The sequence below is a fragment of the Methylobacterium sp. Leaf94 genome (genome assembly GCF_001426045.1).
GTDB lineage: Bacteria > Pseudomonadota > Alphaproteobacteria > Rhizobiales > Beijerinckiaceae > Methylobacterium.
The window spans coordinates 1-52821 of sequence record NZ_LMRM01000003.1 but is presented as its reverse complement, the minus strand read 5'-3'; the positions used below and the strand labels follow the sequence as shown (position 1 = coordinate 52821).

Below are 52821 nucleotides of genomic sequence, written 5' to 3'. Positions count from 1 at the left end.
GACCGAGACAAGCACGTCGTTGGCGGGGTCCGCGATCATGTCCCGGGCGGCCTGGCCGAGTCTCGGGTCCGCGAGCAGCCACCAGAGCAGGGCGTGCGTATCGAGAAGAAGCCTCATTCCCCCCCGCTCTCCGAATTCGCGCCCTCCAAATCTTCGCCCTCCATGGCGGCCAGCAGCTCAGGAGGCAGGACATCGAAATCCGGTGCCATCTCGATCTGCCCGCGCAGGGTGCCGGGCCGGCGCAGACGGGACGGTGGGGGCGGCTGCACGATCGCGATCACCTCGTTGTGGGCGGTCACCGCGAAGGATGCGCCGTGGCGCACCTGCCGCATGAAGCCGGCGAAGTTGCCGCGAAACTCGCGCACGCCGACCTTTCGCGGCGGCTCTGGTGAAGCCTCGTCGTCCTGGGCCATGACCCGCCTCCATTGTGCACACACCATGTGTACACAGCGGAACGAGGCGGTCAACGCGAACCACCCCGGTCCGTCGCACCGGTACTCACCACCGCCCCCCGTCCCCTCGCAGGGTCCTGCTCGCGGCGGCTCGAAGGATAGGCCGGAGCCGGCCGTCTCCCGTTCAAACCACGCGGCGGAGTTTCCCATGGACGGCCATTTCACCGGCTATGCCAGCCTGTTCGGCGTGCCCGATCTCGGGCGCGACGTGGTGGCGCCGGGCGCCTTCGGGCAGAGCCTCGCGGCGCGGGGCGTCGCGGGGGTGCGGATGCTCTGGCAGCACGATCCGGCCGAGCCGGTGGGGCGCTGGCTCGCCCTGCGCGAGGATGCCCGCGGTCTGCGGGTGGCGGGCCAGCTCAACCTCGCGGTTCAGCGCGCCCGCGAGCTCGACGCGCTGCTCGGCGCGGGCGGCCTCGACGGGCTCTCCATCGGGTTCCGCACGGTGCGGGCGCAGCCCCAGCGCGGCGGCCTGCGCCGGCTCGAGGCGATCGACCTCTGGGAGATCTCCCTGGTCACCTTTCCGCTCCAGGCGGGCGCGCGGATCGCCGCCCCGGCCCAGGCGGGCCTCGCCCCGGCTCGGGCCGCCGCCCTGGCGCAGGACATCCGGGCTCTCGCCCACCGCATGGCGCCGCCCCGGCGCGCGGCTTCCCCCTCCACCCGGCCCGGGCCCCGGCCCGCCGCCATCCTGCCCGCCCGCTCCGCGAGGTTCGCATGACCGTCCCCGTCCCGTCCGAGACCCACGCCGCCGCCCCGCGCGCCCCCGAGATGAAGGGCGCCTGGCCGCCCCTGGAGGACAAGGCCGCGGGCCATGTCCTGAACACTTCGGTCTCAAACGATCCGGCCCCGTCCGACCCGGCGGTGGGCACCGCCATGGCCGAGCTCGCCCGCGCCTTCGAGGCGTTCAAGGAGACCAACGACGCGCGCCTGGCCGCCATCGAGGGCCGCGCTCCGGGCGACGTGCTCACCGAGGAGAAGCTCGCCCGCATCGACGCCGCCCTCGATACGGCGCGCACCCGCCTCGACCGCCTCACCCTCGACGGCCGCCGCCCGCCCTTGGGAAGTGGCGCACCCCTGGGCCAGGGCGGGCCGGCGCCGCGCGACGGGGCCAGCCTCGAGCACAAGGCGGCCTTCGACCTCTACGTCCGGTCCGGCGAGAGCGGCGGCCTCAAGCGGCTCGAGGCGAAGGCCCTCTCGGCGGGGTCCGGCCCGGATGGCGGCTACCTCGTGCCGGCCGAGGTCGAGCGCATGGTGCTGACGCGCCTCGCCGCCCTGTCGCCGATCCGGTCGCTGGCCACGGTCCGGGTCATCTCCGGCGGGCAGTACAAGCGCGCGGTCTCGGTGCGCGACGCGGTCTCGGGCTGGGTCGCCGAGACGGCGCCGCGACCGCAGACCGACTCGCCGGTCCTGTCCGAGCTGACCTTCCCGGCCATGGAGCTCTACGCCATGCCGGCGGCGACGCAGACGCTCCTCGACGACGCCGTCGTGGACATCGATGCCTGGCTCGCCGACGAGGTCGAATCGGCCTTCGCCGAGCAGGAGGGCACCGCCTTCGTCACCGGCAACGGGGTCAGCCGCCCGCGCGGCTTCCTGACCTACGAGCTCGTGGCGAACACCGCCTGGGTACCGGGCAAGATCGGAACCGTCGCGACGGGCGTGTCGGGCGGCTTCGCGGCCGCGAACCCGTCCGACGTGCTGTTCGATCTCGTCTACGCCCTGCGGGCGGGCTACCGGCAGAACGCCACCTTCGTGATGAACCGGCGCCTGCAGAGCACGATCCGCAAGTTCAAGGACGCCGACGGCAACTACCTGTGGCAGCCCCCCCTGGCCGCCGACCGCGCGGCCACCCTCCTGGGCTTCCCCGTAGCCGAGGCGGAGGCGATGCCCAACGCGGGCGCCAACAGCCTCTCCCTCGCCTTCGGCGATTTCCGCCGCGGCTACCTCGTGGTGGATCGCGCCGGCCTGCGGGTGCTGCGCGACCCCTACTCGGCCAAGCCCTACGTGCTGTTCTACACCACCAAGCGCGTCGGCGGCGGCGTCCAGGACTTCGACGCCATCAAGCTCCTGTCCTTCGGGGCGTGAGCCCGACACCCCCGGGCCCCCGGGCCCGGGGGTGTCCGCTCCGAAGAGCGGGATCAATCTCTGGCTCGGGCCCGAGACCCAGCGTGACGGCGGGACCGGCAGGCTTCAGGAACCCCATCCGTGCGGCTCTCCCGCGAATGGCAGTGATCCGATGGCAGACCGTCCCGATGGCGCGGACGCCCTGACCGTCATGATCTCGGGCGGCTTCGCCCTGGCCTACCAGGCGGCGCTGCCGGCCTTCGAGGCGATGACGGGCTGCGCGTGCGGACCCTGTCGGGCGCCTCCCAGGGTCAGGGTCCGAAGACGATGCGCCATCAGCGAGAGCACGGCGCGGCGGTCGACGTGGTGCCCCTCTCAAACGAGGGCCTGCACAACCCGGTGGAGGCGGGGTGGATCGCCGCAGGTTCGACTGTCGCTCCGGCGAGCCCCCCTCACCTCGGATCGGACCGCGGACGCGATCCGCAGCACGGGCATGCCCCCCGCCAAGCCCGGCCCGGCCCCGTAGGTCGGCAGCCGTTGTCGCCCAGCGCCTCGGCCTACCGCCGGCCCGGCTTGGCCATCCAGTCCGACCGGGTCGCGCCGATGGCGGCGCCGGAGGGCATGCGGGCGAAGTCGGCCGCGCGGGCGTTGATCCAGCCGGCATGCTCGCCGGTGGGCGTCACGGCGGTGAAGCCGCCGCAGGCGGTGCGGGCCTTCCGGTCCTGGCGCATGGCGCCGCTGGACCAGCTCACCACGCCGACGATCTGGTAGCCGCCGGGGCCGCCGCGCAGGATCGGGCCGCCGGAATCGCCCAGGCAGGCACCGGCCCCCGCCGTCTCGGCCATGCGGCGGCGGTCGGTGACCACCGTGACCCGGTTGGCGACCTGCAGCGAGCCGATGGAGACGAGGTGGGCCTGGCGCAGGGTCCGGGCGGTGTTGCGCCGGTTCTCCGCGACCACGCCGAAGCCCGCGATGTCGACGGCGTCGCCGGTGTTGATGGCGCCGCCGCGGGGATCGAGGGGCTGGAAATCGCCGCTCAGGGGCTCGGCGAGCTTGATGACCGCGAGGTCGATGCCCGGCTGGTCCTCCGGCGTGGTGCCGGGCACGAAGTCGGGATGCATGGCGAAGGCGATGGCGTTGATGCGGCGCGAGCGGAACGCCCGGTCGACCGCCACCACGCTGTAGCCGGCCTGATGCATGACGCAGTGGGCGGCGGTGAGCACGAGGTCGCGGGCGATGAGCGTGCCCGAGCAGATCTCGCCCTGGGTGCTCTCGATCCGCACCACCGAGGCGCGCAGGCCGTTGGGATCGCGCGAGACCTCGCCGTTGATCACCGCGGAGGCCGGCAGGGGCGCCAGCGCGCCGAGGGCCGCCGCCAGCACCGTCGCTCCGATCCGGAGGCGGGTGGGACGGGTCGTGTGGCGCACAGCCTTGCTGGGGGCAGCCTTGCGCAGCGCGGTCGGCAACATCGTGTCTCTCCCGCGTCCGGCGATGTTCTGGACGAGAACGGCGTGGAGCCTATCGGAAGGCAATGGCTCGGCCAAGCTCTGGTTCCGCGGACCTTTCGTCATCCGCAGACCCGTTCAGACGCCGGACCAGCGCGCGGCGCTGCCCCAGCCCGACAGGGTCCGGTCGATCCAGTCGCGCTGCGGCCCGAGGAGGACGCCCTGGGAGACGCCGCCGCAGGCCTTGCCGGCGGCCCAGGCGGAGACCGCGAGGACGGCGGGTCCCGCGCCGATCGGCCCGCCGGAATCGCCCTGGCAGGCGCTGGCGCCGCCGGGACCGGCCCCGAGCCAGACCAGGAGGCGGCTCGGTCCGTGGGGCTCGATCACGCCGAGCTCGACGCTGCGGTAGGTCCCGGTGCTGCGGGCATCCCCGGCGGCGGCGACGCCGTAGCCGGACAGGGTCAGGCGCTCGCCCGCCCGCGGCAGCGCGGCGCTGAGGGCGGCCGGCACGAAGCGGCCCGGCAAGGGGGCGGCCAGGCGCACCAGGGCGAGGTCGACCGAGCGGCGGCGCCCCGCCACCGCACCCGCATCGTAGCCCGGATGGAGCGCGCGGGCCGTGATCTCGGCCAGCACCGGCGCGCCGGCCGCGTCCTTGTAATGCACCCGGTGCTCGGCCCGGGCCGCCACGCAGTGGCCGGCGGTGAGCACCGCGTCCGCCGCCACGACGATGCCGGTGCAGACGCCGCCGTTCGAGGACAGCACCATCACGGCCGAGCCCGCCGCCTCGGGGGCGGGGCGGCCGCCCACCACGGCGCCGGCCGGCCCGGAGGCCGGCAGTCCCAGCACGGCCAGCAGCACCGGAAGCCCCAGCAGGGCCGGGGCCCCGCGCCGCGCCGCGCGGCGGGTCCGGCCAGCGTTGCGCGCCATCGCGATCCCTTTCCTGGACGGCCCCCACACGGAGACGACGATGACCCCGATACGCGTCGACGATGCCCGCGTCGAGCCGGTGACGCTGGCGGAGATGCGCGGCGTCCTGCGCCTGGACCCGGACGATGGCGGGGCCGAGGATCCCCTGGTGGAGCGCCTGATCGCGGCGGCCCGGGCGCAGGTGGAGGTGGCCACCCGGCGCATCCTGGCGCCGGGGCGCTACCGCGTGATGCTCACGGCCTGGCCCGGCGACGGCTGGCTGCCCCTGCCGCTCAGCCCCCTCGTGGCCGTGGCGCGGACGGGCCTCGTCGATCCCGGCGGCACCGTCACCGACCTCGCCGCCGGGCTCGTCCGGCCCGGCGCGGACGGGATCGAGGCGCCCGGCCTCGTCATCGACCCGGCGGTGCCGGCCCTCGACCGGCGCGCCGCCCTGATCGAGGTCGACGCGGGCTACGGCGGCGCCGGGCCGCCGCTGCCGCCGGCCCTGGCCCAGGCGATCCGGCTCCTCGTGGCCCACGCCTTCGAGCATCGCGGCGACGGGGCCGGCGACGACGTCCCGCCGCCCGCCCCTGCCGCCCTGGTCGCGCCGCTGCGGCGGCTGCGCCTGTAGCGCGCCCCGTCCCGGAGATCGCCGCCATGCCCCACCCCTTCCCCCCCGTGCCCATCGGCGCGCGCCGCCGCCGCTTCGTGCTCGAACGTCCCGTGGAGACGCCGGACGGCTTCGGCGGCGTGGTGCGCCGGTTCGAGGCCGGCCCGCTGCTCTGGGGGGCGATCGAGCCCCTGCGCCCGGTCGAGCGGCTCCGCTTCGGCCGCGCCGAGGCGGTCGCCACCCACCGGGTCCGGTTCCGCTTCGGCCCCACGATCACGCCGGCGATGCGCCTCGCCAGCGGCCCGCGCCGCTTCGCCGTGCGCAGCGCGGGCGATCCGGACGGGCGCCGGCGCGACCTCGTCTGCCAGGTCGAGGAACTCAACGTCGAGGAACTCGGTGCCGGGGCCGCCGCATGAGCCTCGCCCCCGCTCCCACCGGCTCGCCCACCAGCCCGCTCCTGGCGCTGCGCGCCGCCATCCTCGCCTGGCTCGCCACCGACGCGCCCCTGGCGCGGCTGATGGGCGGGTCCCTGCGCCTGGCCGACGAGCCGCCCGGGGGCGTCGCGCCGGTCTACGCCCTGTTCGGGGACGCCGAGATCCGCGACGATTCCGTCGACGGCGCCCGGCGCCACCGGCACGCCCTCGGCCTGACGGTCTTCGCCCGGCCGGGCTCGCTCCGCAGCGCGGTGGATGCCGCCGAGCGCATCGCCGACCTCCTGCACGACGCGCCCCTCGCCCTCGCGGGCCACGCCCTCGTGCGCCTCGACCTGGAGGCCATCGCCGTGCGGCGCGACCCCGCCAGCGGCGAGGCCCGCGCCACCCTGACCCTGCGGGCGATCACCGAGCGCCTCTCCGCCTGACCCCTCGATCCACGGAGCCCCCCATGGCAGCCCAACGCGGCAAGGACCTGCTCATCCGCATCGCCTCCGGCAGCGGCTTTCTCGCGGTGGCGGGCCTGCGGGCCCGCCAGATCGCCTTCAACGCCGAGACGGTGGACGTGACGAACGCCGATTCCGCCGGGCGCTGGCGCGAACTCCTGGCCGGGGCCGGGGTGCGCCGGGCCGCCCTGTCGGGCTCCGGGGTGTTCCGCGACGAGGCCTCCGATGGCCGCCTGCGGCAGGTGTTCTTCGACGGCAGCCTGGAGACCTACCAGATCGTGGTGCCGGCCTTCGGCACCCTGGAGGGCGTCTTCCAGATCACCAGCCTGGAATACCGCGGGGATCACGCCGGGGAGGTGACCTTCGACCTGGCCCTCGACTCGGCCGGCCCCCTCGCTTTCACGGCCGCCTGATGGCCAACCGCCGGCGCGGCGAGGTGACCCTGGCCCTGGGCCCCGAGCGCTATACCCTCTGCCTCACCCTCGGGGCCCTGGCCGAACTCGAGGATGCCCTCGGGGCCGCCGACCTCACCGACCTCGCCGCCCGCTTCGGCGAGGGGCGGCTCAGGAGCCGGGACCTCATCGCGCTCCTCGGCGCGGCGCTGCGCGGCGGCGGCCACGACCTCGACGCGGCCGCCGTCGCGGCCCTGCCGCTGGCGGGCGACCTGGAGGCGATTGGAACGGCGATCGGCGCCGTGCTCGCCGCGGCCTTCGGCGAGGCCCCCGAAACCCCTTGAGCCCCACGGGCGGGACCGCGCCGGAGCCGCCCTCCGCCTTCCCGTGGGACGAGGCGCTGGCGCTGGGCCTCTCCCGCCTGCGCTGGCGCCCGCGCGACTTCTGGCGCGCCACGCCGCGCGAACTGATGGCCGCCGCCGGCCTGACCGGGGCCCGCACCGCCCTCGACGGGGCGGCCCTGCGGGACCTGATCGCCCGCTTCCCCGACCCGACCTGATGCGAGGAACCCCGCCATGGCCGAGACCGACCCCGACCGCAGCACCGCGGCCCGCGCCCGGCAGCTGGAGACCCTCGACCGGCTCGCCCAGCGCTTCGGCCGGAGCCTGTCCCAGGCGCTGAGCCTCAATGTCGGGGCCGGGCGCCAGCTCGACAGCGTCCTCGGCACGCTGGCGACGAAGCTCTCCAGCGTGACGGTCAAGGCGGCCCTGAGCCCGGTCAAGGCCGGGATCACCCGGCTGGTGAACGGGCTGATCGGGTCGGGCGCGGGCAGTGCCGAAGCGGCCTTCGCCGACGGCGGGGTTCTGCAGCGGGGCCGCGTCCGCCCCTTCGCGGCCGGCGGCGTCGTGGCCGCCCCGACCTACTTCCCCATGCGCGACGGCCTCGGCCTGATGGGCGAGGCCGGGCCGGAGGCGATCCTGCCCCTGAAGCGCGGCAGCGACGGGCGGCTCGGCGTCGCGACGGGCGGCCAGGCCTCCGCCCCCGTGACCATCCACATCGCCACCCCGGACCTCGAGAGCTTCCGCCGCTCGGTGGCGCAGGTGGCCGCCGGCCTCGCCCGGGCGGTGGCCCGGGGCCGGCGCGGCTTGTGAGGCGAAAGGAGGAATCCAGATGGCCGAGGACCCGCCGAGCGACTTCCACGAGGTCCGCTTTCCCCTCGACGTGGCCCTGCGCGGCAGCGGCGGCCCGAGCCGGCTGACCGAGATCGTCACCCTGGCCTCGGGCCGCGAGCACCGCAACAGCCGCTGGGCCGATTCCCGCCGGCGCTACGATGCCGGCTTCGGCATCCGCACCCTCGACGCCCTGCACGCGGTGCTGAGCTTCTTCGAGGAGCGGCGGGGCCGGCTCTACGGCTTCCGCTACCGCGACCGGGTCGATGCGACGTCCGGCCCGCCCTCGCGCCCGATCGCGGCCACCGACCAGCTCCTCGGCCTCGGGGACGGGGCCACCCGGGTGTTCCAGCTCGCCAAGACCTACGGCACCGGGCCCGCGCCCTATCGGCGGACCATTGCCAAGCCGGTGGCCGAGAGCGTGCGGGTGGCGGTGGACGGCGTCGCGGTGCCGACGGCCAAGGTCGCCTGCGAGGCCGCCACCGGCCGCCTCACCTTCGCGGCCGACGCCGTGCCGGCGGCGGGCGCGCGGGTGACGGCGGGCTTCGCCTTCGACGTCCCGGTCCGCTTCGACACCGACGACCTCACCATCGACCTCTCGGCCTTCGCCGCGGGGGAGATCCCGCGGGTGCCGCTCATCGAGATCGTGCCGTAGGGGGCGCGAACCGCAGCGGCCAAGCGCCCGGGCGGCGGATCACGGTGCGGGGTGTGACGCGCCAGAGCCGTTCGGCGCCGGGGTGGTCCGCGAGGTCGGGAGCGTCGAGGACGACCTCGGAATGCCCGGTCATCTGCACGAGGTCGCCGGTCGCGAAGTCGATGAACAGAAGCCCGGCGCGCGGGTTGGCGAGCAGGTTGCCCAGGGTGTTGAAGAACCGGTTGCCGGCATAATCCGGCACCGTCAGGACCCCGTCCGCGCCGATTCGGACGAAGCCGGCGGGACCGCCCCGATGCGAGACGTCGACCTGCCGGCGGCCATCGGCGCCGACGGCGTAGCTCGCCACGAACATCGTCTCCGCGCTCCCGATGAGGGCGCGGGCCTGCCCGTCGAGGTGGTGCGACACCCGGGGCGCGGCCAGCGAGGCCGGGACCGGCGCCGGATCGGTCCGGACGCGGATGTATTGCGGGCAGTTGCCGAAGCTCTGCGCCACGCGGACCGCGAAGCCGTCCGGGCGGTCGCGCACCACCGTGCCGTTCAGGCGGTTGCGCCGCCGCGTGCCGAGGTCGATCCCGAGGAGGCCGAGGGCGGCGCCGTCCGAGAGCCCCGCCTCGGCGGGATCGTCGGGCTCGGGGGCCGCCCGGACCCGCAGGTGCCCGGGATCGGGCGCGTCGAGGAAGCCCGGCGCCCCGGTCCGCACCGTCGCCCAGGCCTCGCCGTCCGGATCGACCGTCCCGAGCACCACGAAGGGGAGTTGGCGGTAGAAGGCGCGGTGCTGCGCGATCAGGTGGTCGCGGATTACCCGGGGACCCAGTTCGGCCATCCGCTCGGCGACGCCGACCCGGGCCTGGAGGGCGGTCTCGCCCGCGTGCCAGGGCGGGGTGGGCCGGGTTTCCGGGAGGGAGCGGGAGGGGCAGTCGGTGGGAGACATGGGCGTTCTCCTGACGGGAGGGATGGGACTCAGGCGGCGCGCAGGCCTGCCGGCGTCTGCGGGAAGGGCACGAAGCCCGGCAGCGCCTCGATGCGGGCGAGCCAGGCGCGGACGGCGCCGTAGGGGGCGAGGTCGACGTTCCCCTCCGGCGCGGCGGCGACGTAGCTGTAGAGCGCCACGTCCGCGAGGGTCGGGTGGTCGGCGGCGAGCCAGGGCCGCTCGGCGAGTTCGGCCTCGATGCGGCCGAGGATGGCGTGGGCCCGGGCGATGACCTCGGCCGCGTCGAAGGCGGCGCCGAAGACCGTGATCAGGCGGGCAGCCGCCGGCCCGAAGGCGATGGGCCCGGCCGCCACCGAGAGCCAGCGCTGGACCCGCGCCGCGCCGGCCGCGTCCTCCGGCAGCCAGTCGGTGCGGCCGAGGCGCTTGGCCAGGTAGACCAGGATGGCGTTGGAATCGGGGACGACCGTCTCGCCGTCCACGAGCACCGGCACCTGGCCGAAGGGATTTAGCCTCAGGAAGTCCGGCGTCCGGTGCTCGCCCTTCGCGAGATCGACCGCGACGATCTCGCAGGGCTGGCCGACCAGGGACAGGAACAGGCGGGCCCGGTGGGCGTGGCCGGACAGCGCGACGTGGAACAGCTTCATGGGAGGCCTCCTCGGGGACGGGGACAGAACCAGGGCCGGGGCACCGGCGACATCCGCATTCAAGACCAGGGGCCGGACGGGGAGAATGCGCTTTCCGCGCAAGCCACTGTTCCGCAAAATGGAACAATCGCGAGTCGGCGGAGGACGGCATGGATCGGTGGCAGGCGATGCGGGTCTTCGTCCGGGTGGCGGAGGGCGGGGGCTTCGCCGAAGCGGCGCGCCAGCTCCACCTCAGCCCGCCGGCCGTGACCCGGGCGGTGGCGGCCCTCGAGGCGCGGATCGGGGCGCGGCTCCTGACCCGGACCACCCGCTCGGTGAAGCTCACCGAGGCGGGCGGGCGCTACCTGGAGGATTGCCGGCGCATCCTGGCGGAGATCGCGGAGGCGGAGGCCGCCACGGCGGGCTCCTACGCCACGCCCTCCGGCACCCTGACGGTGACGGCGCCGGTGCAGTTCGGCCGCCTCTACGTGCTGCCGGTGATCACCGAATACCTGGCCCATCACGCCGCCGTCTCGGCGCAGGCCCTGTTCCTCGACCGGATCGTCAACATGGTCGAGGAGGGCGCCGACGTGGGCGTCCGGATCGGCGCGCTTGCCGATTCCGGCCTCGCGGCGATCCGGGTCGGCACCGTCCGCCGGGTGCTCTGCGCCGCACCGGCCTACCTCGACCGGCACGGGACGCCCGGGACGGTGCGGGACCTGCGCGACCACGCCGTGATCGGCTCGGCCAGCACCGGCCCCGGGACCGTCGCCCTGCGGCCCCGGCTGACCTGCAACACCATCGACGCCGTCCTGGCGGCGGCCCTGGCCGGCCAGGGCCTCGCGCAGCTCCTGTCCTACCAGGTCGCCCCGGCCGTGGCGGAGGGGCGCCTGCGCCTCGTCCTCGACGATCCGGAGGCGGCGGCGATGCCGGTCCACGTCGTGAGCCCCGAGGGGCGGCGCGCACCCGCCAAGGTGCGGGCCTTCATCGATCTCGCGGTGGCGCGGCTCCGGGCCGACCCGCGGGTCAACCCGACCCGTTCCTGACATTCTTCGGGGCTTCCAGACCATGCGCGACCTGCCCCCCGACCTCGCCGCGCATCTCGCCGGCGGGGCGACCACGCTGTGCCATTGCTGGGCCCTGACCCGGCGCGACGGCGTCCGCCTCGGCTTCACCGACCACGACCGCGACCTCAGCTTCGGCGGCCTGACCTACGCCGCCCGCTCCGGGCTGGAGGCGGCCGAAGCCAGCGCCGAGCTCGGCTTCGCCATCGGCGGCGGCGAGGTCGCCGGGGCGCTCTCGGCGGTCGGGCTCACCGACGCCGACATCGCCGGCGGCCTCTACGACGCCGCCTCGGTGGAAACCTGGCTGGTGGATTGGCGCCGCCCCGAGACGCGCCTTCTCCTCGAAATCGGCACGGTCGGCGAGGTGCGCCGGGCCGGCACCGCCTTCGTGGCCGAGTTGCGCGGGCTGATGGACCAGCTCGACGCCGAGCGCGGCCGGACCTACCGCGCCACCTGCGGGGCCGATCTCGGCGATGCCCGCTGCCGCGTGGACCTGACCGAGGCCCGCTTCGCCACCACCGGCACGGTGCTGGCGGCGCCGGAACCCGGCCGCCTCGCCGTCGCACTGGCGGGAGATTTCGCGCCAGGGTGGTTCGCCGGGGGACGCCTCGCCTGGATCGGCGACGGCCAGGCCGGACAGGAGGCCGAGATCCGCGACCAGGCCGGCGCGACGGGGACGATCCGCCTCGACCTCTGGCAGGCCCCGCCCCGCCCGGTGGCGCCGGGCGACCGCTTCCGCCTGACGGCGGGCTGCGACAAGCGCCTCGCCACCTGCCGCGACAAGTTCGCCAACGTGCCGAACTTCCAGGGCTTCCCGCACCTGCCGGGCAACGATTTCGTGCTGCGCCCCGCCCCCGGCGCCGGCCCGGGCCTCGACGGCGGCAGCCTGTTCCGGTGAGGCCGCCATGACATCCGAGACGATGACATCCGAGAGGATCGTCACCCTGGCGCGGGCCTGGATCGGCACGCCCTATCGCCACCAGGCCTCCCTGAAGGGCGTCGGGTGCGACTGCCTCGGGCTGCTGCGCGGGGTCTGGCGCGAGGCCCTCGGCCCGGAGCCCGAGGCGGCCCCGCCCTACGCCGCGTCCTGGGCCGAATCCGCGCCGCCCGGCTGCGATCCCCTGGCGGACGCGGCCGCGCGCCACCTCCTGCCCGTCGACGGTCCGCCATCGGCCGGCGACGTCCTGCTGTTCCGCTTCCGCGCCCACCTGCCGGCCCGGCACTGCGCCCTCGCCACCGGCGCCGGCACGATGATCCACGCCCATGACGGCGCCGCCGTCACGGAGGTCGCCCTGACGGCCTGGTGGCGCCGCCACCTCGCCCAGGTCTTCCGCTTCCCGGGCGTGGAGGGCGGCTAACCGACGAGGTCGTCGATCGTGACGGACAGGACCTCGGCGATCCGGCGCAGGGTGTCCACGGTGCCCTCGCGCTTGCCGGTCTCGATCTGCGACAGGAACGGCTGGGCGATCCCGGCGGCCTCCGCCAGGGCGCGGGCGGTGAGGCCGCGGTGCTCGCGCCAGACGCGGATGCGGTTCTCCCCGCCAAGGATGCGGTCCACCATCCCGGAGGGCAGCAACTCCTCCTCGCCGGCGGCGAGCCGACGGCGGAATTCCTGGATCGCGAGGCGGTCGGCATTGTCCTCGGCCGCCTCGCTCAGGGCGCGAAAATCGGCTTCCGACAGGACGACGAGGCGCTCGCCGGCCGGGGTGACGATGGTCTGGGCGTTCATGGGCGAAGGTCCGTTCCGGCAGGGTCCGATGCGACGGGTTCGTCGGGGTCAGTCATAGGCGCTGCCCCGGGGGGCGACCCGGATCACGGCGAGGATCTCGCCCTGGTCCGTATAGAGGACCCGCCAGTCGCCGACCCGCAGGCGGAAGACCCCGGGTTCGCCCTTGAGGGCCTTCACGTTGTTGGCCTGGGCGGCCGGATCGGCCGCCAGCAGGGCGATCTTCGAGCGGATCATCGCCGAGACGTTGGCCGGCATCCGGCTCAGCGTCTTCAGGGCAGCCTTGCTGTAAGCGATCCGTTTCACCAACGAAAAATAGCACATCGCTATAATACCGCAAGGGCGAGTTGCCCCGAGATCTCAGACCTCGCCCCCGCTATCGGAGTCCGCCATGGCCACGCTGATCCTGCAAACCGCCGGGGCGGCGGCCGGTACGGCGCTGGGCGGGCCGATCGGCGGGATCATCGGCAGTGCCCTCGGGGCGGCGGCGGGGTCGGGCCTCGACGCCGCCCTGCTCGGGGGGCTCGCCGGCGGGCGCACGGTCGAGGGGCCACGCCTCTCCGACGTGGCGGGCCTCAGCTCCGGCGAGGGCGATCCCATTCCGCGGGTCTATGGCCGGGCCCGCATCGGCGGCACCCTGATCTGGGCGACCCGGCCCCTGGAGGTGGCGAGCCCCGCCGCCGCCGGCCCGGCCGGCGGCAAGGGCCTCGGCGGCGGCAAGGTCAAGCGGACGGCCTATGCCTACTTTGTCGACCTCGCCATCGGGCTCTGCGAGGGCCCGGTGGCGGGCCTCCGGCGGGTCTGGGCGGACGGGCGCGAGATCGACCTGACCACGGTCGCCCTCCGCCTGCACGTCGGCGACGGGGACCAGGCACCGGACCCGCTCATCGTCGCCAAGGAGGGGGCGGCGAACGCGCCCGCCTATCGCGGCCTCGCCTACGTGGTGTTCGAGCGCCTGGCCCTGGCCGAGTTCGGCAACCGGATCCCGCAATTCGCCTTCGAGGTGCTGCGCCCCGTGGCAGGCCTCGCCGGGATGATCCGGGCGGTCTGCCTCATCCCCGGCTCTACCGAGTTCGGCCTCGATCCGCTGCGCGTCACCGAGGAGGCGGGCTACGGCACGACCCGCCCGGCCAACCGGTTCCAGCTGCAGGCGGGCACCGACGTCACCGCCTCCCTCGACGCGCTCCAGGCGCTCTGCCCGCGGCTGGAGCGCGTCTCCGTGGTGGCGAGCTGGTTCGGGGACGACCTGCGCGCCGGGCTTTGCACCCTCGCCCCCCGGGTCGATTCCGCCGCCAAGGTGACGAGCGGCGACGCCTGGTCGGTGGCGGGCCTGGGCCGCGACCAGGTGGCGCCCGTCTCGACCGGGCCCGAAGGCGGGCCGGCCTATGGCGGCACGCCCTCGGATGCGGGCCTGACCCGCCTCGTGGCCGACCTGCACCGGCGCGGCCTCGCGGTGGTGCTCTACCCCTTCGTGATGATGGACGTGCCGGCGGGCAACCGCCGGCCGGACCCGCGCGACCCGGCCGCCGCCGGCCAGCCGGCCTATCCCTGGCGCGGGCGCATCACCTGCGACCCCGCCCCCGGGCAGCCGGCGAGCCCGGACGGCACCGCCGCGGCCGGCACGCAGGTGGCGGCCTTCCTCGCGCAGTATCACCCCTTCGTGCTGCATTACGCGACGCTCGCGGCCGCCTGGGCCGCCGCGGGGATTCCCCTCGCCGGCTTCATCCTAGGCAGCGAGTTCGTCGGCCTCACCCGGGTGCGGGCGGAGGCGGGGCGCTACCCCGCCGTGGAGGGCTTCCGCAGCCTGGCGACGGCCCTGCGCCAGCGCCTCGCCCCGGACGTCGCGCTCGTCTACGCCGCCGACTGGACCGAGTACGGCGCCGACGTGCGCGACGGCGGCGCCACGGTCCGCTTCCCCCTCGACGCCCTGTTCGCGGACCCGGCCATCGACGCGGTGGGGATCGACTACTACCCGCCCCTGACCGACTGGCGCGAGGGGGACGCCCATGCCGACCTGGCGCTCGCCGATTCGATCTACGACCCGGTCTATCTCAAGGGGCGGCTCGGCGCCGGCGAGGCCTTCGACTGGTTCTATGCCGGTGCGGCCGACCGGGCGGCGCAGGTCCGCACGCCGATCACCGACGGGGCCGCCGCCAAGCCCTGGATCTTCCGGGCCAAGGACCTCGTGGGCTGGTGGGCGAACCCGCACATCGAGCGGGAGGACGGGCGCGAGACCCGGGCGACGGCGTGGGTGCCGCGGGGCAAGCCGATCTGGCTCACCGAGATCGGGGTGCCGGCGGTGGACAAGGGCACCAACGGCCCCAACGTCTTCCCCGACCCGAAATCCGCCGAGAACGCCAGCCCGCCCGCCTCGCGCGGCACCCGCGACGACCTGATCCAGGCGCGCGGCCTCGCGGCGATCCTGGGGCGGTTCGACCCGGACCTGCCCGGCTTCGAGGCCGCCCACAACCCGGTCTCGCCGGTCTATGGCGGGCCGATGGTGCCGGCGGAGGGGATCTTCGTCTGGTGCTGGGACGCCCGGCCCTACCCGGCCTTTCCCGACTTCGACACCGTCTGGGCGGATGCGGGCAACTGGCCGGTGGGCCACTGGATCACCGGGCGGATCGAGGGGCTGGAGCTCGACCGGCTCATCGCCGCGATCCTGGCCGACCTCGGGATCACCGTGCCGGCCGCCATCACCGCCGACGCGACCCTCGACGGCTACGTCATCGACCGGCCGATGTCGGCCCGGGCGGCCCTGGAGCCTCTGGCGCAGCTCTACGGCCTCGACGTCTCCGCCGCGGCCGGCGCGCTGATCGTGCGCGGGCCGCGCCGGGAGGTGCCGCAGGCGATCGCGGCGGACGACCTCGTGGTCCTGCGCGACGCGGAGGCCCCCCTGGCCCGGGTCCGGGCCGAAGAGGCGGAGCTGCCGCGCTCCCTGGGGATCGGCTTCACCGACGGCGAGACCGCCGAGTACCGCCGGGCGAGCGCCGCCGCGACCCGGCCGACCGGCCGGCGCCGGCGCGAGACCCGGATGGAGGCCGCCGTGGTGACCCGGCGCGCCAGCGCCGAGGCCCTGGCGGAGGCCGCCCTCGACGCCGCCCTCGCGGCCCGCGACACCGCGCGCTTCACCCTGAGCCCGCGCCGGATCGACCTCGCGCCGGGCGACCTCCTGGCCCTGCCGGGGGAGCGGCTGCCGCACCGGATCCTGCGCATCGCCGACAGCCCGCGCGGGCGCACCATCGAGACGCGGGGCGTCCCCCGTCACGGACGGGCGCCGCGCGCGGGCGAACCGGCCGGACCGCGCCCGCGCCGGGCGGTGCCGGCCCTGGCCGGGCCGCCCTTCGCGGTCGCCCTCGACCTGCCGGCCGACCGCGGCACCCCGACCACCCTGCAGGCGCTGGCGGTGACGGCCGACCCCTGGCCCGGGCCGATGGCGATCTGGCGGGCGGAGGGCGAGGCCGCCCCGCTGGTGCCGCAGGGCTTCGTCGACCACCCCGCCTGCCTCGGCGAGACCCTGACGGCGCTGCCCCCCGGCCCGCTCTGGCGCTTCGACCGGGGCGCGGCCCTCACGGTCCGCCTGCGCCACGCCGGGGATCTCGACGCCATCGGCGAGGCGGCGGCCCTCGCGGGCGGCAACCTGTTCGCGGTGCGCAGCGCCGGGGACGGGGCGATCGAGCTGATTGCAGCCGCCGGCGCCACGCTGGTGGGGCCGGGCACCTACCGGCTCACCGGGCTCCTGCGCGGGCTGGCCGGAAGCGAGGCGCAGGCCGGGCGCGCGGCCCCGGCCGGCAGCCTGATCGTGCGCCTCGACGGGGCAGTGGTGCCCCTGGTCGAGCGCCTCGACGAGGCCGGCCGCCCGTTCCGCTACCGGCTCGGCCCGGCGGCGCGCGATCCGGCGGATCCGGCCACCGTCGCGCTGCGCGCCACGGCAGGCCTCACCGCCCTTAAGCCCCTGCGCCCCGTCCATCTCCGGGCACGGCGGGCGCCAGGGGGCGTGCGCCTCGCCTGGATCCGGAGGGCCCGGCGCGACGGGGATTCCTGGGACGCCGTCGAGGTCCCGCTGGAGGAGCCCGAGGCCTACCGGGTTACGTTCTACGCCGCCGCGGGCCACCCCCTCCGGACCCTGAGCGCGGACCGGTCGGACCTCCTCTACGCCGCGGCGGACGAGGCGGCGGATTTCGGCACGCCCCAGGACCGCCTCGACGTGGCGGTGGCGCAGGTCGGCGCGGCGGCCGGACCCGGCCCCGAGACCCGGGCGCGGGTGCCGGTGGAGCCCGCCTGAACCCGCGATCCAACCCAGTCCCGAGACACCCGGAGCCCGACGATGCCCGAGACCACCCCGATTCTGGCGCTGCCGCTGATCGCGGCCGGCCAGGCCCAGAAGCACGTCACCCACAACGAGGCCCTGATCCAGCTCGACGCGGTGGTCCAGCTCGCCTGCCGCGACAAGGACCTCGCCGCGCCGCCGGCCGCCCCCGCCGAGGGCGACCGCTACCTCGTGCTGAGCCCCGCCCCCACCGGGGCCTGGGCGGGGCTGTCCGGCCAGGTCGCCCAGTTCCAGGACGGGCGCTGGCGGGGCCTCGCGCCGAAACCCGGTTGGCTCGCCTGGATCCTCGACGAGGACGAACTCTACATCTTCACGGCCGCCGGATGGGTCAGGTTCCGCAGCACCCTCCGGCAGCTCCAGACCCTGACGCGCCTCGGCCTCGGTACCACGGCGGACGCCGCCAACCCCTTCGCGGCCAAGCTGAACACCGCCCTCTGGACCGCCCTGACGACGGCCGAGGGGGGCACCGGCGACCTGCGCTGCACCCTCAACAAGCAGGGGCCCGGCAACGTCCTCTCCCTGCTGTTCCAGAGCGCCTTCACGGGACGGGCCGAGATCGGGCTGTCAGGCAGCGACGATCTCACGATCAAGGTCGCGCCCGACACCGGGGGGTTCCGGGAGGCCCTGCGGATCGACCGGGCGACGGGCCGGGTCGACGTCGCCGGGCCGGCGCCCGCCCCTCTCCTCGGAGCGCCGGCCCTCCGCCTGACCCAGGACCTCGCCACGGATGGCAGCCTGCTGGCCGGCGGCCTGACGATGCAGGCGTCGAGCGGGGGCCTCGCCTGGACCGTCGCCGGCCTGGCCGGAACGGGCGGAACGGCGAGCGGCTTTCCGGGGGGCCTCGCGGTCTTCGTCAAGCCGGCGGACGGAGCCCGCCCCGGCGCCCTGCGCGAGGCGGCGCGCTTCGGGCCGGAGGGCAATCTCGGCCTCGGCACCAGCGCCCCCCTGACGACGCGGCTCGGGGTCGCCGGCATCATCGCCCACGCCGCCGACAACACCTGGAGCCTCGGCACGCCGGCGCTGCGCGCCTCGGTGCTCTATGCCGGGACCGGAGCGATCAGCACGTCCGATGCCCGCGAGAAGACGCCGGTCGCCCCCCTCTCGGAGGCCGAGATCGCCGCCGGCCGCGCGCTGGCCCGGGAGATCGGCACCTTCCGGTTCCATGACGCCGTGGCGCGGAAGGGGGACGGGGCCCGGCGCCACGTCGGCCTCACCGTCCAGCGGGCCGTCGCGATCCTGGAGGCCGAGGGCCTCGATCCCTTCGTCTACGGCTTCGTCTGCCGCGATTCCTGGCCGGCGGTCGCCCCGCAGGAGGCCGTCCCGGCCACGGAGGCCGTGCGCGACGCGGACGGCGCCACGATCGCGCCGGCGGTCCCGGCACGGGCGGCCTGTCCCGGGCGCGCGGCCGGCGAGCGCTACGGTTTCCGCACCGACCAGCTGCTGCTGTTCCTCGCCCGCGGCTTCGAGGCGCGGCTCACCGCCCTGGAGGCGGCCGCCGGTCCCTGATCCGCGCGGGTCAGCGCAGGTATCCCGCCGCCCGCAGGTCGGCCTCGACCGCCTCGCACAGGGCCGCCAGCGGGTTGTCGTTCCGGGCGGCGGGCGGCTCGACCGGCCGCATGGGCGGGAACGCCAGGTCGGGCGGCCGCGCCGACCCCTCACGGGCGATGTCGCCGGTCTCAGTCTCGGTCTCGCGTCGCAAGGCCGTCGAGATGAGCTTTCGCAGCATGTCCGCCCCGACCCCGCGGTCCTTCCAAGTATCGCGTCAGTTATCGCGTCGCGTATCGCGCAAGTCTAGCTGCCACGCCATCAAGCGGAGACAGGCCATGAACCTCAGTGCCATCGGCGAAGCCGTGCTCATCGCGCGCGAAGGGCGCCGCCTCACCGCCTATCGCGACAGCGTCGGGATCTGGACCATCGGCATCGGCCACACCGCGGCGGCCGGGCCGCCCCTGGTGACGCCGGGCCTGCGCCTGACCGCGGCCGCCTGCGACGCCCTCTTCCGGCGCGACGTCGCCCGCTACGTCCGGGCGGTGGACGATGCCATCCAGGACGCCTTGCCCGACGCCTTGCCCGACGCCCTGCCCGACCACGCCTTCGACGCCCTGGTCTCGCTCTGCTTCAACATCGGCCCGTCGGCCTTCGCGGGTTCCACCGTCGTCCGGCGCCTGAAGGCCGGCGACCGCGACGGCGCCGCGGCGGCGATCCTGCTCTGGAACCGCCCGGCCGCGCTGATCCCGCGGCGCGGCGCCGAGCACGACCAGTTCCTGACGCCCTACGACCGCGCCCTGCCGCGGGCGCGCCGGAGCGACGCGGCGCCGGTTCCCGCGCCAAGTGCCCTGACCCCGTCCCTGCAGCTTCCCCTGACCCCGCCCCTGCCCGTGCAGCGCCGGACGGTGCCGCGCATCCCGCCGCTGCCGCGCCGCGGCCTCGAGCCGGCCCCCGATCCGGCGCCCGGGCGGCCCGTCGCCCTGGCCCGCCTGTGGGCGACCCTCCGCAACCGCCTGCGCGGCGGCCCCTGAGGGCCGGCCCCTCCGCCTTCGCTTCGATGTCCCCACCGATGGAGTCCGCGATGATCCGATTCGTCCCCGTTCCCTTGCGCGCCCGCCCCTTGCGCGCCCGCCCCTTGCGCGCCCGCTCCTTCGCCGCCCCCTTCGCCGCCGGCGTCGGCCTCGCCCTCTTGGCGGTCGCAGCGGCCTCGGTCGCGGGGGCTTCGGTCGCGGGGGCTTCGGTCGCGGGGGCTTCGGTCGCGGGGGCTTCGGCGGCCTCGGCCGCACCGGCGACCGCCGCCGTGACCGTCCCCTGGGGGGACGCCCTCGCGGCGGCCGTCCAGGGCATCGGGAGCGTGGTGGTGCCCCTCGCGGTCACCGCCCTGACGGCGGCCCTGGCGCGGATCGCCGGGCCCGTGCGGGTCCTGATCACGGCCAGCCTGGTGGAGCGTCTGGTGCGCAATGTCGGCGCCTACGCGGTCAACGCGGTGGCGGGGGCGGCGCAAGGCCGCACGCTGACGGTCCCGATGGGATCGCTGGTGATCGCGGGCGCGGTCCAGCGCGGCCTCGACGCGGCTCCGGGCTGGCTCATCCGGGCCGCAGGCGGCGTCGACGGCCTCGGCGAGAAGGTGTTTCGCAGCCTGCCCCTGGCGGAGGAGGCCACGGTCGCCAACACGCTTCTGCCCGCGCTCCGGGCGGCGCGGGCGCACCGCCCGGCCTGACGGACGGGGTCCGCGGGCGGGGGGAATCTCACGAGGGAGGGGGCCTTGCAGAAGATCGCCCTGGAGGCCGCGCACCTGCTCGTCTCGCAGGAGGGCGCGGGATGGATCGTCGCCGTCCTCCTCGGCTTCGCCTGCTTCCATCTCCACCGGGACTCGGTGCGCGCCCAGGAGGCGCGCCTCGGGGATACCGGCGCCACCGCCACCGCCCTCGAGCGGGCCTCGCAGAGCCATGCCGCCGTGGCGGCCGCCCTGGAGAGCCGGACCCGGGTGCTGGACGACCTCGCCCGCGTGATCGCCGAGCTCGCGCGCAGCGTCGAGCGCAACGACGAGCGGGCGCGGGAGAAGCTGGACGACATCCTGCGCCGGCTCGCCGAGATCCGGCCCCGCCCCTGAGGACACCGCCATGGACCGCCTCGCCCTCCTGCTGAATCGCCGCCGCGACCGCCGCCGGGTGGCGGCCCTGCGCCTGCACGCCGCCCGGACGGGGTTCGACCGCTCGTCCCAGGCCCTGCGGCGGGCCGCCCTCGCGCATATCGACAGCCAGGCCCTGGTCGGAGCGACCCTCCGGGCGACCCTCGCGCGCCTCGCCGCCCAGGCCCCCGGGCCGGCCTGAGCCGCGAGCCCCCGGGAGCCCGGCGGGAACCGAATGGCCGAGGTTGGGCTTGGGTCGGCATTCAGGGCACATTCAGTGCATCCTTCCTAAACGTCATCGCATGCGCATCCTCCTCGCCCTGGTGTTGATCGGACTGACCGTCGCGGGCTTCGCGACGGGTTCGATCGACACGTTCGCGGAGGAGACGACGACGGGCACCAGCGCGGTCTCGGCGCCCTTGATCGCGATGCCCCGCAGCGAAACCTGTCTCAGTCCGGCGGACCTGCGCGAGGCCGTCGCCGAGAAGCGGGTGATCGCCCCGGTGGCGGCCATCCGCGCCGCCCGCCAGGTGATTCCCCGCGCGGAGATCCAGCGGGCCCGCCTGTGCCGGAGCGACGACACCCTCGTCTATCTGCTCACGGCCCTGCGCCGGGACGGCCAGTTCGTCCACGTCGTCGTCGATGCCACCACCGGGCAGGTCAGCGGACCGTGAAGGCTTTCGGCCGGAAGCCGTTTCGCGCCGGCGCGGAGACGTCTAACGTGCGCGCCGCGCCGACCCGCGGGTCCGGGCCATCATCGTAGGAGTTCGGGACCGTGCGGTTGCTCGTCGTGGAGGATGACCGGGACATCAACCGGCAGGTGGTGAACGCCCTCGAGGAGGCCGGCTACGTCGCCGACAAGGCCTTCGACGGCGAGGAGGGGGGCTATCTGGGCGAGAGCGAGCCCTACGACGCCATCATCCTCGACATGGGCCTGCCCAAGACCGACGGCGTCAGCGTTCTGCAGAAGTGGCGCCGGGCCGGCATCAAGACCCCGGTCATCATCCTCACCGCCCGCGACCGCTGGTCCGACAAGGTCGACGGCTTCGATGCCGGGGCCGACGACTACGTCACGAAGCCGTTCCACATGGAGGAGCTGATGGCGCGCGTGCGCGCTCTGCTGCGCCGCGCGGCCGGCCACGCCACCAGCCAGATCGCCTGCGGTCCGGTGGTGCTCGACACCCGCTCGGGCCGGGTCTTCGTGGACGGCAACCCGGTCAAGCTGACCAGCCACGAATACCGCCTGCTCTCCTACCTGATGCACCACACCGGCCGGGTGGTCTCGCGGGCCGAACTGACCGAACACCTCTACGACCAGGATTTCGACCGCGATTCCAACACCATCGAGGTCTTCGTCGGCCGCCTGCGCAAGAAGCTCGCCGTCGACCTGATCCAGACCGTGCGGGGCCTCGGCTATCTCGTCGACCCGAACCAGCCCGCGCCGCGGGTGTGATCTCAACGACGCGGACTCACCGCGAGCCGCCTCGCCCGGATCAGGGTCTGCATGTGCGCGAGCACGAGGGCGAAGAAGCGCCGCGACACGGTTCCGTAGATCACGCTCGGCGGGTCGTGGTCGGGAATGGACCGTAGGTCCGGTCCCGGCCAAACGAAATCGTTGCCCGCGGACACGATGACCCACTGTCGCCGGTCATCGAGGCCCACGCTTTTGCAAACCTCCGCGGGAATTTACAGGCCGACGGTTCGGCCCTCGGGCTCCCGATGGGTGATCGGAACCACGATGCAGCTTCCGTCCGTGGGTTTGCGTGCGATGACCAGGACGGCGGGTCGGTCCTTCCGCGATGATTCCAAACCCTCGCGACTCTCGTCCGACCAGAGGAACGCGTAGCGGATCACGGTCCCGGGCGATCGGCGGCTCGCCCGGGACCATGGTCGGAGACCTGCGCTAATCCGTGTCCGTCAGGCCTTTCGGGACCTCGGCGCTCAGGATCGCGTCGGCGATGTCGTCCGGGATATCATCGATCGTGAACGAACGCCGGTCGCGTTCGCGCAGGCGGATGAATTCGTCATAGGCCACGAGGACCGTCTTCGGGCGCCCGTTCTTGCTGATCACGACCGGGTTACGGATCACCTCGTCCTGATAGAATCCTGCGCGCTTGGCGAAGTCGGTGGCATCCGTATCGATCAGTTTGAACAGGTTCATACCGATCCAAGCCTCGACAACAAGCGGAGACAGATCCGTATTCTGCGGATTATACGGATCGAGTCATGGTGAGACACGGGCCTGCGCCCAGGCTAGAATGGGCGTGCCGGTCAAGCCGGAGTCGATCGAAATCTCAGGCGACCACCCCAAGGCCCGTGCGATCGGCGGCGGCACATCCTCGGCCGTCGCGTTGATTTTCGGCTGCAACGCAGATCGGCTGCAACCCAGACTTTGGCCAGCATGATTCCCTCCCCCTCCTGGCTCCCGATGCGCCGCCGCTCGATCGCGGTGCGCCTCGCCACCTCGGCGCTGCTGGCGAGTTCGGCGATCCTGCTCATCGCCGCCTGGATCCTCACGACCCTGTACCGCGAGAACACCGAGCGCGCCTTCGACAGCCGCCTGCTGGTCTACGCCAACAACCTCGCCACCGACCTCGTCTCGCCCAACGACCCCGAGAGCCGGTCCTTCACCCTGAGTGATCCGCGCTTCGACCTGCCCCTGTCGGGCTGGTACTGGCAGATCGGCCGGCCCGACGCGAAGCCGCGCGACCTGCGCACCTCGCGCTCCCTGGTGGGCGTGCCCCTGAAGGCGGCCGCCACCCCCGACAGCAAGGCGGGCATCGGCCAGATCCGCCAGGGCTACGGCCGGGCCCAGGACGAGCGCCGCCTGCGCATCATCGAGCGCGACGTCGATCTCGGCGAGGAGGGCCGCTACACCGTGCGGGTGGCCGGCCCCGCCGACGAGATCGAGAACGACGTCGACCGCTTCCGCTTCTCGCTGATGGTCACCTTCGGGCTCCTCGGCCTGTCGCTCGCCCTGACGACCCTGCTGCAGATCCGCTTCGGCCTCGCGCCGCTCGCCAAGCTGCGCACGGCGCTGGGCGCCATCCGGCGGGGCGAATCGGACCGCATCACCGGCGAGTATCCGCGCGACATCGCCCCCCTGGCGGGCGAGGTGAACCTTCTCATCGAGACCAACCGGGAGATCCTGGAGCGGGCGCGGACGCAGGTCGGCAACCTCGCGCACGCCCTGAAGACCCCGCTCTCGATCATCGTCAACGAGGTCGGCGCCGCCGATGCGCCCGACGACCTCGCGGCCAAGATCCGCGAGCAGGCCGCGGTGATGCGCGACCAGGTGAACTACCACCTCGACCGCGCCCGGGCCGCGGCGCTCGCCGGCACCCTCGGCACCTCCACGGAGGTCGAGCCGGCGCTGGCCGGCCTCGTGCGCACCTTCGGCAAGATCTACCGCGACAAGGACATCGCCTACGAGGTCCACGTGCCGGCCGGCCTGCGCTTCCGGGGCGAGCGCCAGGACTTCGAGGAGATGATCGGCAACCTCGTCGACAACGCCTCGAAATGGGCCCACGGCCGCGTGGCGATCCGCGCCGAGGCGGTGGGCAAGAACGATTATCCCCACCTTCTCGTGGCGATCGAGGATGACGGCCCGGGCCTCGCCCCGGAGGACCGGGCGGACGTGCTCGGGCGCGGCCGCCGCCTCGACGAGACCAAGCCCGGCTCCGGGCTCGGCCTCTCGATCGTGGCTGATCTCGCGGCCCTCTATCGCGGCCGCTTCCGCCTGGAGGAGGCGACGCTGGGCGGCCTGCGGGCGGTGATCGAGGTGCCGGGCGATGCGCCGGCCGGCGTGGCCCCGCATTGAGCCGCGGACTCGCGGAGCGCCGTGCAGCGGCGTGAGGGCCGCCGATCCCCGGCCGTGATCCCGGGACCTGGTTTCCCCGCAAGCCGTCATGCTCTAGGGTTGCGTCCTCCCCCCGACGTGCTGCGCGTGACACCGTGTCGCCCGAGGCCTGCATCGTGCCGGCGGGGGCCCGCGTCTACATGCAAGCGGGGCAGCGTTCGGGGCGTGATGACGGCACTTTGGTTCATACTGGCGGTCATGACCGGCGCGGCGGTGTTCGCCCTGCTCTGGCCGATGTCGCGCCGGGCCAATCCCGCCGCCCCGCCGGAGGGCGGTGGCCTCGCCACCGAGACGGGCTTCTACGAGGACCAGCTCCGCGAGATCGAGCGCGACGAGGCCCGCGGCCTGATCGCGCCCCCCGAGGCGGAGGCCGCGCGCACCGAGGCGGCCCGGCGCCTGCTGCGCGCCAATCGCGCCGGCGTCCCGGCGGCCCAGGACATCGCCGAGCCGGCCCTGCGCCAGCGCCGGGCGGCCTCGGCCTTCGCCCTCTCCACCATCCCCCTGGTCGCGCTCATCGCCTACGGTCTCTACGGCTCGCCGCACATGCCGGCTCAGAGGGCGGCGGAGCGCCAGTCCGCCCAGAGCGGCGACCAGGACCTGCTCAAGGCCATCGGCCAGATCGAGGCGCGGCTCGCGGCCGATCCCACCGACGGGCGCGGCTGGTCCGTGCTCGGCCCCGTCTACATGCGGATGGGCCGCTTCGACGACGCCGCCCATGCCTACGAGGCCGCCACCCGCATCCTCGGCGAGACGGCGCAGCGCCTGTCCGACTGGGGCGAGGCCCTGGTGGCGGCGGCCAACGGCGCGGTCACGCCCCAGGCCAAGGCCATCTTCCAGCGGGCAGTCGACCTCGACGGGCAGGTCGCCAAGCCGAAATTCTACCTGGCGCGGGCGGCCGAGCTCGACGGCGACATTCCCCAGGCGATCCAGCGCCTCCAGGCCATGGCCGACGCGGCGCCGGCCGACGCCCCCTGGCTGCCCCTCGTCCGCGAGAACCTGGCGCGCCTGAAGGGCGAGGCCGCGCCCGGCGAGACGAAGGTCCCCGAGGCCGGCGCCGCGGCCGCCCTCCAGGCCCTGCCCCCGGCGAGCCGCGACGGCGCCATCCGCGCCATGGTCGACAGCCTCGACAAGCGCCTGGCCGACCGGGGCGGGAGCCTGGAGGACTGGCTGCGCCTCGTGCGCTCCTATGGGGTGCTCCAGGAGCGCGACAAGGCGAAGGACGCCCTGGAGCGGGCGCGCAAGGCCCTGGGCGACGATCCCGAGGCGAAGACCCGCCTCGACGCGATCGCCGCCGAGGCCGGTCTGGCCGCGGCCCCCGCGGATGCGGCCGCGGCCACGCCCTCCGCTCCTCCCGCCCGGAGCGGTTCGGCCTCCGACGAGGCCGCCCGAGCCGGCACGGAGGCCGCCGTCGCGGCCGTCAAGGCGATGCCGGTGGCCGAGCGCGACGCCGCCATCCGCGGCATGGTCGCGGGTCTCGACCGCCGCCTGGTGGCCAAGGGCGGCAGCGTCGACGATTGGCTGCGCCTCATCCGCTCCTACAGCGTGCTCGGCGAGCGCGAGCGCGCCATGCAGGCCCTCGATCGGGCTCGCATGGCCCTGAGCCCCGATGCGGCGGCCATGGAGCGGCTCGGCGAATTGTCGCGCGAGCTCAGCCTCCAGCCTAGTGCGAAGCCCGGCAATGCGGCGGCAAAGCCTTGAGCCCCTGACAATCGGTCCCGGCCCCGGCCCTTGACCCGGGTGGCGCCCCGGCCGACACCGGAACCTGCAAGAAACCCCGCCGGGCGGTCCGGCGCGGAACGCGCGCCGCCCCACCGTCCGAGCCATCAACCGGGATCCTGCCCACGTGACCCGCAAGAGCCGCCGCCTGATCCTGATCGCCGCCTGCGGCGCCGTGCTGGCGTTGGCGCTCGGCCTGATCCTGTCGGCCATGAGCGGGTCGATCGTGTTCTTCCGCTCGCCCACCGAGGTGGCCGCGCAGACCGTGGCCCCGGGCACGCGCTTCCGCCTGGGCGGCCTGGTGAAGGACGGCTCGCTCCAGCGCGGGCCGGACCAGACCGTCGACTTCGCGGTGACGGACACCAACGCCACCATCGCGGTCCAGTACCGCGGCCTGCTGCCCGACCTGTTTCGCGAGGGCCAGGGGGTGGTCGCCGAGGGCACCCTGCTGCCGGGCGGCCTGTTCCGGGCCGACACGGTTCTGGCCAAGCACGACGAATCCTACATGCCGCGCGAGGTCGCCGACGCCCTCAAGGCGCAGGGCCGGTGGCAGGAGGGCAAGGGCCTGGTCGACAAGCCCGCTGCGGCCGCCCCCGAGGCCCAGACGGTCGCCGGCGACAAGACCCTCGGCCAGCGCAGCGAGCGATGATGGCCCGCGCGCCCCGGCCCGTCCCCCGTCGGCCCCGCGTCTCGCGGCACATCCTCCCTTGGAAGGACACCCCGCCTTGCTGATCGAGGTCGGCCATTTCGCGCTCGCCCTGGCGCTCGCCCTGTCCCTGGTCCAGGCGGTGATGCCGGTCTGGGCCGCCCGCTCGGGCGACCAGGCCCTGCGGGCCGTGGCGACGCCCGCCGCCCTCGGCGCCTTCGCCTGCATCCTGTTCAGTTTCGGGGCGCTGACCTACGCCCACGTCACGTCGGACTTCTCGGTCCTCAACGTGATCGAGAACTCCCACACGGCCAAGCCCTTCCTCTACAAGATCTCCGGCGTGTGGGGGAACCACGAGGGCTCGATGCTGCTCTGGGTCCTCATCCTCGCCCTGTTCGGGGCGCTGGTGGCTGTCTCCCGCGAGTCCGTGCCGCCGACCCTGCGGGCGAACACCCTGGCGGTGCAGGGCCTGATCACCTTCGTGTTCGTGCTGTTCATCATCACGACCTCGAACCCGTTCACCCGGGTGAGCCCGGCCCCGGTGGAGGGCAACGACCTCAACCCGCTGCTCCAGGATTTCGGACTCGCGGTGCACCCGCCGCTCCTCTACGTCGGCTATGTCGGCTTCTCGATCACCTTCGCCTTCGCCATCGCGGCGCTGATCGACGGGCGCATCGACGCGGTCTGGGCCCGGGCCGTGCGGCCCTGGACCCTGATCGCCTGGAGCTTCCTGACGCTCGGCATCGCGATGGGCTCGTACTGGGCCTATTACGAGCTCGGCTGGGGCGGCTGGTGGTTCTGGGACCCGGTCGAGAACGCCTCGCTGATGCCCTGGCTCGCCGGCACCGCCCTCCTGCATTCCACCGTGGTGATGGAGAAGCGCGACGCCCTGAAGGTCTGGACGGTGCTGCTCGCCATCCTCACCTTCTCGCTCTCGCTCCTCGGCACCTTCATCGTCCGCTCGGGCGTGCTGACCTCGGTCCATACCTTCGCCACGGACCCGACCCGCGGCGTCTTCATCCTGGCGATCCTGATCCTGTTCATCGGCGGCTCGCTCACCCTGTTCGCCTGGCGGGCGCCGATGCTGCGCCAGGGTGGCATCTTCGCGCCGATCTCCCGCGAGGGCGCGCTGGTGATGAACAACCTGTTCCTGGCCGCCGGCTGCGCCACCGTCTTCGTGGGCACCCTCTACCCGCTGCTGCTGGAGATGCTGACCGCCGAGAAGATCTCGGTGGGGCCGCCCTTCTTCAACTACACCTTCGTGCCCCTGGCGATCCCGCTGCTGCTCATCGTGCCCTTCGGCCAGACCCTGGCCTGGAAGCGCGGCGACGTGCACGCGGCGACGCAGCGCCTGTTCGCGGCCCTGGCCGCCGCGCTGATGGTCGGCCTCGCCGTGACGGCCCTGACCTGGGGCGGCCCGATGATGGCACCCGTCGGGATCGGCCTCGGCGCCTACCTCGTCATCGGCTCCGCGATGGAGATCGTGTCCCGCGCCCGCGGCTACGGCGGCAACCGCGCCCGCGGCGCCGCGATCTGGCGCCGCGCCGCCGGCCTGCCTCGCTCCGCCTGGGGCACCGCGATGGCCCATGCGGGCGTCGGCGTCGTGGTCCTGGGCATCGCCGCGCAGGGCTGGGCGACGGAAGGCTTGAAGACCCTGAAGCCCGGCGAGTCCCTCGCCTCCGGCCCCTACGTGGCGACCCTCGACCGGGTCGGTCCGCGCACCGGCGAGAACTACGCCGAGACCACCGCCTTCCTGACCATCCGCAACGCGGGCGGCGACTTCGTGGGCACGGTGGAGACCGGCAAGCGGTTCTATCCGAGCCGCAAGATGACGGTGACGGAATCCGGCCTGCTGACCATCGGCGCGAGCCAGGTCTATGCCAGCCTCGGCGAGGTCCTGCCGGAGGGCGCCATCGGCCTGCGGCTCTACTACAAGCCCCTCGTGCTGCTGATCTGGCTCGGCGCCGTGGTGATGGCGCTGGGCGGCGCGATCTCCCTGACCGACCGGCGCATGCGCGTCGGCGCCCCGGCGCGGGCACGGGCCAAGCCCGTCCCGCCCGGCATGGCCCCCGCCGAATGAGCCGGGCCGTGCTCCCGCACCTCGCCCTGGCGCTCGGGCTGACGCTGGCCTCCGTCGGCGGCGCCCTGGCGGTCCAGCCGGACGAGGTGCTGAAGGACCCGGCCCTGGAAGCGCGTGCGCGGGACATCTCGTCGGGCCTGCGCTGCCTCGTCTGCCAGAACCAGTCCATCGACGATTCCGACGCTCCCCTCGCCCGGGACCTGCGCCTCATCGTGCGCGAGCGCCTGACCGCCGGCGACGACGACAAGCAGGTCCAGGCCTACGTGGTCGGGCGCTACGGCGAGTACGTGCTGCTGCGCCCCGTCTTCGCCCTGCACACCCTGCTCCTGTGGCTGACCCCGGTCGCGGTGATCGGCCTGGGCCTGTTCGGGCTCTGGCGCCTGTCCCGCCGCCGCCCGGCCGCGGCCGCTGCGGGCCTCAGCGCCGACGAGCGTGCCGAGATCGCCGCTCTGACCCGGCGAGACTGACCCCGGCCGGCTGCGGGCCGAGCGCGGTCGGCGTCGCTCCCGCCCGCCTGCGCGACACGGCCTCCGAGGTCCCGGGGCGCGTGCTCCGGAGGCACAAGCGCCCATGGGCCGACGCCTCGCTTTTGCCCCAGTGAGGCGGGAGACCGGTCCGCAGCGACGGACCCCGCGGCCGGCGCGGCTTTACGAAGTCTTTACCCTGACTCGCGAGCGTCCCGTGCCATGCCGACCGCCTCGCTTTTCCGCCTCGCCGCCCTGGCCGGAGCCGCCCTCGGGGCCGCCCTGTCCGCGCTCCCCGCCCAGGCGCATCCCCACGTCTGGGTGACCACCAAGGCCGAGATCGCCTACGGCGAGGGCGGCCGCGTCACCGGCGTCCGCCACGCCTGGACCTTCGATGCCTCGTATTCGGCCTTCGTGACCCAGGGGCTGGACACGAACAACGACGGCAAGCTGACGCCGGACGAACTCGCGGGCCTCGCCGCCGAGAACACCGCCAACCTCGCCGAATTCGCCTATTTCACGAAAATGAAGGTCGGCGGCAAGGAGCAGGCCTTCGCCGATCCCGTCGAGCCCCGCATGGCGATGGAGGGCGACAAGCTGACCCTGAGCTTCCTCCTGCCCCTGAAGACGCCGGTGGCGCAGGGCCGCGGCGTCACGGCCCTGGAGGTCTACGACCCGACCTTCTTCGTCGCCTTCAGCCTGGCGGAGGGCGTGGATGCCGCTCGCCTCGCCGGGGCGCCGACCGGCTGCGCCGCCACCCTCACCCGACCCAAGACCGAGACCCCGGACGCCAAGACGGCCGATGCCAAGCCCGGCGATGCCAAACCGGGCATGTCGGAGGCGTTCTTCGAGGCGCTGACCTCGGCCTCGAACTACGGCGTCCAGTTCGCCAACCGGATCATCGTCGCGTGTCCGTAGGCACCGCCCTCGACGCCGCCCGCCCGGACGGCCGGTCCCGCCTCACCCGGCAGGTCGTCCTCGTCCTGGCGGCCGTCGCCCTCGCGACCCTGGTCGTCGCTGGCCTCGCCTGGCTGGTGAGCCCGAGCGTCACCGCGCCGCCGCCGCGCTCGCCCTTCGGCATCGGTTTTCGCGAGGCCACCCCGTCCGCCAGCGGCCTTGGGGGCCGGATCCTCGCCCTGCAGGCGAGCTTCTCCCGCAGCCTCCAGGCCGCGGTGCAGTCCCTCAAGGCGGGCGGCGCCTGGGGGCCGATGATGCTCCTCGGCTTCACCTACGGCGTCTTCCACGCCGCCGGACCGGGCCACGGCAAGGCGGTGATCGCCGGCTACATCGTCGCCGGCGAGCGGGCCCTCACCCGCGGTTTCAGCCTCAGCTTCGCCGCCGCCCTGCTCCAGGCCCTGGTCGCCATCGCCCTGGTGGGCATCGGAACCCTGGTGCTCGGCGCCACCGCCGCCGGCATGACCCGCGCCGGCACGGTGATCGAGACCGTGAGCTTCGCCCTCGTGGCGCTCCTCGGCCTCAGCGTCACCTGGCGCAAGGCCGGCCGACTGGCCGGCCGCACCGATCCGACCTGCGCCCCCGGCTGCGGCCACGTCCACCTGAACGATGCCGCGGCCCTGGCCCGGCTCGACTCGTGGCGCGAGCGCGCCGGCGTCGTGCTGGCCGCGGGCACGCGCCCCTGCGCCGGGGCGGTGCTGATCCTGGTCTTCTCCGCCTCGCAGGGCCTGCTGGCCGCCGGCATCGCCGCGACCCTGGCCATGGCCCTCGGCACCGCGCTGACCACGGGCACGCTGGCGAGCCTCGCGGTCTTCGCCAAGGCCTTCGCCCTGCGCCTCGCGGGCGGACGCGGACGGGCCGGGGTGCTCGCGGTCGGCGGCCTCGAACTCCTGGCCGGCGCCTTCGTGCTGGTGCTCGGCCTCGCCATGCTGGCCGGGCTCGCGGCCGATCTCGGCGGCTGACGCCTCTGGCGCCCTTACTCGCCAAGCCTTCCCTCGCCACGCTCTCCCTCGCCAAGCCCGTGAGGCCGTGGCACTCTCGCGATCCGAAGACGGGGAGAGCGCGGGCATGGCGGCGGGCTTCGAGCATATCCTGAACTGGCGGCTGCTGGCCGGCTCGCACGATTTTCCCGGTCCGGATGGCGGCACCTGCATCAACGAGGCGGCGATCGTGGCCGCCGGCCTGCCCTATCGGGCGATCCGCGCCTCAGCCGATTGCCCGCCCTGTTTCTCGCCGCCCCTGTCCGCCTACGCCCTCGGCCTGAACGATGCGATGCCCGATGCCGAGCGGCCGCGCCTGATGGCCTTCGTGCTGCGGCTCTCCGGCTCGGCGGACGTCCCGGCCGTGGAGGCCGAGCGCGTCGCCTTCCTCGCCCTGGCGAGCGTCCGTCGCATCCTGCCGCCCCTCCTGGATCTGGCGGGCCTGCCCACCCTGGCCGCGGCCTGCGACGGGGCCGCGGATTCGGACCGGGCCCGGGCGGTCGCCCGGGACGCCGCTTGGCAGGGCGGCGCGCGGGCGCAGGAGGCCTCGCAGCGCGGGGCCTGGAGGCAGGGCGCTCGGGCCGCGGCGGTCGCCCGGGCCGCCACCGCCGCCGGGAAGGCCTTCGCGGATGCGCGCTGTGCGGCCGAGGTCGCGGAGGGTGCCGCGGCCTTCGTGCCGGAGGTCTGGGCGAGCGCCGTGGCGATCCTCGACGAGGCCCTGGAGATCGGCCGCCGGGCGGCGCCTCTCGAGCGCGCGCTGGTGCAGCGGCGCCTGGACGCCGCGCGGTCGGGGCTCGCGTAGAGCCCGGCTCAGACCGGGGCGGGCGCCGCCATCGGGTCGAAGGTCACGGTCTGGCAGTTGTCGAGCCAGACGCCCGTCAGGTGATAGAAGAAGGTGCCGTGGCCGACCACCGCGATGCTGTGCTCGGGCCGAGCTGCGAGCCAGTCGCGAAAGCCGAGGACGCGGGCGTCGAAGAGGGTGCGCGGCTCGATATGCACGCCGCGGGCGTCGGGCGCGCCCTCGGCATGCCACCAGATCTCCGGCAGATGGTCGACGGCGACGTCCGGGAACTCGGCGGCCAGCACCGAGGCGGCCCGGCCGACATCGCAGCTGCTCTCCTGGCACTCCCGGTGCAGGACCTCGACGAGGATGCGCGGGCGGCTCGGATGGTCGCCGAAGATGCCCTGGGTGGTCTGGATCGCCCGGGTCAGGGGCGAGGTCACCACCAGATCGAAGGGGATGTCGTGCAGGGCCGCCCGGGCCGCCCGGACCTGGCCCTGCCCCCGCTCGGTCAGGCGGGCGTCGACGTGGCCGGGATCCTGGCCGGTCAGGCGGTGAGCGGCGTTGAAAGTCGATTCGCCGTGGCGGACGCAGACGATGCGAGTGGGGGCCATATGGGTCCGGTTTCGATGGGATGGGAGGACGGCGCGCCGGCGATAACTTCGCGAGGCGCGCCATCGTTGCGCGGCGCGTCAGGCACCGCGCCAAAGAAAAAGGCCCGGTTGCCCGGGCCTCGATGACGGTGCGTGCGGATTCGGCCGGCGGTCAGGCCTTGCGGGCGACCGGGCCACGGCGGCGCAGGCGGACGATCACCTCGACGCCGGCGATCTCCATGCCCTCGGGGGCGTCTGGCAGGGAATCCACGGTGATCCCGCAATCGGGCATGTCCAACACCTGGCCCTCGTCCTCGAGGAAGAAGTGGTGGTGCTCGCTCGGGTTGGTGTCGAAGTAGGCCTTCGATCCGTCGAGCGCGAGCTGACGCAGGAGGCCGGCCTCGGTGAACTGGTGCAGGGTGTTGTAGACGGTGGCCAGCGACACCGGCACCTTGGCGCGCATCGCCTCGTCGTAGAGCATTTCCGCCGTGAGGTGGCGATCGCCGCGGCCGAACAGCAGCCAGCCCAGGGACAGGCGCTGGCGGGTCGGGCGCAGGCCCGCCCGGCGCAGGCGATCGCGCAGATCCGACAGCGGGCAACCGCGACGGCCGGCGGCCATGTCGCCGCCGGGAACGGAGGCCCGCGCGTTCAGCACGGCCTGCAGGGGCAGAAGGTTCGACATCGGGCGTACAAACATCCCACGCGGAAAACGGGAAACTCAGCGGATATGTATACGGAACCCGCTGCCGCATCGCAACCCGAGCCGCACGCGGGGCTGGCCCTGCCCTACGCGGCGGCCCCCTCCCTCCCGTCGTGCCTCCGAGCGGCGGCCGCGGATTGGGACGCTTCGAACGGGCGGACAGCTTTGAGGCGCACAAGCCCTGTGTTAACGAAGCGCCGATTTCACGCCGCAGCGCCGGCCGGATCGGCCCGTGCCGTGTCCGTTCCGGCGCCGGCGGCGCGACGCCGAGGGGGCCACGCGCGCCCCGGACCCAACCCTGAGGACCGATCCGCTCATCATGTCTTCCGCTTCCGATCCGAACGCTCCGTCGGGCACCGCCCCGGCGACCGCCGCGCCCCAGCGGGCCTCGCACTATTCCTACGAGGAACTGCTCGCCTGCGGCCGTGGCGAGCTGTTCGGCGCCGGGAACGCGCAGCTGCCCCTGCCGCCGATGCTGATGTTCGACCGCATCGTCTCGATCGGCTCCGAGGGCGGCGCCCATGGCAAGGGCCACGTGCTGGCCGAGTTCGACATCCGACCGGACCTCTGGTTCTTCGGCTGCCACTTCAAGAACGATCCGGTGATGCCCGGCTGCCTCGGCCTCGACGCCCTCTGGCAGCTCGTCGGGTTCCATCTCGGCTGGCTCGGCGCCCCCGGCCGCGGCCGGGCGCTCGGCGTCGGAGAGGTCAAGTTCACCGACCAGGTCCTGCCGACGGTGACCAAGGTCGTCTACGGCATCGACATCAAGCGGGTGCGCCTCGGCAAGCTCGTGCTCGGCATCGCCGACGGTTGGCTCGAGGCCGACGGCACCCGGATCTACGAGGCCAAGGACCTGCGCGTCGCGCTGTTCCAGGCCCAGGCGGCGGGCGGCTGAGCCCGACGCGGTTGAGATCGGGACGCCCGAGTCCTACCTGAATCCACGCGAAGGTGCCGTCTCGAGAACAAGCACCGCGAAGAACAAGCCCCGGCGGCGGAGAGCATCGTGTCCATGCGGCGTGTCGTGATCACCGGGATGGGCATCGTCTCATCCATCGGCAACAACACCGAGGAAGTCCTCGCCTCCCTGCGCGAGGCCAAGTCCGGCATCGGGCGTTCGGCCTCCTACGCTGAGCACGGCTTCCGCAGCCAGGTCGAGGGCCGCCCCACCCTCGACCCGGAGGGCGTCGTCGACCGGCGCGCCATGCGCTTCCACGGCGGCGGCACCGCCTGGAACCACGTCGCCATGGACCAGGCGATCCGGAACGCCGGCCTGGAGGCGGGCGACATTTCCAATGATCGCACCGGCATCATCATGGGCTCGGGCGGACCGTCCACGAAGGTCATCGTCGAATCCGCCGCCATCGCGATCGACAAGGGTCCCAAGCGCGTCGGCCCCTTCGCCGTGCCCAAGGCCATGTCCTCCACCGCCTCGGCGACCCTGGCGACCTGGTTCAAGATCAAGGGCGTGAACTATTCGATCTCCTCGGCCTGCGCGACGTCGAACCACTGCATCGGCAACGCTGCCGAGGTCATCCAGGGCGGGCGCCAGGACATCATCTTCGCGGGTGGCTGCGAGGACCTCGACTGGACGCTCTCGGTGCTGTTCGACGCCATGGGCGCCATGTCCTCGAAGTACAACGACACCCCCGCCCGGGCGTCCCGCGCCTACGACGCCAACCGCGACGGATTCGTCATCGCGGGCGGTGCCGGCGTGCTGGTGCTCGAGGAATTGGAGCACGCCAGGGCGCGCGGCGCGACGATCTACGGCGAGATCGCCGGCTACGGCGCCACCTCGGACGGGCACGACATGGTCGCCCCCTCCGGCGAGGGCGCGGTCCGCTGCATGCGCCAGGCGATCGAGGGCCTGAAGGGCGCCAGGATCGACTACATCAACCCGCACGCCACCTCGACGCCCGTGGGCGACGACAAGGAGATCGAGGCGATCCGCGAGGTTTTCGGGCGCGGCGACGACTGTCCGCCGATCGCCGCCACCAAGTCCCTCACCGGCCACTCCCTCGGCGCGACGGGCGTGCAGGAGGCGATCTACGCGCTGCTGATGATGAACAACGACTTCATCTGCGAGAGCGCCCATATCGACGAGATCGACCCGGCCTTCGCCGATATGCCGATCCTGCGCCAGCGCCGTGACGGGGCCAAGCTCGGGCACGTCCTGTCGAATTCTTTTGGATTCGGCGGCACCAACGCGACGCTCGTCCTCAAGCACGTCGACGCCTGAGGGCGACGGATCCGGATCAGGCTTAACGTCCGGCCCGGCCCGTTAAGGAACTGGAGAGACCTTCCGCCGTTCTTTGTTTCTCGGGATTGCTGGAAGGCACAGCCATGTTGTGGTTCACGCTGGGAACCGTCGGCGGCCTCGCCCTTGCCGGGACCACGGCCGTCTACATCAAGCAAGTCATGATCGACCGCGCCAATTGCGACACCGACGGCTACTTTTAGCCGCCCCGCCGCCCCGCCTGCACCCAAAGGCCCCGTCGCGGCTCCCGCACGACGGGGCCTTTGCGTTTCGGCGAAGGCGCCTTCGGCTCCGGTCGGATTGGACAGGGCCACGACCCCCGCGCTAAGCCTCCCACCAACGATGACGGGTCCGAGGGACCCGAGGATCCGCGACCGGGGGACGTGCATGACGGGTTTGATGGCGGGAAAGCGCGGCCTCATCATGGGGGTCGCCAACGATCACTCGATCGCCTGGGGCATCGCCAAGGTCCTGCACCGCCACGGGGCCGAGCTGGCCTTCACCTACCAGGGCGACGCCCTCGGGCGCCGGGTGACGCCGCTGGCGGCCTCCGTCGGCTCGGACATCGTCCTGCCCTGCGATGTCGAGGACATCGCCAGCGTCGACGCGCTGTTCACCGCCCTGGACGCGCGTTTCCCCGAGGGCCTCGACTTCGTCGTCCACGCCATCGGGTTCTCCGACAAGGGACAGCTCAAGGGCCGCTACGTCGACGTCACCACCCGCGAGAATTTCTCGCGGACCATGACGATCTCCTGCTTCTCCTTCACCGAGATCGCCCAGCGCGCAGCCAAGCGAATGCCCCGCGGCGGCTCGCTCCTGACGCTGACCTATGGCGGCTCCACCCGGATCATGCCGAACTACAACGTCATGGGGGTCGCCAAGGCGGCCCTCGAGGCCTCCGTGCGCTACCTCGCGGGCGACCTCGGCCCGGACGGCATCCGGGTCAACGCCCTCTCGGCGGGCCCGATGCGGACCCTGGCCGGGGCCGGCATCGCCGATGCCCGCCTGATGTTCAACCACCAGAAGGCGCACGCCCCCTTGCGCCGGACGGTGACCCAGGAGGAGGTCGGCGGCTCGGCGATGTACCTGCTCTCGGATCTCTCGGGCGGCGTCACCGGCGAGATCCATTTCGTCGATTCCGGCTACAACATCATCTCGATGCCCCGCCCCGACGTGCTGCAGGCCCAGGACGAGGCCGGGGTCATCGGCGACGCGGTCTAGCGTTTGTCGGGGATCCGTGGAAACCGGTTATCCCGAACAGATAAACGAGACGAAAGGACCCGAGAATCTGTCAGGTTCAGGACTCCTAACAGACTCTCGGATCAGCCCGAGAACAGCGCGGGCCGGCGGGCGCGCAGGGCGAGGACCAGGGTCAGGGTCTTGAGGTCGGTCAGCTCGCAGCGATCGGCCATTCGGGCGAGTTCGGCCAACGGCATCTCGACGACCCGGATGTTCTCGTGCTCGCCGTCCGCGCCCCCGCCCCCGTCCACCCGGTCGGTGGCGGCGTAGGCGGCCAGGAACAGGTGGATGCGCTCCGTCGAGATGCCGCCGCAGGAATAGGTGGCGCCGACGAAGTCGAGGTCGCCGAGGCGCAGGCCCGCCTCCTCCAGCACCTCCCGCCGGGCATTGTCCTCCGGGGTGCCGTCGTCGATCAGGCCGGCGGGGGCCTCGAGCTGGCTCTGCTCGCCGGCGACGTAGAGGGCGGGCACCCGCAGCTCCCGCACCAGGGTCGCGACCCGGCGCACCGGATCGTAGGGCAGCACGCCCACGGAGTTGCCGTGGTCCTCGATCTCGCGCTCGGCCTCGCTGCCGTCGGCGAGGCGGACCCGCGCCAGCGAGAAGCGGCTCCAGCCCTCGTGCAGGGTCCGCAGGCTGAGGATCTCGGCTTTCATCGGTCGTCCTTCTGGCCCCGGGAGGGCGCGTTCCGGCTGGCCCGTGGGCACGGGCTGTCGTGCGGGTGGCCGTCAGGGGCCGCCTGCCGGGGCGCCCTCGATCCCCATGATGGGCTCGCCGCAGTTGATCCGGCCGTCGAGCGTCAGGTAGCCCGGTTCGCCGGCCTCGACCCTGTGGTCCTGCGCGCTCGCCTCGGCCGCTCGCCTCAGCTCGGCGATGATCGCCTGAATGTCCATGGCGGTCTCCCCCCGCGCCGCGGTTCAGCGCCCGAGGGCGATCAGGACCGCCCCCATCAGCACCAGCACGATCAGGCCCGCCACCAGCACGGCGTTGCGGACCCGGTGCCCCTCGGCCGACGGGGTCGCGGGCCCCGGTTCCGCACCGGCGGCCACCGGCGCGCCGGCCCGGGACGCCGGCGCGTCCGGGCGCGGCGCGGCCGGTGCGGCGTCGAGGGAGGGCGGTCCGGGCGCGGGCGCGAGGGGCAGCGGCGCAATTCCGTCGGGATGGGCCCGCCCCGTGAGCAGGTCCTCGAGCTCAACCGGAATTCCGGCGGCCTCGAGGTCCAGGACCACCTGTGCGATCGCCTCGGCGCTCATGCCGTGGATCGGTAGGGCAGCCTGGAGGTCGGCCGGGGAGAGCTCGCCCTTCTGCCGCCCGAGGGCGATCAGCCGGTCGAGATCCCGTTGCGCGACGGTCGCCGAAGCGCTCACCATGGGCGCGACCCCGTCACGGCTGCGCCTCCGCCGGCCCGCGCCGCGGCGGTCCCTGCTCCGCCCGGCCCGGGTGGTCGTGCGTGTTGTCGTCCGGCCATCCACCACTCCCGACGCTCTGCCATCCGGAAACCCGTCGGATATTGCCGCTGTTCCCGGGCTCAGGGGGGGGCGACGGCGCCGCCCGGCCCCGGGCTCCCGCTCAGTCCTGGCTCGGCCCGACGCTGTCGGCGGCGAAGGCCTGGCGGACGCCCAGGGGCTTCGGCCGGCCCTCGGTGCTGTCGCAGGCGGTCTGGCGCTCCATCTCCGAGTTGATCTCGGCCCCCACAAGGACGATGACGATGGACAGCCACATCCAGGTCATGAACCCGATGCCGGCTCCCAGCGACCCGTAGATGCGGTTGTAGCTGTCGAAGCTCGCCACGTACCAGGAGAACATCCCCGAGGCGCCGACCCAGAACAGCGCCGCGAGGCTGCTGCCCCAGGTCACCCAGCGCCACTTCGCCCGGTTCCGGCTCGGGCCGTAGCGATAGATCAGCGACAGGCTGAGGGTGACCACGCCGAGCAGGGCCGGCCAGCGCACGATCTGCAGGACGGTGTCGGTGGCGGTGATGAAGCCGAGGCGGTCGAGGATCGCCGGCAGCAGCACCACCGCGCCGGTGGAGACGAGGAAGAACACCACGCTGGTGATCGTGAACAGGAAGGTGGTGGCGTAGAAGCGGACCAGGCTGCGCTTCTCGCGCTCCTTGTAGATCACGTTGAGGGCGTCGAAGAGCGCGCTCACCCCGGAATTGGCGCTCCACAGGGCGATCAGCAGACTGATGCCGGACGTGGTGCTCAGGGAGCCGGTGCTGCGCTGCGCGATCCGCACCAGCTGGTCCGAGACCAGTTCGAGGGCGCCCGGCGGCAGGATGTCCGCCAGCAGGCTGACGTGCTGGCTGATGACGTGGGGATCCGAGAACAGCCCGTAGATCGACACCACCGCGACGAGGCCCGGGAACACCGCCAGCAGGGCGAAGAACGCGACGCCGCCCGCCGTGGTCAGCACCCGGTCCTGCGGCATCGCCCAGAACACCCGCCACAGGATGTCCCGCCAGCCGGCCTTGGGGATGTCGACGGGGTCGGTCGCGCCCCGGCCGCGCCCGGGCTCGTGCGCGCGCTGGCGCGCCTCCGCCAGCTCTTCCGGGTTCAGGGGGCGGGTGCTGACCGAGCGCCAATCCTGCCCCTCATCGTCGTCTCGCACCATGCCGACACCCTGCCGGACCGCTCGTCGCCGGAACCCCGCCGCGCGGGGCGCGCCGCCCCCGGGATCACACTCTGCCTGAACTCTCGTCACAGGTCGCCACCGATGCCGGCACAGGCGTGGGACGATCGAGCCCGGACCTGGGGCAGATCGCGGCCCGCCGGGCCATCTCGGTGCGGACGTGCTCGCGGAACAGGCGGACCCGCGCGGGGAGTTCGCGGCCCGCCAGGGTGACGGCGCGCAGGGTCCCGCCCCGGCTCGCCCAGTCGGGCAGGACGCGCACGAGGTCGCCCCGGGCCAGGGACTTGGCCGCGACGAGGCTCGGGATGTGGCCGATCCCGGCCCCGGCCAGGGTGAGGCGCAGCACCGTGGCGAAATCCGTGGCCCGCACGGCCGGCCGCAGGGTGATCCCGGCCTCCCGCCCCTCCACGTCCGAGACAAGGATCTGGGTGGCACCGAGACGCTCCCGGGCCAGCACCACGTCGTGCGCCGCCAGCCCGTCGATGTCGGCCGGGGCCGGGCGCTGGGCCAGGTAGGCCGGGGCCGCGTAGAGGCCGATCGTCAGGTCGGCCAGGATCGGCGCGGTGTAGCCGCTGTCGGGGTGGTCGCCGCCGCCGAGGCGGAGCGCAAGGTCGACCCGGTTGGCCGCGAGATCGAGGCGGCTGTCGGTGATGAGGAGTTCCAGGGTGATCTGCGGGTGCCGGGCCCGGAAGCTCGCCACGAGATCCGGCAGCACCTCGACCCCGAAATCGATCGAGGCCGTCACCCGCAGGTGCCCCCGCGGCAGGGTGCGGGCACCGCGGGCTGTCTGCAGGGCCTCGTCCAGAAGGGCGAGACTCTCCAGGGCCCGGGCGTGGAAGGCGAGCCCCTCGGCGGTGGGCGAGACCGCCCGGGGCGTACGGGCGAGCAGCGTCACCTTCAGCACCGATTCGAGGCGGGCGACGCGCCGGCTGACGCTGCCCTTGGTCTCGCGCAGGAAGGCGCCCGCCTGGGTCATGCTACCGAGGTCGACGACGGCGCAGAAGGCCCGGACATCGTCGAGGTTTCCGGCGAAGGTTTCCAGATGCGCAACCATGTGTCCCCGATTAGCGCGCTATCGCACCCGCGGGAAGCGGCCTATTGGCGATCCACCGACCCGGCGCCCAGATGCCACCCTCATCGGCGCCCTCATCCTCGGAGCGAACCCCGTGATCCGTCTCTCGCCATCCCTCGTCGCCCAGACCGTCTCCCTCGCCCTCGCGTTCGCCGCGCCGGCCCTCGCCCAGACCCCGCCGACCCGCGACCCGGCCCAGATCCAGGCCGGCACCTACGCGGTCGATCCCGGCCACACCCAGGTCGGCTTCACCGTCTCGCATATGGGCTTCTCGAACTACTCGGGCGGCTTCTCGGACGTCTCGGGCACCCTGGAGCTGCAGCCGAAGACCCCCGCCGCCTCGAAGCTGTCCATCAAGATCCCGGTGGCCTCGGTGATGACGACCAGCGAGAAGCTGACCGGCGAGCTCAAGGGCGACCAGTGGCTCGACGCGGCTAAGTTCCCCGTGATGACCTTCGTCTCCACGAAGGTAACGCCCGAGGGCAAGGACAAGGCGAAGGTCACCGGCGACCTGACCCTGCACGGCGTGACGAAGCCGGTGACCCTGACCGTCACCCTCATCGGCGCCGGCGTGAACCCGCTGAACAAGAAGGTCACCGTGGGCTTCGAGGCCACCGGCACGCTCAAGCGCTCCGAGTTCGGCGTGAAGACCTACGTGCCGCTGATCGGCGACGACCTGCACCTCACCATCGCGGGCGCCTTCGAGCGCAAGGAATAGGCCTTTCCGTCCACCCCGCCGAAGGGAGCGCGTCATGACCGAGACCGCCCGCGTCGGGCCCGAGCCGCGCTACACCCGCGTCGCCATCGCGCTGCACTGGCTCAATGCGCTGGCGGTGCTGGGGCTGATCGCGATCGGTCTCGCCATGACGCACGGGGACCTGGCGCCGATGCGCCGGTTCCAGCTCTACCAGTGGCACAAGTCGGTGGGCCTCACGGTGCTGGCCCTGACGCTGCTGCGCCTCGGCTGGCGCCTGGCCCACCGGCCGCCGCCCCTGCCCGCGACGCTGCCGGCCCGGGAGCGGGCCGGCGCGCACGCGGCCCATGCCTTGCTCTACGGGCTCCTCCTCGGCCTGCCGCTCGTCGGCTGGGCCGTGGTCTCGGCTTCGCCCTTCAACCTGCCGACCGTGCTCTACGGCGTCCTGCCCTGGCCGCACCTGCCGGTGCTGCCGGAGCTGGCGAACAAGGCCGCCGTGGAGGCGGTGCTGAAGCAGGTCCATGCCTGGGGGGCCTGGTTCCTCATCGGTCTCCTGCTGCTGCATGTCGGTGCGGCCCTGCGCCACCACCTCGTCCTGCGCGACGACACCCTCCGGCGGATGCTGCCCCGCGCCCCGCTCAAGTCCGGATTCCAGCCATGATCGCCGCTCGCCTCGCCTTCGCGGTCGCCCTCGCGGCGGCGCCCCTGGCCCTGCCCGCCTGCGCCGCGGCTGCGGCCTGGACCGTCGATGCGGCCCAGAGTCGGATCGGGTTCTCGGGCGTCCAGGTCGGCACGCCCTTCAAGGGTCGCTTCAAGCGCTTCAGCGCACAGATCACCTTCGACCCCGCCACCCCGGAGACGGGGCACGCCGTGGTCGATATCGACCTCGCGAGCGCCGAGACCGGCGATGCCCAGCGCGATACCGCCCTGCCCCAGGCGGAGTGGTTCGACGTCAAGGCCACGCCGCAGGCCCGGTTCGAGGCGACGCGGTTCGTCGCCAAGGGCGGCGACGCCTACGAGGCCGTCGGCAGCCTGACGATCCGCGGCATCCGCCGCGACGCGGCCCTGCCCTTCCGCCTGACGTTCGCGGGAGCGACGGCCCGGGCGGTGGGCCACCTCGACCTCGTACGCACGCAGTTCGGCGTCGGACAGGGACCCTGGGCTTCGGGCCAATGGGTCGCCCTGGAGGTCGGCGTCGACATCGACCTCACTGCGACGGAGACGGCCCCCAAGCCCTGAAGCGGATCGGCCAGCACATGGGCCGTCGGCGGGCTCGTCGGGTTCACGCCGGATCGCATCTCTCCGATTGCACGTCGCCGGAAGGACGCTCCGAAAGCGAAACCTGTGCTTGCACGGCGCATCGAGACCTTTGTATCCCACCGGATATCTTGTTTCTCATGCGTAACCGGCGCGCAAAACCGCGGATGGCTTGCAGAAAGCGGGAGCCCTGCCGCGAGGGTCGGGTTATGCCTCGGTTCCGGTCCCGCCGGCGGCCTCGGCCCCGGCGCGTCCGGCACGGCGGCGTCCATTCGGGCGCGGGCCGCAGGACGCCAGAGGAAGAGATCCATGCCCGTGCCGACGATCGACCGCCGCGCCCTGCTCGGCTCCGCGAGCCTCGCGCTCGTGGGAACCGGCAGCGCCGTCCGTCCCGCCCAAGCCGCACCGGAGACGAAGGGCGAGGCCAAGGCGGAACCGAAGCCGGTGCCGCCGGAGGTCACCCGGATCCTCGCCCGCTACGTGGTCGGCGCGCGCTACGCGGACCTGCCCGAGGCCGTCCGCCGCGAGGGCACCCGCACCCTGCTGAACTGGGTCGGCGTCGCCATCGGCGGATCGCATCACGAGACCCTGGATGTCGCGGTCTCGGCCCTCAAGCCGTTCTCCGGCCCGCCGCAGGCCGGCCTGTTCGGGCGCCCCGAGCGTTTCGACATCCTGAACGCCGCCTTCCTGAACGGCGTCGCCAGCCACATCTTTGATTACGACGACACCCACCTGAAGACCGTGATCCACCCGGCCGGCCCCGTCGCCTCGGCGATCCTCGCCTACGCCGAGATGAACCCGGTCTCGGGGGCGGACTTCCTCAACGCCCTGGTGCTCGGCGTCGAGACGGAGTGCCGGATCGGCAACGCGGTCTACCCGAACCACTACGATGTCGGCTGGCACATCACCGGCACCGCCGGGGTGTTCGGGGCGGCGGCCGCGACGGGCAAGCTGATGAGCCTCACCGAGCAGCAGATGGTCTGGGCGCTCGGGCTCGCCGCCTCGCAGCCCGTGGGCCTGCGCGAATCCTTCGGCTCCATGAACAAGAGCTTCAATCCGGGCCGGGCCGCCTCGAACGGCCTGTTCGCCGCGATCCTGGCCGCGAAGAACTACACGAGCTCGGACGGAATGATCGAGGCCAGGCGCGGCTGGGCCAACACCATCTCGACGAAGCAGGATTACCGCGAGATCACGGAAGGGCTCGGCACCCGCTACGAGGCGGCGCTGAACACCTACAAGCCCTTCGCCTGCGGCATCGTCATGCATCCGGCCATCGACGCGGCGGTGCAGCTGCGCAACGAGGCCCATCTCACCGCCGACATGATCGAGCGGGTCGACATGAAGGTCCATCCCCTGGTGCTCGAACTCACCGGCAAGACCACGCCGCGCACCGGCCTCGAGGGCAAGTTCAGCATCACCCACGCCGTCGCGGTGGCGCTGGTGGAGGGGGCTGGCGGCGAGAAGCAGTTCAGCGACCGGGCGGTGAACGACCCCGTGATCGCGGCCCTGCGCGCCCGGGTGAAGCCGGTGGTCGACCCGGCGATCCGGCCCGAGCAGGTCGAGCTCACGGTGGTGCTGACGGACGGCCGCAGCCTGCCCCGGCGCATCGAACATGCCATCGGCAGCGTCGAGCGGCCGATGTCGGACGCCGCGCTGGAGACCAAGTTCACCGACCTCGCGAACGGGATCCTGCCCGACGCCCAGGTGCGCCGGGTCATGGACCTGTGCTGGCGCATCGCGGAGTTGCCGAATGCCGGCGACGTGGCCCGGGCCGGGGTCCAGGCCTGACCGCGGAGGACCGGGATCGACGGGCCGATCCCGGCCGCGTATGGCGATGCCCGCTCCTGGGCCTCGCCCTGCGCCAGCCCCCCCTCGCCCGCCGCCAGCAAGGATCACGGACCTGAAGGCCGAGTTCTCGACCACGCGCCTGATCGTGATCCTGGCCTTCGCCGGTTTCGCCAGCACCTTCGCGGGCCGCTCCATCGAGCCGCTGGTCGGCGTGCTGGCGCGCGACCTGCAGAGCGATCCCCACACGGTGGCGCTGCTCTCCACCGCCTTCGCCCTGCCCTACGCGCTGATCCAGCCGATCCTCGGCCCCGTCGGCGATGCCCTGGGCAAGGAGCGGATCATCGCGATCTGCCTCGGCATCCTGACCCTGGCGCTGGCAGCTTGCGCGCTGACCACCAGCCTCGACACCCTGTTCGTCCTGCGGATGATCGCCGGGGGCAGCGCTGGCGGCGTCGTCCCCCTGGCGCTCGCGCTGATGGGCGACCGCATCCCGATCGAACGCCGGCAGGTCGCCATCGGCCGCTTCCTCGTGGCGGTGATCCTCGGGCAGCTCTCCGGCTCGACCTTCGCGGGCCTGATCGAGGGGGCGATCGGCTGGGCCGGCGTCTTCGCCATCACCGCGGCGGTGGCGGCCCTCGGCTGCGGCGCGGCGCTCCTCGGGTTCGACCGCCGCGCGGCAGCCCCGGCCCGGCGACCGGACTTCCGCACGGCGGTCGCGCGCTACCGCACCATCGTGGGCAATCCGCGCGCCCGCATCCTGTTCGGGGCCGTGTTCATCGAGGCGATCGCGGTGTTCGGGATCTTTCCCCACCTCGCCCCGCTGATCGAGGCCCGCGGCGAGGGCGGGGCTCGCGAGGCCGGCCTGGCACTGGCCGGCTTCGCCGCCGGCGGGCTGCTCTACGCGTTCTCGGTCGGCCTGCTCCTGCGCTTCCTCGGCCTGTCGCGGATGCTGATCGGCGGCGGCCTGATCTGCGCCGGGGCCCTCGTCACCCTCGGGCTGGCCGGCACCTGGCAGCTCGACTGCGCCGCCCTGGTGGCCCTGGGGCTCGGCTTCTACATGCTCCACAACACCTTCCAGGTGCAGGTGACCGAGGTGGCGCCGACCGCCCGCGCCTCGGCGGTGGCACTCCACGCCTTCTCGTTCTTCTGCGGACAGGCCCTGGGCGTGGCCATCCTCGGTGGCGCCCTCCGGGGCCTCGGCCAGCTCACCGCCCTCAGCCTCTGCGCCGTCGTCATCGCCGGCCTCGGCCTCGTCACGGCCCGGCGCCTGGCGACGACGCCGTCGCGGTGACGTCCGAGATCCTCCCGACCTGCCGGAGTCGCGAATGTCCCCGACGATCGCGGTGTTCTCGGACCTGATCTGCCCCTGGTGCTTCGTCGGCACGCTGCGGTCGGACCGGGCCCTCGACCTGCGGGCGCGCACCAGCCTCGAATGGCTGCCCGTCAGGCTCCCCGGTCACACTCACATTTCAGCCTAACACCGACCCTATGCGAGACACGACGTCCCTCCCAGTCGTCCCGGAGCTCCAAGATGCAGACACTTCCGTCTCGGCGCGTGATTCCGAAGGCGTCGAGCAAGCGCGGTCCCGTCCATCGAGGCGCACGTCGCCGACCATTCGCGTGGATGCGCTGAAGGCCCCTCGGCGCTCGCCATCCCGATGCCAGGGATTTATTCCGTGATTTCGTTTCCACGCGCCTGAGAAAATCGCCTGGATAGATGCCTCCGAATTCATCGCCAAAACAAAAAATTTATCCGGTCAATCGGGTCAATGTTTTTGTGTTTATCTACTTTTGCAATTATAATTGCTTTGCGCCGATGTCAACGCGATAAGAAACGATAATGAGGGCATAATGCCAGTCAGAACCGATCCAGTCGTCGTCAGTGGAGCCGCAGGCTTCGTAGGATATCATGTCGCCAAGAGATTGCTTGAACGCGGAGAAGGCGTAATCGGAATCGATGTATTTAACGATTACTATGCCGTTTCTTTGAAAGAGGCGCGGGCCGGGCGACTGGAAAAATTTGCCAATTTTCGCATGGAACGTATGGACTTTGCGAATGCGCCTGCGCTCAGGACCCTCGTCAGAGACGAAGGCGTCATGCGAATGGTTCATCTTGGTGCTCAAGCAGGCGTTCGTTACTCCATCGAGAACCCCTTCGCCTATCAACACTCAAATCTACAAGGCCACCTGTCTGTCTTGGAGGCGTGCCGCGACAATAGCCGGTTCGAGCACCTCGTGTATGCGTCATCCAGTTCTGTGTACGGCAATCGGCCAGGGTCAGGCGCTGCATTTACGGAGACAGATAGGGTAGACTCCCCGGTCTCGCTCTATGCGGCCACGAAACGTTCCTGCGAGTTGATGAGTTCTACTTACGCGCATCTCTATGGATTGAAACAATCAGGGCTTCGCTTCTTTACGGTGTATGGACCTTGGGGCCGTCCCGATATGGCTTACTATTCGTTCACCCGTAAAATTTTTCTAGGAGAACCGATCGAGGTCTATGGCGAGGGCCGGATGCGCCGTGACTTCACGTTTATTGACGATATCGTGGATGGGATCATCGGCGTTCTCGATCGACCACCGCCTGAGGCCGAAAACAGGATTCTCAATATTGGCAATGATTCTCCCGAAGATCTACTCACTTTCATCGAAATTATTGAGCAAGCCGTTGGCCGAAAAGCAAAGAAAATCATGCTTCCGATGCAGCCAGGAGACGTGACATCGACCTGGGCAGATATTTCAAAAATCAGATCAATCACTGAATATCGCCCAAAGGTTCGACTCGCAGAAGGAATACCCCAGTTCGTAAACTGGTATCGTGACTACTATCCTGTCGCCTGAGGTGAGATGCGCAGTTCTGATGCGTCATTTTCAGACCAGGATGATGTCCCTTTCGTGTCACACTGTGATCGCGCACTGACGCGATGAAGGGATTTACGCGAACGGTGATGCAGCCGGGTCTTAGGGGGATGGCCCAGACCGCCTGCGCGCTCCTCGACGCGGCCACCAAGTCAGTGCTTGCAGGTATCGCCGGCGGTCGATCTCGGCCCCTCGATCACATCCTGTCGGCGCATGGTTCCGGCTCCAGGCGCAGCGCCGAACGTGCAGGAGATGGCGCGACAGATCACGCGGCACGGCGCGGATGCTACAGGGCCAAGGGGACGGCGAAAGTCTCGAACCGGACCGGGCATTGCCGGCCCACGCGGATCGCCAGCACGGGATGCCAGTGAGGCCGTCCACCGACCTGACGGAGAATGCGCGCAGTCTGATATCGCCACGTCGCGCGGTAGCGGGGCAGATCGCTGGTCATCTGTCCCTCGAAGAGAAACATGAGCTTGTCCGTCTCGCCGGTCTGCCGCTCGATCAGGGCGTGGTTCCAGCCCTGAGGTCTCGCCTCCGTCAATGCGAGGCGACAGTCTCCACGTCTCGCCGTGAGCGAGACTTCCGCCGAGCCTGGGGCCTCGTCGACGCTGAAGCCCTCTGTCATGAGGCGCGCGACCAGCGTTCGCTTAAGGGAAGCAGGATTTCGGATGTCCGGAGCAGTTCCTATAAGAACCTTCGCACCGATGCTCGTAATGGCGAACAGGGCGAGGACAGCCAAGCCCACAGGAACACGCAGGCCCGTGCGCCGCGGCGCGTCGGTCCCCCCAGCGGCCGGGTATCCCGGTTCGGCGACCCTGGCTGGGTCGGACATCGGGTGCGTCATCGGATGGCCGCACCGGTGTCGGTCTGCCTCGGAAGGTCTTGCGCGACAGGATCCGAGGGGCGGGCTCGAACACCGGCCCAGCAGACTGCTCCGATGGCAGCGAGGGTGAGCCAGCTCGTCACGCTGTTGCCGACCGCGCCATGGAGCAACTCGAAATGCTCCGGAAGGAGGCCAATGGCTGCAAGACGCAGGATGTTGATCGCGACGACACTGCAGCAGGCGAGCGCTCCCCAAAGCATGTTGTTTCGCCGGGCGCGCGGCCTCACGACATTGATGGCGATCACCCAACCCAGCAATGCCAGCGAGACATTGCCCAGAGAGGAGCAGGCCGGGTAGATCTGAAGGTAGGTTTGGCCATTCGACGAGGCCACGAGATTTCCAGACGACTCGGTTCCGAGAATTGTGGCGACCATCAGCGCATCGGCCGACAGAATATACGGCGCCGCGAGGTTGAACAGGAGACGGGTCCAGCACATCGGCATCGTCACCACGAGCAGGATCGCGGCTCCGCGAGCGAGGCGGCCGGATGATGTCGCCAGCGTCCAGAGCGCGATGGCCGTGAGCGTGACCCACGCAAGCGCGGAAGAAGGTGCGAGGACGAAGGGCGCGGCGATACCGAGCACCACGACATCCCCGCGCATGGGTTCGCTCCCCCCTCGGTCGGTGAACGCGAGGGCGATCCCGCAGACGATGCCGAGCCAGACGATGGCACTGATGTCGAACGTCCGCGATCCGGCGACGACCCAACCCTCGGCTTCCAGGGCCTGCAACATTCGACCCGCCAGACCGTTCGCGGCGCAGATCGCCATGAATGCGCAGAGGTACGCGGACCGTGACGCCGAAAAGCCGAGGCCGATTCGCATCCGCGGGATCCCAGCAGGGGACTTGTCGGGGTATCGCGCAACGGGGGACATATCGGGCACTCGCACGCGGACGTCCCAACCTGTCTACGTCAGAAACAGCGACGCGCGAAGATGCACCGCCCTTGCGATCCGGTGCTTGCGCGGTCCGCGCTATCCCCCTCGACGACCCGGCCCGGCAGACCTGCCTGCGCCGCGGCGCCCTGCTGCCCGACTTCCCGCGCGCTGCTCCCCGCCATCGGCCGCCGCGCGCCCAACGTGGCCCACGACTGCCGGATCGTTGGGATGTCCGCGCCAGGTCCCGGTCGAGGTTTCGGCACCCTTTGGAATCATCGCCATTCTGGCCACCCACCCCTGCCTCTCGGCGCCTTATCGGGCGAGTTCTCAGGCACGTCCCCTGCACCCAAATTATCAAAGATGTTGCGGTGCGGCACAAGCCGAGCTAAAGTTTCGAGCCAGTCGATGATGACTTGGGTTCAATCGGACTTCGGACATTTGCAATTAGAAATTCAAATCAACCTCGATCCCGATTCTACTCCATCCGGCATGCGGGGCGAATGAACAACGCGACGTCCAGAAAATCGCCCCCCCTTGCGAGCGAAGCGATCGCCGCCATTGCCCTTGACGATAGGGGCTGGTCGCGTTGAGGACCCCGGCTCTGCAACATGGGTTTCCAAATACGCCCTGGAATGCGATCGACACGCTTGTGCGAATGCCCATTCAGGAACCGATCACGAGATATCTTACAGGCCACCCAGGTCGCGTTTCATAGTAGTGTTATTTCCAAGTCATGTCATCGAGATTTGTAATAAACTTATTTGGAGAAGACTATATTGCAGATTGACTAAGACATTCGAAATGGAACGTTTCTCGTGATACTCCATTGTCATTGGCATGGTCTCTGGCTGTCTTTCGAAACGATTCCATACGACAATTTGATGAGCATTCCATTGTTAGCCTTGCATATATAGCAAGGCTATCGGTTAAACTGGGAGGCTGCAATGGCAGCGAAACATAAAAGGCCGCGCTTGCTGGCGGTCGCGTCAGGCGGTGGACACTGGATCCAGCTTCTGCGCGTCGTTCCCGCCTTCGGTGAATGTGATTGTGCCTTTATCTGCACGCTTGATGCGCGGGACCAAGTCGCCGGACACCGATTTCATCGCGTCCCGGATGCGAACCGCTGGAACAAGCTCGCGTTTCTGCGTATGGCTCTGTCCGTGATGATCGTCGTTCTCCGCGAGCGGCCACACATCGTCGTCTCGACAGGTGCGGCGCCTGGGTACGTTGCGCTGAGACTCGGACGCCTGATCAGAGCCAAGACCATCTGGATCGACAGCTTTGCGAACGTCGACACGCTTTCGATGTCCGGAAAGATGGCGGGTGGGGTGGCGGACCTCTGGCTCACGCAGTGGCAGCACTTAGCGAAGCCGGAAGGTCCGTATTACGAAGGGTCGGTCATATGATTTTTGTAACGGTGGGTGTCCAGTTGCCGTTCGACCGTCTGATTTCCGCCGTCGATGACTGGGCCGGATCTCGTGGGCGCTCCGACGTGGTGGCGCAAATCGGGGCGTCGAAGCTCGTACCGAAAAACATCAAATATCAATCGACCATGTCGCCCTCGGAGTTTCGGCAGCATGTCGTTGCTGCGAAAGCCGTCGTCGGCCACGCCGGGATGGGCTCAATCATCACGGCCTTGGAGCTCGGCAAGCCGATTCTCGTCATGCCGCGCCGGGCCGCATTCGGCGAACACCGCAACGACCATCAGCTTTCCACGTCGCGGCATATGAAAGCGCAAGGAATCGCCACGGTCGTCGATGATGAAGCTGCGTTGAAGGAAGGCCTCGACAGCATCGAGGGCCTCGTTCGCTCGCAAGAGATCTCGGCCTATGCAAATGCGCAGCTCCTCAACCGTATCTCGACCTTCATCGCCGATGTAAGTGGCCGGATCTGATCAGCGGGCATGGGCGGCGGACGATGCGTATCGGGAATGCGCCTCGTCGCGACGCCAAGGTATGAACCGTCGCGGTCGCATGGCGGACATGGAAGCGATCGTGTTAAGATTCCCACGTATCCACGCTGGCGACCTGCATCGCTGACCTGCGTCGGCCGAAAGCCATGGCACCCTCGATCGAGGACCGATGTTAGCCACCAATCCACGCGCGACGACGGGAACCCCCCTCGCGATACGGGCTCCGGGAGATCCAGGCGACATCGCCTTCATCCTCGGCGTTCTTCGGCGCCAGCGCCGCTTCATCGGCAAGACGATCCTGGCCGCCCTGGTCCTGGGCACGCTGGTTTTTATGTTCGCCCCCTCATCATACAAGACATTCTCGACGGTTCTCGTCGACTTCAAGCGTCTATCGGCTGTCGACGAGAATTTCTCGACGCCCTCTGGCCGGATCGACAGCTCAGCGTTACTCAGTCAAATCGAGATTTTAAAGTCGAACGGCGTGCTGGATCGGGTCGTAATGTCCGAAAAGCTCGACACGGACCCGGATTTCGTCGGATCCACGTCCATGATCCGGAAGCTGGTCGCAGCTCTTGGCCTCGCCGATGACCCGGAGGCTGAGTCCGTCGAAGACCGCCGGAACCGAGCTGCCGAGGTGCTGCGCAAGGCGACCAACGTCGAGCGCGTCGATCTCTCCTACGCCATCACCGTCACGGTGACGGCGCGCAGCGGCGAGAAGGCCGCACGCCTCGCGAATGCGCTCGCCCAGGCCTACATCGACGATCAACTCGAGGCAAAGCGTGCGGCGTCCGAAAAAGCCAGCACGTGGTTTGTCGAACGAATCGCCGAGTTGCAGGATGACGTCAGCAAAGCGGATCGGGCTGTCATCGATTATCGTTTGAAGAACAATATCGTAACCATGGATGGTCGCTTCATCGAGGAGCAGCAGATCCTCGATCTCAGTCAAAAAGTGCTGGAAGCGAGCTTCGCCCGTGCCGGCGCGGAAGCAAAGGTCGCACAGATCAACGAGATGGCGAGGACCGGCGGGGTGCAGAACGCGCTCGTCGATGAGTTCTCGAACGAGGTCATCATCCAGCTTCGCAACGCCTACTTCGATGCGAAGCGCCAGATGGCGGATTTCACCGTCCGGTATGGCGCGACGCACGAAGCGACGATCAAAGCCCGCGCGAAGATGAACGAGCTTCAGAACTCGATGAACGACGAGGTCCAGCGCATCCTCGAAGGTGCGCGCAGCGACTTCGCCATCGCGCAGATCAAGGAGCAGAACCTTCAGAAGGAGCTCGCCGACCTGTCGGAGCGGTCGATCCAGGCGCGCGAAGGCCGGGTTCAGCTGACTCAGCTCGAGAGTGCGTCGGCGACGGTGAAGACGATCCGCGACACCTTCATGTCGCGGTACGTCGACGGCATACAGAAGCAGAGCTTCCCGATGACCGAGNCAGCTCGAGAGTGCGTCGGCGACGGTGAAGACGATCCGCGACACCTTCATGTCGCGGTACGTCGACGGCATACAGAAGCAGAGCTTCCCGATGACCGAGGCGCGCATCATCACAGCGGCGCAAGTGCCCACGGCACGCTCGTTCCCGACGGCCATCAAGGTCTTCGGTGGAAGCCTGGCGCTGGGCTTGGGGGCGGGCTGCCTGATGGCCGTGGCCCGCGAGGCCTTCTCGCGGCGCCTGCGGTTCCGACGTCAGGTCGAGACGGCCCTCGGCGTGCCCTGCCTCGGC

General features: G+C 71.8%; 61 protein-coding genes and 2 pseudogenes (1 of these 63 only partly in view). 43 read left to right on the top strand and 20 right to left on the bottom strand.

Annotated features, from left to right (window positions below):
• Both ASG63_RS03030 and ASG63_RS03025 read right to left on the bottom strand, forming a co-directional pair.
• Nucleotides 1-117, bottom strand: the 5' portion of a protein-coding gene (locus ASG63_RS03030; protein WP_056211957.1) for a type II toxin-antitoxin system VapC family toxin. 330 nt of this gene lie to the left of the window's left edge; the window shows 117 of its 447 coding nt (coding positions 1-117); its start codon is at nucleotides 115-117; its stop codon lies off the left edge, out of view.
• Complete coding sequence (locus ASG63_RS03025) at nucleotides 114-413, bottom strand: hypothetical protein (RefSeq protein ID WP_056211955.1); 300 nt, start codon at nucleotides 411-413, stop codon at nucleotides 114-116. Before ASG63_RS03025 ends, ASG63_RS03030 begins: the two co-directional genes overlap by 4 nt.
• Nucleotides 414-600: 187 nt before the next feature.
• On the opposite strand from ASG63_RS03025, the gene ASG63_RS03020 reads away from it, so the two are divergent.
• Nucleotides 601-1167, top strand: coding sequence for an HK97 family phage prohead protease (locus ASG63_RS03020; protein ID WP_056211953.1), 567 nt, complete (start codon nucleotides 601-603; stop codon nucleotides 1165-1167).
• 155 nt (nucleotides 1168-1322) lie between these two features.
• Nucleotides 1323-2531, top strand: coding sequence for a phage major capsid protein (locus tag ASG63_RS03015; protein WP_244476514.1), 1209 nt, complete (start codon nucleotides 1323-1325; stop codon nucleotides 2529-2531).
• A gap of 536 nt (nucleotides 2532-3067) precedes the next feature.
• On the opposite strand, the gene ASG63_RS03010 is transcribed toward ASG63_RS03015, so the two are convergent.
• Together ASG63_RS03010 and ASG63_RS03005 are read right to left on the bottom strand one after the other, a co-directional pair.
• Nucleotides 3068-3979: a S1 family peptidase gene (locus ASG63_RS03010; RefSeq protein WP_082501477.1), complete on the bottom strand. Its 912-nt coding sequence runs from the start codon at nucleotides 3977-3979 to the stop codon at nucleotides 3068-3070.
• Between the two features lie 114 nt (nucleotides 3980-4093).
• Nucleotides 4094-4882 (bottom strand): S1 family peptidase, encoded by a 789-nt coding sequence (locus ASG63_RS03005; RefSeq protein ID WP_056211951.1) that lies wholly within the window; start codon nucleotides 4880-4882, stop codon nucleotides 4094-4096.
• A 40-nt stretch (nucleotides 4883-4922) separates the two neighbouring features.
• On the opposite strand from ASG63_RS03005, the gene ASG63_RS03000 reads away from it, so the two are divergent.
• The 8 genes from ASG63_RS03000 to ASG63_RS02965 are packed head-to-tail and all read left to right on the top strand — an operon-like array spanning nucleotide 4923 to nucleotide 8564.
• On the top strand, nucleotides 4923-5492 hold the full coding sequence (locus tag ASG63_RS03000) for a head-tail connector protein (RefSeq protein ID WP_056211949.1): 570 nt from the start codon (nucleotides 4923-4925) through the stop codon (nucleotides 5490-5492).
• A 26-nt stretch (nucleotides 5493-5518) separates the two neighbouring features.
• Nucleotides 5519-5887, top strand: coding sequence for a head-tail adaptor protein (locus tag ASG63_RS02995; RefSeq protein ID WP_056211947.1), 369 nt, complete (start codon nucleotides 5519-5521; stop codon nucleotides 5885-5887).
• Nucleotides 5884-6330 carry a DUF3168 domain-containing protein gene (locus ASG63_RS02990; protein WP_056211945.1) on the top strand — a complete coding sequence of 149 codons (447 nt, stop codon included), beginning with the start codon at nucleotides 5884-5886 and terminating at the stop codon, nucleotides 6328-6330. Before ASG63_RS02995 ends, ASG63_RS02990 begins: the two co-directional genes overlap by 4 nt.
• Nucleotides 6331-6353: 23 nt before the next feature.
• Nucleotides 6354-6761 (top strand): phage major tail protein, TP901-1 family, encoded by a 408-nt coding sequence (locus tag ASG63_RS02985; protein ID WP_056211943.1) that lies wholly within the window; start codon nucleotides 6354-6356, stop codon nucleotides 6759-6761.
• Entirely contained in the window at nucleotides 6761-7084 is a 324-nt protein-coding gene (locus ASG63_RS02980) for a gene transfer agent family protein (RefSeq protein ID WP_056211941.1), read from the top strand. The genes ASG63_RS02985 and ASG63_RS02980 overlap by 1 nt, the downstream gene beginning before the upstream one ends.
• The gene (locus ASG63_RS02975; protein WP_056211939.1) at nucleotides 7081-7299 is read left to right on the top strand and encodes a phage tail assembly chaperone; all 219 of its coding nucleotides are present in this window, start codon (nucleotides 7081-7083) and stop codon (nucleotides 7297-7299) included. The genes ASG63_RS02980 and ASG63_RS02975 overlap by 4 nt, the downstream gene beginning before the upstream one ends.
• Before the next feature lie 16 nt (nucleotides 7300-7315).
• A complete protein-coding gene (locus ASG63_RS02970) occupies nucleotides 7316-7891 on the top strand; it encodes a phage tail tape measure protein (protein WP_056211937.1) in 576 nt (191 codons plus the stop codon).
• Between the two features lie 19 nt (nucleotides 7892-7910).
• The gene (locus tag ASG63_RS02965; protein WP_056211935.1) at nucleotides 7911-8564 is read left to right on the top strand and encodes a DUF2460 domain-containing protein; all 654 of its coding nucleotides are present in this window, start codon (nucleotides 7911-7913) and stop codon (nucleotides 8562-8564) included.
• On the opposite strand, the gene ASG63_RS02960 is transcribed toward ASG63_RS02965, so the two are convergent.
• Together ASG63_RS02960 and ASG63_RS02955 are read right to left on the bottom strand one after the other, a co-directional pair.
• Nucleotides 8545-9495: a pyridoxamine 5'-phosphate oxidase family protein gene (locus ASG63_RS02960; RefSeq protein ID WP_056211933.1), complete on the bottom strand. Its 951-nt coding sequence runs from the start codon at nucleotides 9493-9495 to the stop codon at nucleotides 8545-8547. The two genes, ASG63_RS02965 and ASG63_RS02960, sit on opposite strands and share 20 nt — an antisense overlap.
• A 29-nt stretch (nucleotides 9496-9524) precedes the next feature.
• Nucleotides 9525-10139, bottom strand: coding sequence for a glutathione S-transferase family protein (locus ASG63_RS02955; RefSeq protein WP_056211931.1), 615 nt, complete (start codon nucleotides 10137-10139; stop codon nucleotides 9525-9527).
• 149 nt (nucleotides 10140-10288) lie between these two features.
• Between ASG63_RS02955 and ASG63_RS02950 the strand changes: the two genes are divergently transcribed.
• Genes ASG63_RS02950 through ASG63_RS02940 form a run of 3 tightly spaced genes read left to right on the top strand, consistent with a single transcriptional unit; the run spans nucleotide 10289 to nucleotide 12540 of the window.
• Nucleotides 10289-11164 (top strand): LysR family transcriptional regulator, encoded by an 876-nt coding sequence (locus ASG63_RS02950; RefSeq protein WP_056211928.1) that lies wholly within the window; start codon nucleotides 10289-10291, stop codon nucleotides 11162-11164.
• Between the two features lie 22 nt (nucleotides 11165-11186).
• Entirely contained in the window at nucleotides 11187-12080 is an 894-nt protein-coding gene (locus ASG63_RS02945) for a DUF2163 domain-containing protein (RefSeq protein ID WP_056211926.1), read from the top strand.
• Between the two features lie 22 nt (nucleotides 12081-12102).
• Nucleotides 12103-12540, top strand: a complete 438-nt coding sequence (locus ASG63_RS02940) for an NlpC/P60 family protein (protein WP_156394050.1) — start codon at nucleotides 12103-12105, stop codon at nucleotides 12538-12540.
• Here ASG63_RS02940 and ASG63_RS02935 read toward each other — a convergent pair.
• Complete coding sequence (locus tag ASG63_RS02935; protein ID WP_056211922.1) at nucleotides 12537-12911, bottom strand: helix-turn-helix domain-containing protein; 375 nt, start codon at nucleotides 12909-12911, stop codon at nucleotides 12537-12539. The genes ASG63_RS02940 and ASG63_RS02935 overlap by 4 nt on opposite strands.
• A gap of 48 nt (nucleotides 12912-12959) precedes the next feature.
• On the bottom strand, nucleotides 12960-13214 hold the full coding sequence (locus ASG63_RS02930; protein WP_056212124.1) for a type II toxin-antitoxin system RelE family toxin: 255 nt from the start codon (nucleotides 13212-13214) through the stop codon (nucleotides 12960-12962).
• 85 nt (nucleotides 13215-13299) lie between these two features.
• Between ASG63_RS02930 and ASG63_RS02925 the strand changes: the two genes are divergently transcribed.
• Nucleotides 13300-17193 carry a baseplate multidomain protein megatron gene (locus tag ASG63_RS02925; protein WP_056211921.1) on the top strand — a complete coding sequence of 1298 codons (3894 nt, stop codon included), beginning with the start codon at nucleotides 13300-13302 and terminating at the stop codon, nucleotides 17191-17193.
• A 42-nt stretch (nucleotides 17194-17235) separates the two neighbouring features.
• Nucleotides 17236-18744, top strand: a complete 1509-nt coding sequence (locus tag ASG63_RS26285; protein ID WP_056211919.1) for a DUF2793 domain-containing protein — start codon at nucleotides 17236-17238, stop codon at nucleotides 18742-18744.
• A gap of 10 nt (nucleotides 18745-18754) precedes the next feature.
• Here the strand turns inward: ASG63_RS26285 and ASG63_RS02915 are convergent, their stop codons facing one another.
• A complete protein-coding gene (locus ASG63_RS02915; protein ID WP_056211916.1) occupies nucleotides 18755-18964 on the bottom strand; it encodes a hypothetical protein in 210 nt (69 codons plus the stop codon).
• 97 nt (nucleotides 18965-19061) lie between these two features.
• Here ASG63_RS02915 and ASG63_RS02910 point away from each other — a divergent pair, with 97 nt between their 5' ends.
• The 6 genes from ASG63_RS02910 to ASG63_RS02885 all read left to right on the top strand — a co-directional run bounded on the left by ASG63_RS02910 (nucleotide 19062) and on the right by ASG63_RS02885 (nucleotide 22310).
• The gene (locus ASG63_RS02910; protein WP_082559154.1) at nucleotides 19062-19757 is read left to right on the top strand and encodes a lysozyme; all 696 of its coding nucleotides are present in this window, start codon (nucleotides 19062-19064) and stop codon (nucleotides 19755-19757) included.
• Nucleotides 19758-19807: 50 nt separating this feature from the next.
• Nucleotides 19808-20446, top strand: a complete 639-nt coding sequence (locus ASG63_RS02905) for a hypothetical protein (RefSeq protein WP_244479795.1) — start codon at nucleotides 19808-19810, stop codon at nucleotides 20444-20446.
• Between the two features lie 45 nt (nucleotides 20447-20491).
• Nucleotides 20492-20839 carry a hypothetical protein gene (locus tag ASG63_RS02900; RefSeq protein WP_056211913.1) on the top strand — a complete coding sequence of 116 codons (348 nt, stop codon included), beginning with the start codon at nucleotides 20492-20494 and terminating at the stop codon, nucleotides 20837-20839.
• 10 nt (nucleotides 20840-20849) lie between these two features.
• Nucleotides 20850-21059: a hypothetical protein gene (locus tag ASG63_RS02895; protein ID WP_056211911.1), complete on the top strand. Its 210-nt coding sequence runs from the start codon at nucleotides 20850-20852 to the stop codon at nucleotides 21057-21059.
• Between the two features lie 100 nt (nucleotides 21060-21159).
• Nucleotides 21160-21531, top strand: a complete 372-nt coding sequence (locus tag ASG63_RS02890; protein WP_056211910.1) for a PepSY domain-containing protein — start codon at nucleotides 21160-21162, stop codon at nucleotides 21529-21531.
• 101 nt (nucleotides 21532-21632) lie between these two features.
• Nucleotides 21633-22310, top strand: coding sequence for a response regulator transcription factor (locus tag ASG63_RS02885; protein ID WP_056211908.1), 678 nt, complete (start codon nucleotides 21633-21635; stop codon nucleotides 22308-22310).
• Between the two features lie 2 nt (nucleotides 22311-22312).
• Here the strand turns inward: ASG63_RS02885 and ASG63_RS02880 are convergent, their stop codons facing one another.
• The gene (locus ASG63_RS02880; RefSeq protein ID WP_056211906.1) at nucleotides 22313-22519 is read right to left on the bottom strand and encodes a hypothetical protein; all 207 of its coding nucleotides are present in this window, start codon (nucleotides 22517-22519) and stop codon (nucleotides 22313-22315) included.
• Between the two features lie 241 nt (nucleotides 22520-22760).
• Entirely contained in the window at nucleotides 22761-23018 is a 258-nt protein-coding gene (locus tag ASG63_RS02875; protein ID WP_056211904.1) for a type II toxin-antitoxin system prevent-host-death family antitoxin, read from the bottom strand.
• 240 nt (nucleotides 23019-23258) lie between these two features.
• Between ASG63_RS02875 and ASG63_RS02870 the strand changes: the two genes are divergently transcribed.
• From ASG63_RS02870 to ASG63_RS02835, 8 genes are all read left to right on the top strand, one after another.
• A complete protein-coding gene (locus ASG63_RS02870) occupies nucleotides 23259-24677 on the top strand; it encodes an ATP-binding protein (protein ID WP_056211902.1) in 1419 nt (472 codons plus the stop codon).
• A 207-nt stretch (nucleotides 24678-24884) separates the two neighbouring features.
• The gene (gene ccmI / locus ASG63_RS02865; protein WP_056211899.1) at nucleotides 24885-26414 is read left to right on the top strand and encodes a c-type cytochrome biogenesis protein CcmI; all 1530 of its coding nucleotides are present in this window, start codon (nucleotides 24885-24887) and stop codon (nucleotides 26412-26414) included.
• Between the two features lie 145 nt (nucleotides 26415-26559).
• Complete coding sequence (gene ccmE / locus ASG63_RS02860) at nucleotides 26560-27081, top strand: cytochrome c maturation protein CcmE (protein ID WP_056211898.1); 522 nt, start codon at nucleotides 26560-26562, stop codon at nucleotides 27079-27081.
• A gap of 76 nt (nucleotides 27082-27157) precedes the next feature.
• Nucleotides 27158-29158, top strand: a complete 2001-nt coding sequence (locus ASG63_RS02855; RefSeq protein ID WP_056211896.1) for a heme lyase CcmF/NrfE family subunit — start codon at nucleotides 27158-27160, stop codon at nucleotides 29156-29158.
• The gene (locus ASG63_RS02850; RefSeq protein WP_056211894.1) at nucleotides 29155-29625 is read left to right on the top strand and encodes a cytochrome c-type biogenesis protein; all 471 of its coding nucleotides are present in this window, start codon (nucleotides 29155-29157) and stop codon (nucleotides 29623-29625) included. Before ASG63_RS02855 ends, ASG63_RS02850 begins: the two co-directional genes overlap by 4 nt.
• 219 nt (nucleotides 29626-29844) lie before the next feature.
• Nucleotides 29845-30540: a DUF1007 family protein gene (locus ASG63_RS02845; protein ID WP_056211892.1), complete on the top strand. Its 696-nt coding sequence runs from the start codon at nucleotides 29845-29847 to the stop codon at nucleotides 30538-30540.
• On the top strand, nucleotides 30531-31538 hold the full coding sequence (locus ASG63_RS02840; RefSeq protein ID WP_056211890.1) for a nickel/cobalt transporter: 1008 nt from the start codon (nucleotides 30531-30533) through the stop codon (nucleotides 31536-31538). Before ASG63_RS02845 ends, ASG63_RS02840 begins: the two co-directional genes overlap by 10 nt.
• A gap of 106 nt (nucleotides 31539-31644) precedes the next feature.
• A complete protein-coding gene (locus ASG63_RS02835) occupies nucleotides 31645-32358 on the top strand; it encodes a hypothetical protein (protein ID WP_056211888.1) in 714 nt (237 codons plus the stop codon).
• An 8-nt stretch (nucleotides 32359-32366) separates the two neighbouring features.
• Here ASG63_RS02835 and ASG63_RS02830 read toward each other — a convergent pair whose 3' ends face one another.
• Nucleotides 32367-32951, bottom strand: coding sequence for a histidine phosphatase family protein (locus tag ASG63_RS02830; protein WP_056211886.1), 585 nt, complete (start codon nucleotides 32949-32951; stop codon nucleotides 32367-32369).
• Between the two features lie 151 nt (nucleotides 32952-33102).
• Nucleotides 33103-33612 carry a Fur family transcriptional regulator Irr gene (gene irr / locus ASG63_RS02825; RefSeq protein WP_056211884.1) on the bottom strand — a complete coding sequence of 170 codons (510 nt, stop codon included), beginning with the start codon at nucleotides 33610-33612 and terminating at the stop codon, nucleotides 33103-33105.
• A gap of 337 nt (nucleotides 33613-33949) precedes the next feature.
• On the opposite strand from irr, the gene fabA reads away from it, so the two are divergent.
• The 3 genes from fabA (at nucleotide 33950) to fabI (ending at nucleotide 37105) form a co-directional block, all read left to right on the top strand.
• A complete protein-coding gene (fabA, locus tag ASG63_RS02820; protein ID WP_056211882.1) occupies nucleotides 33950-34525 on the top strand; it encodes a 3-hydroxyacyl-[acyl-carrier-protein] dehydratase FabA in 576 nt (191 codons plus the stop codon).
• Between the two features lie 114 nt (nucleotides 34526-34639).
• Nucleotides 34640-35866 (top strand): beta-ketoacyl-ACP synthase I, encoded by a 1227-nt coding sequence (gene fabB / locus ASG63_RS02815; protein WP_056211879.1) that lies wholly within the window; start codon nucleotides 34640-34642, stop codon nucleotides 35864-35866.
• 405 nt (nucleotides 35867-36271) lie between these two features.
• Nucleotides 36272-37105 carry an enoyl-ACP reductase FabI gene (gene fabI / locus ASG63_RS02810; RefSeq protein WP_056211878.1) on the top strand — a complete coding sequence of 278 codons (834 nt, stop codon included), beginning with the start codon at nucleotides 36272-36274 and terminating at the stop codon, nucleotides 37103-37105.
• Nucleotides 37106-37206: 101 nt separating this feature from the next.
• Here fabI and ASG63_RS02805 read toward each other — a convergent pair whose 3' ends face one another.
• The 5 genes from ASG63_RS02805 to ASG63_RS02790 form a co-directional block, all read right to left on the bottom strand.
• Complete coding sequence (locus ASG63_RS02805; RefSeq protein ID WP_056211876.1) at nucleotides 37207-37776, bottom strand: NUDIX domain-containing protein; 570 nt, start codon at nucleotides 37774-37776, stop codon at nucleotides 37207-37209.
• A gap of 72 nt (nucleotides 37777-37848) precedes the next feature.
• Nucleotides 37849-38013, bottom strand: coding sequence for a hypothetical protein (locus ASG63_RS25895; RefSeq protein ID WP_200957519.1), 165 nt, complete (start codon nucleotides 38011-38013; stop codon nucleotides 37849-37851).
• A gap of 24 nt (nucleotides 38014-38037) precedes the next feature.
• The gene (locus tag ASG63_RS26760) at nucleotides 38038-38490 is read right to left on the bottom strand and encodes an RNA polymerase sigma factor region1.1 domain-containing protein (RefSeq protein ID WP_056211873.1); all 453 of its coding nucleotides are present in this window, start codon (nucleotides 38488-38490) and stop codon (nucleotides 38038-38040) included.
• Nucleotides 38491-38689: 199 nt separating this feature from the next.
• Nucleotides 38690-39733 carry a YihY/virulence factor BrkB family protein gene (locus ASG63_RS02795; RefSeq protein ID WP_056211871.1) on the bottom strand — a complete coding sequence of 348 codons (1044 nt, stop codon included), beginning with the start codon at nucleotides 39731-39733 and terminating at the stop codon, nucleotides 38690-38692.
• Nucleotides 39734-39797: 64 nt separating this feature from the next.
• Nucleotides 39798-40805 (bottom strand): LysR family transcriptional regulator, encoded by a 1008-nt coding sequence (locus ASG63_RS02790; RefSeq protein ID WP_056211869.1) that lies wholly within the window; start codon nucleotides 40803-40805, stop codon nucleotides 39798-39800.
• Nucleotides 40806-40920: 115 nt separating this feature from the next.
• Between ASG63_RS02790 and ASG63_RS02785 the strand changes: the two genes are divergently transcribed.
• The 7 genes from ASG63_RS02785 (at nucleotide 40921) to ASG63_RS23935 (ending at nucleotide 47403) form a co-directional block, all read left to right on the top strand.
• Nucleotides 40921-41541, top strand: a complete 621-nt coding sequence (locus tag ASG63_RS02785; RefSeq protein ID WP_443189771.1) for a YceI family protein — start codon at nucleotides 40921-40923, stop codon at nucleotides 41539-41541.
• Nucleotides 41542-41575: 34 nt separating this feature from the next.
• The gene (locus ASG63_RS02780; protein WP_056211865.1) at nucleotides 41576-42178 is read left to right on the top strand and encodes a cytochrome b; all 603 of its coding nucleotides are present in this window, start codon (nucleotides 41576-41578) and stop codon (nucleotides 42176-42178) included.
• Entirely contained in the window at nucleotides 42175-42756 is a 582-nt protein-coding gene (locus ASG63_RS02775) for a YceI family protein (protein ID WP_056211863.1), read from the top strand. The genes ASG63_RS02780 and ASG63_RS02775 overlap by 4 nt, the downstream gene beginning before the upstream one ends.
• Nucleotides 42757-43083: 327 nt before the next feature.
• Nucleotides 43084-44562, top strand: a complete 1479-nt coding sequence (locus ASG63_RS02770; protein ID WP_056211861.1) for an MmgE/PrpD family protein — start codon at nucleotides 43084-43086, stop codon at nucleotides 44560-44562.
• A gap of 40 nt (nucleotides 44563-44602) precedes the next feature.
• Nucleotides 44603-45853 (top strand): MFS transporter, encoded by a 1251-nt coding sequence (locus ASG63_RS02765; RefSeq protein WP_443189770.1) that lies wholly within the window; start codon nucleotides 44603-44605, stop codon nucleotides 45851-45853.
• 34 nt (nucleotides 45854-45887) lie between these two features.
• Nucleotides 45888-46040 (top strand): DsbA family protein, encoded by a 153-nt coding sequence (locus ASG63_RS24900; RefSeq protein ID WP_156389807.1) that lies wholly within the window; start codon nucleotides 45888-45890, stop codon nucleotides 46038-46040.
• Between the two features lie 373 nt (nucleotides 46041-46413).
• Nucleotides 46414-47403, top strand: a complete 990-nt coding sequence (locus ASG63_RS23935) for an NAD-dependent epimerase/dehydratase family protein (protein WP_082501471.1) — start codon at nucleotides 46414-46416, stop codon at nucleotides 47401-47403.
• A 304-nt stretch (nucleotides 47404-47707) separates the two neighbouring features.
• On the opposite strand, the gene ASG63_RS02755 is transcribed toward ASG63_RS23935, so the two are convergent.
• Nucleotides 47708-48256, bottom strand: coding sequence for a hypothetical protein (locus ASG63_RS02755; RefSeq protein WP_056211858.1), 549 nt, complete (start codon nucleotides 48254-48256; stop codon nucleotides 47708-47710).
• An 8-nt stretch (nucleotides 48257-48264) separates the two neighbouring features.
• The gene (locus tag ASG63_RS02750; RefSeq protein ID WP_056211856.1) at nucleotides 48265-49131 is read right to left on the bottom strand and encodes an exosortase/archaeosortase family protein; all 867 of its coding nucleotides are present in this window, start codon (nucleotides 49129-49131) and stop codon (nucleotides 48265-48267) included.
• A gap of 998 nt (nucleotides 49132-50129) precedes the next feature.
• Between ASG63_RS02750 and ASG63_RS02745 the strand changes: the two genes are divergently transcribed.
• The 4 genes and pseudogenes from ASG63_RS02745 to ASG63_RS26135 form a co-directional block, all read left to right on the top strand.
• Nucleotides 50130-50591 (top strand): hypothetical protein, encoded by a 462-nt coding sequence (locus tag ASG63_RS02745; protein WP_056211854.1) that lies wholly within the window; start codon nucleotides 50130-50132, stop codon nucleotides 50589-50591.
• Complete coding sequence (locus tag ASG63_RS02740) at nucleotides 50588-51079, top strand: glycosyltransferase (protein WP_056211852.1); 492 nt, start codon at nucleotides 50588-50590, stop codon at nucleotides 51077-51079. Before ASG63_RS02745 ends, ASG63_RS02740 begins: the two co-directional genes overlap by 4 nt.
• Before the next feature lie 187 nt (nucleotides 51080-51266).
• Nucleotides 51267-52532 (top strand): annotated as a pseudogene (locus ASG63_RS26980) (GumC family protein); the annotation flags it as partial.
• Between the two features lies 1 nt (nucleotide 52533).
• A pseudogene (locus ASG63_RS26135) lies at nucleotides 52534-52821 on the top strand (exopolysaccharide biosynthesis protein); the annotation flags it as partial.

What these genes read in the sequence shown, in the direction of transcription:
- ASG63_RS02925 (WP_056211921.1), top strand. Translation starts at nt 13,300, where the DNA reads ATGGCCACGCTGATCCTGCAAACCGCCGGGGCGGCGGCCGGTACGGCG.
- ASG63_RS03010 (WP_082501477.1), bottom strand. Translation starts at nt 3,979, where the DNA reads ATGTTGCCGACCGCGCTGCGCAAGGCTGCCCCCAGCAAGGCTGTGCGC.
- ASG63_RS02945 (WP_056211926.1), top strand. Translation starts at nt 11,187, where the DNA reads ATGCGCGACCTGCCCCCCGACCTCGCCGCGCATCTCGCCGGCGGGGCG.
- ASG63_RS03020 (WP_056211953.1), top strand. Translation starts at nt 601, where the DNA reads ATGGACGGCCATTTCACCGGCTATGCCAGCCTGTTCGGCGTGCCCGAT.
- ASG63_RS02770 (WP_056211861.1), top strand. Translation starts at nt 43,084, where the DNA reads ATGCCCGTGCCGACGATCGACCGCCGCGCCCTGCTCGGCTCCGCGAGC.
- ASG63_RS03000 (WP_056211949.1), top strand. Translation starts at nt 4,923, where the DNA reads ATGACCCCGATACGCGTCGACGATGCCCGCGTCGAGCCGGTGACGCTG.
- ASG63_RS02980 (WP_056211941.1), top strand. Translation starts at nt 6,761, where the DNA reads ATGGCCAACCGCCGGCGCGGCGAGGTGACCCTGGCCCTGGGCCCCGAG.
- ASG63_RS02740 (WP_056211852.1), top strand. Translation starts at nt 50,588, where the DNA reads ATGATTTTTGTAACGGTGGGTGTCCAGTTGCCGTTCGACCGTCTGATT.
- ASG63_RS02935 (WP_056211922.1), bottom strand. Translation starts at nt 12,911, where the DNA reads ATGAACGCCCAGACCATCGTCACCCCGGCCGGCGAGCGCCTCGTCGTC.
- ASG63_RS23935 (WP_082501471.1), top strand. Translation starts at nt 46,414, where the DNA reads ATGCCAGTCAGAACCGATCCAGTCGTCGTCAGTGGAGCCGCAGGCTTC.
- ASG63_RS02890 (WP_056211910.1), top strand. Translation starts at nt 21,160, where the DNA reads ATGCGCATCCTCCTCGCCCTGGTGTTGATCGGACTGACCGTCGCGGGC.
- ASG63_RS02745 (WP_056211854.1), top strand. Translation starts at nt 50,130, where the DNA reads ATGGCAGCGAAACATAAAAGGCCGCGCTTGCTGGCGGTCGCGTCAGGC.
- ASG63_RS24900 (WP_156389807.1), top strand. Translation starts at nt 45,888, where the DNA reads ATGTCCCCGACGATCGCGGTGTTCTCGGACCTGATCTGCCCCTGGTGC.
- ASG63_RS02905 (WP_244479795.1), top strand. Translation starts at nt 19,808, where the DNA reads ATGATCCGATTCGTCCCCGTTCCCTTGCGCGCCCGCCCCTTGCGCGCC.
- ASG63_RS25895 (WP_200957519.1), bottom strand. Translation starts at nt 38,013, where the DNA reads ATGGACATTCAGGCGATCATCGCCGAGCTGAGGCGAGCGGCCGAGGCG.
- ASG63_RS02940 (WP_156394050.1), top strand. Translation starts at nt 12,103, where the DNA reads ATGACATCCGAGAGGATCGTCACCCTGGCGCGGGCCTGGATCGGCACG.
- ASG63_RS02955 (WP_056211931.1), bottom strand. Translation starts at nt 10,139, where the DNA reads ATGAAGCTGTTCCACGTCGCGCTGTCCGGCCACGCCCACCGGGCCCGC.
- ASG63_RS02750 (WP_056211856.1), bottom strand. Translation starts at nt 49,131, where the DNA reads ATGCGAATCGGCCTCGGCTTTTCGGCGTCACGGTCCGCGTACCTCTGC.
- ASG63_RS02985 (WP_056211943.1), top strand. Translation starts at nt 6,354, where the DNA reads ATGGCAGCCCAACGCGGCAAGGACCTGCTCATCCGCATCGCCTCCGGC.
- ccmI (WP_056211899.1), top strand. Translation starts at nt 24,885, where the DNA reads ATGACGGCACTTTGGTTCATACTGGCGGTCATGACCGGCGCGGCGGTG.
- ASG63_RS02795 (WP_056211871.1), bottom strand. Translation starts at nt 39,733, where the DNA reads ATGGTGCGAGACGACGATGAGGGGCAGGATTGGCGCTCGGTCAGCACC.
- ASG63_RS02960 (WP_056211933.1), bottom strand. Translation starts at nt 9,495, where the DNA reads ATGTCTCCCACCGACTGCCCCTCCCGCTCCCTCCCGGAAACCCGGCCC.
- ASG63_RS02765 (WP_443189770.1), top strand. Translation starts at nt 44,603, where the DNA reads ATGGCGATGCCCGCTCCTGGGCCTCGCCCTGCGCCAGCCCCCCCTCGC.
- ASG63_RS02790 (WP_056211869.1), bottom strand. Translation starts at nt 40,805, where the DNA reads ATGGTTGCGCATCTGGAAACCTTCGCCGGAAACCTCGACGATGTCCGG.
- ASG63_RS02870 (WP_056211902.1), top strand. Translation starts at nt 23,259, where the DNA reads ATGATTCCCTCCCCCTCCTGGCTCCCGATGCGCCGCCGCTCGATCGCG.
- ASG63_RS02835 (WP_056211888.1), top strand. Translation starts at nt 31,645, where the DNA reads ATGGCGGCGGGCTTCGAGCATATCCTGAACTGGCGGCTGCTGGCCGGC.
- ASG63_RS02965 (WP_056211935.1), top strand. Translation starts at nt 7,911, where the DNA reads ATGGCCGAGGACCCGCCGAGCGACTTCCACGAGGTCCGCTTTCCCCTC.
- ASG63_RS02850 (WP_056211894.1), top strand. Translation starts at nt 29,155, where the DNA reads ATGAGCCGGGCCGTGCTCCCGCACCTCGCCCTGGCGCTCGGGCTGACG.
- irr (WP_056211884.1), bottom strand. Translation starts at nt 33,612, where the DNA reads ATGTCGAACCTTCTGCCCCTGCAGGCCGTGCTGAACGCGCGGGCCTCC.
- ASG63_RS02780 (WP_056211865.1), top strand. Translation starts at nt 41,576, where the DNA reads ATGACCGAGACCGCCCGCGTCGGGCCCGAGCCGCGCTACACCCGCGTC.
- ASG63_RS26285 (WP_056211919.1), top strand. Translation starts at nt 17,236, where the DNA reads ATGCCCGAGACCACCCCGATTCTGGCGCTGCCGCTGATCGCGGCCGGC.
- ASG63_RS02875 (WP_056211904.1), bottom strand. Translation starts at nt 23,018, where the DNA reads ATGAACCTGTTCAAACTGATCGATACGGATGCCACCGACTTCGCCAAG.
- fabI (WP_056211878.1), top strand. Translation starts at nt 36,272, where the DNA reads ATGACGGGTTTGATGGCGGGAAAGCGCGGCCTCATCATGGGGGTCGCC.
- ASG63_RS02910 (WP_082559154.1), top strand. Translation starts at nt 19,062, where the DNA reads ATGAACCTCAGTGCCATCGGCGAAGCCGTGCTCATCGCGCGCGAAGGG.
- ASG63_RS02995 (WP_056211947.1), top strand. Translation starts at nt 5,519, where the DNA reads ATGCCCCACCCCTTCCCCCCCGTGCCCATCGGCGCGCGCCGCCGCCGC.
- fabB (WP_056211879.1), top strand. Translation starts at nt 34,640, where the DNA reads ATGCGGCGTGTCGTGATCACCGGGATGGGCATCGTCTCATCCATCGGC.
- ASG63_RS02895 (WP_056211911.1), top strand. Translation starts at nt 20,850, where the DNA reads ATGGACCGCCTCGCCCTCCTGCTGAATCGCCGCCGCGACCGCCGCCGG.
- ASG63_RS02845 (WP_056211892.1), top strand. Translation starts at nt 29,845, where the DNA reads ATGCCGACCGCCTCGCTTTTCCGCCTCGCCGCCCTGGCCGGAGCCGCC.
- ASG63_RS26760 (WP_056211873.1), bottom strand. Translation starts at nt 38,490, where the DNA reads ATGGTGAGCGCTTCGGCGACCGTCGCGCAACGGGATCTCGACCGGCTG.
- ASG63_RS02915 (WP_056211916.1), bottom strand. Translation starts at nt 18,964, where the DNA reads ATGCTGCGAAAGCTCATCTCGACGGCCTTGCGACGCGAGACCGAGACT.
- ASG63_RS02950 (WP_056211928.1), top strand. Translation starts at nt 10,289, where the DNA reads ATGGATCGGTGGCAGGCGATGCGGGTCTTCGTCCGGGTGGCGGAGGGC.
- fabA (WP_056211882.1), top strand. Translation starts at nt 33,950, where the DNA reads ATGTCTTCCGCTTCCGATCCGAACGCTCCGTCGGGCACCGCCCCGGCG.
- ASG63_RS03005 (WP_056211951.1), bottom strand. Translation starts at nt 4,882, where the DNA reads ATGGCGCGCAACGCTGGCCGGACCCGCCGCGCGGCGCGGCGCGGGGCC.
- ASG63_RS03015 (WP_244476514.1), top strand. Translation starts at nt 1,323, where the DNA reads ATGGCCGAGCTCGCCCGCGCCTTCGAGGCGTTCAAGGAGACCAACGAC.
- ASG63_RS03025 (WP_056211955.1), bottom strand. Translation starts at nt 413, where the DNA reads ATGGCCCAGGACGACGAGGCTTCACCAGAGCCGCCGCGAAAGGTCGGC.
- ASG63_RS02805 (WP_056211876.1), bottom strand. Translation starts at nt 37,776, where the DNA reads ATGAAAGCCGAGATCCTCAGCCTGCGGACCCTGCACGAGGGCTGGAGC.
- ASG63_RS02830 (WP_056211886.1), bottom strand. Translation starts at nt 32,951, where the DNA reads ATGGCCCCCACTCGCATCGTCTGCGTCCGCCACGGCGAATCGACTTTC.
- ASG63_RS02970 (WP_056211937.1), top strand. Translation starts at nt 7,316, where the DNA reads ATGGCCGAGACCGACCCCGACCGCAGCACCGCGGCCCGCGCCCGGCAG.
- ASG63_RS02755 (WP_056211858.1), bottom strand. Translation starts at nt 48,256, where the DNA reads ATGTCCGACCCAGCCAGGGTCGCCGAACCGGGATACCCGGCCGCTGGG.
- ASG63_RS02775 (WP_056211863.1), top strand. Translation starts at nt 42,175, where the DNA reads ATGATCGCCGCTCGCCTCGCCTTCGCGGTCGCCCTCGCGGCGGCGCCC.
- ASG63_RS02990 (WP_056211945.1), top strand. Translation starts at nt 5,884, where the DNA reads ATGAGCCTCGCCCCCGCTCCCACCGGCTCGCCCACCAGCCCGCTCCTG.